At 33.9% G+C, this 57,671-nt stretch carries 48 protein-coding genes and 2 pseudogenes (1 of these 50 running past the window's edge); 11 read left to right on the forward strand and 39 right to left on the reverse strand.

Annotation, left to right across the window (positions count from 1 at the left end):
- Positions 1-687 precede the first annotated feature (687 nt).
- The 8 genes and pseudogenes from RV14_RS07790 to RV14_RS07820 all read right to left on the reverse strand — a co-directional run bounded on the left by RV14_RS07790 (position 688) and on the right by RV14_RS07820 (position 9,183).
- A complete protein-coding gene (locus tag RV14_RS07790) occupies positions 688-1,518 on the reverse strand; it encodes a sialate O-acetylesterase (protein WP_217265349.1) in 831 nt (276 codons plus the stop codon).
- A 264-nt stretch (positions 1,519-1,782) separates the two neighbouring features.
- On the reverse strand, positions 1,783-1,929 hold the full coding sequence (locus tag RV14_RS12250; RefSeq protein ID WP_167359846.1) for a hypothetical protein: 147 nt from the start codon (positions 1,927-1,929) through the stop codon (positions 1,783-1,785).
- 213 nt (positions 1,930-2,142) lie between these two features.
- Positions 2,143-3,543 carry an ADP-ribosyltransferase gene (locus RV14_RS07795; protein WP_071855719.1) on the reverse strand — a complete coding sequence of 467 codons (1,401 nt, stop codon included), beginning with the start codon at positions 3,541-3,543 and terminating at the stop codon, positions 2,143-2,145.
- Complete coding sequence (locus tag RV14_RS07800; protein WP_071855720.1) at positions 3,543-6,188, reverse strand: binary toxin-like calcium binding domain-containing protein; 2,646 nt, start codon at positions 6,186-6,188, stop codon at positions 3,543-3,545. The genes RV14_RS07795 and RV14_RS07800 overlap by 1 nt, the downstream gene beginning before the upstream one ends.
- Before the next feature lie 1,252 nt (positions 6,189-7,440).
- A pseudogene (locus RV14_RS12705) lies at positions 7,441-7,602 on the reverse strand (cysteine hydrolase family protein); the annotation flags it as partial.
- 11 nt (positions 7,603-7,613) lie between these two features.
- Entirely contained in the window at positions 7,614-8,306 is a 693-nt protein-coding gene (locus RV14_RS07810) for a 5'-methylthioadenosine/adenosylhomocysteine nucleosidase (protein WP_071855721.1), read from the reverse strand.
- A 16-nt stretch (positions 8,307-8,322) separates the two neighbouring features.
- Complete coding sequence (macP, locus tag RV14_RS07815) at positions 8,323-8,607, reverse strand: cell wall synthase accessory phosphoprotein MacP (RefSeq protein ID WP_071855722.1); 285 nt, start codon at positions 8,605-8,607, stop codon at positions 8,323-8,325.
- Between the two features lie 12 nt (positions 8,608-8,619).
- Positions 8,620-9,183 (reverse strand): NUDIX hydrolase, encoded by a 564-nt coding sequence (locus RV14_RS07820; RefSeq protein WP_071855723.1) that lies wholly within the window; start codon positions 9,181-9,183, stop codon positions 8,620-8,622.
- A 211-nt stretch (positions 9,184-9,394) separates the two neighbouring features.
- Between RV14_RS07820 and RV14_RS07825 the strand changes: the two genes are divergently transcribed.
- Positions 9,395-10,048: a 5-bromo-4-chloroindolyl phosphate hydrolysis family protein gene (locus tag RV14_RS07825; protein WP_071855724.1), complete on the forward strand. Its 654-nt coding sequence runs from the start codon at positions 9,395-9,397 to the stop codon at positions 10,046-10,048.
- 108 nt (positions 10,049-10,156) lie between these two features.
- The gene (locus tag RV14_RS07830) at positions 10,157-11,344 is read left to right on the forward strand and encodes a toxic anion resistance protein (protein ID WP_071855725.1); all 1,188 of its coding nucleotides are present in this window, start codon (positions 10,157-10,159) and stop codon (positions 11,342-11,344) included.
- Between the two features lie 50 nt (positions 11,345-11,394).
- On the opposite strand, the gene RV14_RS07835 is transcribed toward RV14_RS07830, so the two are convergent.
- The 6 genes and pseudogenes from RV14_RS07835 to RV14_RS07865 all read right to left on the reverse strand — a co-directional run.
- The gene (locus tag RV14_RS07835) at positions 11,395-12,768 is read right to left on the reverse strand and encodes an APC family permease (protein WP_071855726.1); all 1,374 of its coding nucleotides are present in this window, start codon (positions 12,766-12,768) and stop codon (positions 11,395-11,397) included.
- Positions 12,769-12,804: 36 nt separating this feature from the next.
- The gene (locus RV14_RS07840; RefSeq protein ID WP_071855727.1) at positions 12,805-13,671 is read right to left on the reverse strand and encodes a GRP family sugar transporter; all 867 of its coding nucleotides are present in this window, start codon (positions 13,669-13,671) and stop codon (positions 12,805-12,807) included.
- Positions 13,672-13,759: 88 nt separating this feature from the next.
- Positions 13,760-14,785: a two-component system sensor histidine kinase SapS gene (gene sapS, locus RV14_RS07845; protein WP_071855728.1), complete on the reverse strand. Its 1,026-nt coding sequence runs from the start codon at positions 14,783-14,785 to the stop codon at positions 13,760-13,762.
- Between the two features lie 16 nt (positions 14,786-14,801).
- Complete coding sequence (gene sapR, locus RV14_RS07850) at positions 14,802-15,476, reverse strand: two-component system response regulator SapR (RefSeq protein ID WP_071855729.1); 675 nt, start codon at positions 15,474-15,476, stop codon at positions 14,802-14,804.
- Between the two features lie 1,089 nt (positions 15,477-16,565).
- Entirely contained in the window at positions 16,566-16,739 is a 174-nt protein-coding gene (locus tag RV14_RS12255) for a hypothetical protein (RefSeq protein ID WP_217265350.1), read from the reverse strand.
- A 317-nt stretch (positions 16,740-17,056) separates the two neighbouring features.
- A pseudogene (locus RV14_RS07865) lies at positions 17,057-17,575 on the reverse strand (extracellular solute-binding protein); the annotation flags it as partial.
- Positions 17,576-17,800: 225 nt separating this feature from the next.
- On the opposite strand from RV14_RS07865, the gene RV14_RS07870 reads away from it, so the two are divergent.
- Complete coding sequence (locus RV14_RS07870) at positions 17,801-18,631, forward strand: manganese catalase (protein ID WP_071855731.1); 831 nt, start codon at positions 17,801-17,803, stop codon at positions 18,629-18,631.
- Positions 18,632-18,743: 112 nt separating this feature from the next.
- Here the strand turns inward: RV14_RS07870 and RV14_RS07875 are convergent, their stop codons facing one another.
- From RV14_RS07875 to RV14_RS07890, 4 genes are all read right to left on the reverse strand, one after another.
- A complete protein-coding gene (locus tag RV14_RS07875) occupies positions 18,744-19,145 on the reverse strand; it encodes an organic hydroperoxide resistance protein (protein WP_071855732.1) in 402 nt (133 codons plus the stop codon).
- A 215-nt stretch (positions 19,146-19,360) separates the two neighbouring features.
- Positions 19,361-19,567, reverse strand: coding sequence for a hypothetical protein (locus RV14_RS07880; RefSeq protein WP_071855733.1), 207 nt, complete (start codon positions 19,565-19,567; stop codon positions 19,361-19,363).
- Between the two features lie 127 nt (positions 19,568-19,694).
- Positions 19,695-19,802, reverse strand: a complete 108-nt coding sequence (locus tag RV14_RS12910) for a hypothetical protein (RefSeq protein ID WP_342714731.1) — start codon at positions 19,800-19,802, stop codon at positions 19,695-19,697.
- Between the two features lie 302 nt (positions 19,803-20,104).
- On the reverse strand, positions 20,105-20,560 hold the full coding sequence (locus tag RV14_RS07890; RefSeq protein ID WP_071855734.1) for an arginine repressor: 456 nt from the start codon (positions 20,558-20,560) through the stop codon (positions 20,105-20,107).
- An 895-nt stretch (positions 20,561-21,455) separates the two neighbouring features.
- Between RV14_RS07890 and RV14_RS07895 the strand changes: the two genes are divergently transcribed.
- Together RV14_RS07895 and RV14_RS07900 are read left to right on the forward strand one after the other, a co-directional pair.
- Positions 21,456-22,838, forward strand: a complete 1,383-nt coding sequence (locus RV14_RS07895) for an MFS transporter (RefSeq protein ID WP_071855735.1) — start codon at positions 21,456-21,458, stop codon at positions 22,836-22,838.
- Between the two features lie 68 nt (positions 22,839-22,906).
- Positions 22,907-24,013 carry an FAD-dependent oxidoreductase gene (locus tag RV14_RS07900; RefSeq protein WP_071855736.1) on the forward strand — a complete coding sequence of 369 codons (1,107 nt, stop codon included), beginning with the start codon at positions 22,907-22,909 and terminating at the stop codon, positions 24,011-24,013.
- A gap of 278 nt (positions 24,014-24,291) precedes the next feature.
- Here the strand turns inward: RV14_RS07900 and apf are convergent, their stop codons facing one another.
- The 3 genes from apf to RV14_RS07915 all read right to left on the reverse strand — a co-directional run bounded on the left by apf (position 24,292) and on the right by RV14_RS07915 (position 27,184).
- On the reverse strand, positions 24,292-24,876 hold the full coding sequence (gene apf / locus RV14_RS07905) for an aggregation-promoting factor (RefSeq protein WP_071855737.1): 585 nt from the start codon (positions 24,874-24,876) through the stop codon (positions 24,292-24,294).
- A gap of 359 nt (positions 24,877-25,235) precedes the next feature.
- Positions 25,236-26,414 (reverse strand): tRNA epoxyqueuosine(34) reductase QueG, encoded by a 1,179-nt coding sequence (gene queG, locus RV14_RS07910; RefSeq protein WP_071855738.1) that lies wholly within the window; start codon positions 26,412-26,414, stop codon positions 25,236-25,238.
- Positions 26,415-26,437: 23 nt separating this feature from the next.
- Positions 26,438-27,184 (reverse strand): hypothetical protein, encoded by a 747-nt coding sequence (locus tag RV14_RS07915; RefSeq protein ID WP_071855739.1) that lies wholly within the window; start codon positions 27,182-27,184, stop codon positions 26,438-26,440.
- Positions 27,185-27,688: 504 nt separating this feature from the next.
- On the opposite strand from RV14_RS07915, the gene RV14_RS07920 reads away from it, so the two are divergent.
- Positions 27,689-29,059, forward strand: coding sequence for an amino acid permease (locus RV14_RS07920; protein WP_071855740.1), 1,371 nt, complete (start codon positions 27,689-27,691; stop codon positions 29,057-29,059).
- Positions 29,060-29,229: 170 nt separating this feature from the next.
- Here the strand turns inward: RV14_RS07920 and RV14_RS07925 are convergent, their stop codons facing one another.
- The 4 genes from RV14_RS07925 to RV14_RS07935 all read right to left on the reverse strand — a co-directional run bounded on the left by RV14_RS07925 (position 29,230) and on the right by RV14_RS07935 (position 32,065).
- Positions 29,230-30,129, reverse strand: coding sequence for a LysM peptidoglycan-binding domain-containing protein (locus tag RV14_RS07925; RefSeq protein ID WP_071855741.1), 900 nt, complete (start codon positions 30,127-30,129; stop codon positions 29,230-29,232).
- A 111-nt stretch (positions 30,130-30,240) separates the two neighbouring features.
- Entirely contained in the window at positions 30,241-30,411 is a 171-nt protein-coding gene (locus tag RV14_RS12075; protein ID WP_143139750.1) for a DUF948 domain-containing protein, read from the reverse strand.
- Positions 30,412-30,415: 4 nt separating this feature from the next.
- On the reverse strand, positions 30,416-31,084 hold the full coding sequence (locus tag RV14_RS07930) for an NAD(P)H-dependent oxidoreductase (protein WP_071855742.1): 669 nt from the start codon (positions 31,082-31,084) through the stop codon (positions 30,416-30,418).
- 75 nt (positions 31,085-31,159) lie between these two features.
- Positions 31,160-32,065 (reverse strand): AraC family transcriptional regulator, encoded by a 906-nt coding sequence (locus RV14_RS07935; RefSeq protein WP_071855743.1) that lies wholly within the window; start codon positions 32,063-32,065, stop codon positions 31,160-31,162.
- Positions 32,066-32,333: 268 nt separating this feature from the next.
- On the opposite strand from RV14_RS07935, the gene RV14_RS07940 reads away from it, so the two are divergent.
- A complete protein-coding gene (locus RV14_RS07940; RefSeq protein ID WP_071855744.1) occupies positions 32,334-33,368 on the forward strand; it encodes a galactose-1-epimerase in 1,035 nt (344 codons plus the stop codon).
- 2 nt (positions 33,369-33,370) lie between these two features.
- Positions 33,371-34,540 carry a galactokinase gene (locus RV14_RS07945; protein WP_071855745.1) on the forward strand — a complete coding sequence of 390 codons (1,170 nt, stop codon included), beginning with the start codon at positions 33,371-33,373 and terminating at the stop codon, positions 34,538-34,540.
- Positions 34,541-34,646: 106 nt separating this feature from the next.
- Here RV14_RS07945 and RV14_RS07950 read toward each other — a convergent pair whose 3' ends face one another.
- The 6 genes from RV14_RS07950 to spxA form a co-directional block, all read right to left on the reverse strand.
- Positions 34,647-35,114, reverse strand: a complete 468-nt coding sequence (locus RV14_RS07950; RefSeq protein ID WP_071855746.1) for a DUF4809 family protein — start codon at positions 35,112-35,114, stop codon at positions 34,647-34,649.
- Positions 35,107-35,280: a hypothetical protein gene (locus RV14_RS12260; RefSeq protein ID WP_167359848.1), complete on the reverse strand. Its 174-nt coding sequence runs from the start codon at positions 35,278-35,280 to the stop codon at positions 35,107-35,109. The genes RV14_RS07950 and RV14_RS12260 overlap by 8 nt, the downstream gene beginning before the upstream one ends.
- Positions 35,281-35,559: 279 nt before the next feature.
- Positions 35,560-37,371, reverse strand: coding sequence for an oligoendopeptidase F (gene pepF / locus RV14_RS07955; protein ID WP_071855747.1), 1,812 nt, complete (start codon positions 37,369-37,371; stop codon positions 35,560-35,562).
- Between the two features lie 113 nt (positions 37,372-37,484).
- The gene (locus RV14_RS07960) at positions 37,485-38,489 is read right to left on the reverse strand and encodes a competence protein CoiA (protein WP_071855748.1); all 1,005 of its coding nucleotides are present in this window, start codon (positions 38,487-38,489) and stop codon (positions 37,485-37,487) included.
- A 117-nt stretch (positions 38,490-38,606) separates the two neighbouring features.
- Positions 38,607-39,260 (reverse strand): adaptor protein MecA, encoded by a 654-nt coding sequence (locus RV14_RS07965; RefSeq protein ID WP_071855749.1) that lies wholly within the window; start codon positions 39,258-39,260, stop codon positions 38,607-38,609.
- Between the two features lie 591 nt (positions 39,261-39,851).
- A complete protein-coding gene (spxA, locus tag RV14_RS07970; RefSeq protein ID WP_071855750.1) occupies positions 39,852-40,250 on the reverse strand; it encodes a transcriptional regulator SpxA in 399 nt (132 codons plus the stop codon).
- A 763-nt stretch (positions 40,251-41,013) separates the two neighbouring features.
- On the opposite strand from spxA, the gene RV14_RS07975 reads away from it, so the two are divergent.
- A complete protein-coding gene (locus RV14_RS07975; RefSeq protein WP_071855751.1) occupies positions 41,014-41,721 on the forward strand; it encodes an HAD family hydrolase in 708 nt (235 codons plus the stop codon).
- A 174-nt stretch (positions 41,722-41,895) separates the two neighbouring features.
- On the opposite strand, the gene RV14_RS07980 is transcribed toward RV14_RS07975, so the two are convergent.
- From RV14_RS07980 to RV14_RS07995, 4 genes are all read right to left on the reverse strand, one after another.
- On the reverse strand, positions 41,896-45,090 hold the full coding sequence (locus tag RV14_RS07980) for a DEAD/DEAH box helicase (RefSeq protein WP_071855752.1): 3,195 nt from the start codon (positions 45,088-45,090) through the stop codon (positions 41,896-41,898).
- Entirely contained in the window at positions 45,087-48,227 is a 3,141-nt protein-coding gene (locus tag RV14_RS07985) for an AAA family ATPase (protein ID WP_071855753.1), read from the reverse strand. The genes RV14_RS07980 and RV14_RS07985 overlap by 4 nt, the downstream gene beginning before the upstream one ends.
- A 6-nt stretch (positions 48,228-48,233) precedes the next feature.
- Positions 48,234-49,355, reverse strand: coding sequence for an exonuclease SbcCD subunit D (locus RV14_RS07990; RefSeq protein WP_071855754.1), 1,122 nt, complete (start codon positions 49,353-49,355; stop codon positions 48,234-48,236).
- A gap of 195 nt (positions 49,356-49,550) precedes the next feature.
- A complete protein-coding gene (locus RV14_RS07995; RefSeq protein WP_071855755.1) occupies positions 49,551-50,177 on the reverse strand; it encodes a lysophospholipid acyltransferase family protein in 627 nt (208 codons plus the stop codon).
- Positions 50,178-50,307: 130 nt separating this feature from the next.
- Between RV14_RS07995 and RV14_RS08000 the strand changes: the two genes are divergently transcribed.
- Both RV14_RS08000 and RV14_RS08005 read left to right on the forward strand, forming a co-directional pair.
- On the forward strand, positions 50,308-51,042 hold the full coding sequence (locus tag RV14_RS08000; protein WP_071855756.1) for a tRNA1(Val) (adenine(37)-N6)-methyltransferase: 735 nt from the start codon (positions 50,308-50,310) through the stop codon (positions 51,040-51,042).
- A complete protein-coding gene (locus tag RV14_RS08005; protein WP_071855757.1) occupies positions 51,032-51,313 on the forward strand; it encodes a GIY-YIG nuclease family protein in 282 nt (93 codons plus the stop codon). Before RV14_RS08000 ends, RV14_RS08005 begins: the two co-directional genes overlap by 11 nt.
- Positions 51,314-51,716: 403 nt before the next feature.
- On the opposite strand, the gene RV14_RS08010 is transcribed toward RV14_RS08005, so the two are convergent.
- The 4 genes from RV14_RS08010 to hisS form a co-directional block, all read right to left on the reverse strand.
- On the reverse strand, positions 51,717-53,609 hold the full coding sequence (locus RV14_RS08010) for an acyltransferase family protein (RefSeq protein WP_071855758.1): 1,893 nt from the start codon (positions 53,607-53,609) through the stop codon (positions 51,717-51,719).
- 491 nt (positions 53,610-54,100) lie between these two features.
- Complete coding sequence (locus RV14_RS08015) at positions 54,101-54,976, reverse strand: YitT family protein (RefSeq protein ID WP_071855759.1); 876 nt, start codon at positions 54,974-54,976, stop codon at positions 54,101-54,103.
- A gap of 181 nt (positions 54,977-55,157) precedes the next feature.
- A complete protein-coding gene (aspS, locus tag RV14_RS08020) occupies positions 55,158-56,924 on the reverse strand; it encodes an aspartate--tRNA ligase (RefSeq protein WP_071855760.1) in 1,767 nt (588 codons plus the stop codon).
- A gap of 13 nt (positions 56,925-56,937) precedes the next feature.
- Positions 56,938-57,671 carry the 3' portion of a histidine--tRNA ligase gene (gene hisS / locus RV14_RS08025; protein ID WP_071855761.1) on the reverse strand. It continues 559 nt past the right edge of the window, so only the last 734 of its 1,293 coding nucleotides appear in the window; the start codon falls outside the window, past its right edge; the stop codon is at positions 56,938-56,940.

Genomic DNA, 57,671 nt, shown 5'->3' on the forward strand with positions numbered 1-57,671 from the left:
AACGTTTCGATTACTTTTGAATAAACGTCAGTTGACTCAAACACAATACTTGACGTTTCAGGCAGAGCCAAAATTTCTTGAAGAAGGTGCTAAACCCTGATTTTGTATGAAGAGTCTCTCCCTCAAAAAGGCAAAGATCATCCAAGCACTTTGTAACTTTTTCCCATAGAAATATCTAACACAAACACATAAGCCATTCTTTTCATCTTCTTTCTTTTTGTCTGAAAGGTTCTTCACTGTTTCATTTCGTCCCTAATTTCCTAAACACGAGCTTAAAGTCCCAACATACTTAAACCAGATTTTAAAATAACAGTAAAGGAGACCATTTTTTTGTAGGAACTCGAAGCCCATGAGGCCATGGTCGATCTTCCTTTCACTTCTTAACTATAAACCTAAAAAAGGAAAATAGAGGGTAAAGTCATCCGTCGATGACTTTACCCTCTAATCTTAGCATGTTTATTTTCTAAAAGGACCATTTTCCCAGTCACATTTTTGACCTATTACCAAAAATAAATACTTCGAACAATCTAAAACAAGTTTACCAACATTAAGCGTAAAAGTAACGGTTTATTTTTGCGTCTTCATTTATTGCTCAAGTAACTGTTAAACAATCAGACAACATGTTATCTTTTCTCTTATTATCTCTACACATGATTGTTTTTTCAACAACACCCTAAGACAAAAAAGTTAAGATTCCATTATTTTCTTCATTAATTCATTAAACGTAATTTTTCCTAACGCCAAATTCAAACTTTGAATATAGATTTGCTCATTTTTCGAGTAGTTTTTTTTCACATTTAATTGACACTCTTCATTTACAAGAGGTGCTAACACATGACATTTCTTCAAGAATGCTTCATAATAGCGATAACCAAACTTTCTCTGTGAAACAGCGTTTAAATGAATACCATCAGGATTTGCCGTTAAACCTCGTGCTGTTACAAAGTAACAGTTTGGTTGTTCACTGGCAAATCGAAACAATTGCTTATTTACTTCTTGAAATTCAACAGCACTAAGCCCAAATCCTGATTTTCCAAGATAATCGCCTAATCCACCGATCAATAATGGTATCTTTTGAAGATTCAACTCTTGACGCAGCGTCTCCATAATAAAGCAAAGTTTTTCATAATAGGATTCATGTAAAGAATGAAAGCTGTCACTTTCGCCTTGATGCCAAAGTATCCCACAAATTTCACTGGTTTCAAGGGCAAATCGTGCTTCAGATAAGGCATGGCGAAAAAGCGTTCCTTGAGGATGCCATTCCTCTAGAGAACTTCCTCCTTCTGCACATGGAATCAAGCCAATCTCTTCGTTCGGATGATCTTTTGTCCAAGCATCCGCAAAAGAAGCTGCTAGACCTACGCCAGAAACGGGGCGATCATAGTTAATGGGCTCTGTCATCATCTGCCAACGCCCGTTACGAAGCATTTTTATTTTTTCATTATAAATAGGCCCCACTTCATGTAAAAAACCACGACCAGCCATATTAGATTGTCCCAACATTAAAAAAGATTTCATTATAAAATTTTACTCCTTAGAAACTAGATTTTTCTATGAGACTTTATAGGTTATTTCTTTTATTGTCAAGTAGCAACCAATCCATTCCACTTTCAATCGTTCTTTTTTTCCACTCGCCTTTGACTATACACGGAAAAGAACCACTCTCACTAAAAACTTCAAACTAGTATTTAAATTTTCAAACTTTGATTTCATTAGAATCGATAAATTTTTTAAACGCTCAATAAAAGTCAAAAAAAGAGCATAAACAATCTTCTCATTTATTCACTGTTGAATGAGCGTAACAATCGTTAAGGGATTGATAAGAGAAAAAAAGAGGGAAAAATGAATCAATCGTTTTAACACTTTTTGTTTTAGCGCTATTTTATTCTTTATAGCTTTATCAACATCTGATACTTGGTTTTGATTCATTTAATTAATCTCGTTTCAAAATGGTTCAACGCCCATTCGTAACCGATATAGCTACCGCCTTTTTGATAAATCCTTTTTACGAATATGCATTCCTTTTAGAAAGTTGATATTTTTATATTATGATTTTGATCTTAAAATCTACAGTTTTGAATTGCCCTCATCATTTTCCACTCAATCTTTTGATAAATAAACAAACATAATTGTAGTCTCAACTTACATGTATGGTTTCATCTTCTCTTCGATATATTTACATGTGTTCGGGACCAGTTCCCAAATCAATATTTTTAAATGCTCTTCACTCGAATACATCGCCGAAAATACTTCCGCAAAATACTCTGCTGACTCTGTTGTGCCATACAATACCATAGAATCTGTTTCTGGATCGTAAACGAGCGAAGTTACTTCGTTCGTTAAATTCTTACTTTCTTCAAGATACAAATTGATAAATTTTCTATCAGTTTCTGACCATGATGATTCTTCTGTGCCCAATAATAAACAATCGACCGCATGACCTAGCTCATGTGCTGCTGTTTTATAAAAACCGTCTGCAAATTTATATTCCGGCTCCTCCATAAATTGTCTTGCTGAAAGATCAACAGTAATTTCATTCGTAAAAAAGTTATAATGCCCCACTTCCTTTTCTTCTTCCTTGGAAAGAATACTCTTATCTACATAATTTAATTGGAGATAATTGGATTGCATGTCAAGTTTTTTTGTAAATACCTCTTTTAATAGTGGACTAGGGAAATTGGCAAAATAGTAATCAATAATATTTTTCGCTCTCTCCGCCACTAAATTGGTTCGAAAACTTTTAGCTTCAAGGTGGATACGGTTTTCATCAATACCTATTTCATATTTGATGCGGTCATTTAAAATTTTTTCATCCACTTGTAGTTCTTTAATGACGACTTCTTCTGGAACTAGTTCCGCTTCTATTTTAATGTATTGCCTGCCTTCATTTACCAAACTAATCCTATCCACCAGTACACCTATATCTTTATTTAAAAGGATCTCACTTCCACCCAAATACATTATTTCCGTTCCTCTAGGTACTTTTAATTTCATAATAATTCGCTCCTCGTTATTTGGAGCTCTTTGGTACAAATCGCCGAGTACGTAACCGTTAACATGGAAATATTGAAAACTATTTATAAAATCTACAAATTTTTCTTGATCAATTTCTTTACTGTTGTCAAAGTAATCATTCGTAGAAAATCCTAAGTTTTCTGGAGATAAAAAGGAGTAGATATATTGCGTAGCAGTTGTTTTATCTGTTTTTTTATCAAAAAGTGTTTCTAATTCTTCCACTATCTCTAGATAGTCTTCTAAATCTTCAACTTTACCAATCTCATCTCCAGTATCAAAGCGTCTATTTAACTCTTTCAAATTCATATAATTCTCTCTTGTTATATCAACCAGCGTACCTTTTTCAACTTTTGTGAGTTTTTCCTTGAATTCATTTGCCTTTTTATCTCCATATTCTTTTGCGGCGTGTTCGTCTTTTTTGTAGTCTGGTCGAACATCATCATTTGCATAAGCTTTAGCCGTACATATCCCTGTTATAAAGATAAGGAAGATAGCAAAAACAAAGAAAATCCTAAATTTTTTTTGCATTATATACCTCCTGTGAGAGGTATCACTACATCTGTACTAGAAAAGGCTCGAACACTTTCTCCATCCCTTTTATTGGCCCATATTTCAATTACAGTTTGAGTGATATCTACAGGCAGTCCCCATGTCAAAATCAATAGATTCCCATCTGTCACTTTAAGTTCATCTAAAGTAGTTTCTATCCCTTTTTCATTTTTAAAAATCGCTTTGTAAGAGGCTATCTGAGAAGAAATATTTTCTGGTATTTTTTCAAGTATCATTCCAATTTTATACTTATACCCAAGAAATCCATTTTGCCAGTCCACAAATTTATGTGTTTTTTCTATGCGAGAATCAATAGGATCTTTGCCATCTAAAGTTTTATCGTAAATTGGATATCTTTTTCCATTATATTCTGCATCCAACGTAAAGATATCTTTTGCCTCCTTTAAACCTCTAGTGTTAAAAAATTTCTTTCCTTCACTTGTATTCATAGAATAAAGATAATAGGCATTTCCATACTCGACGGACGCTAGATATTGATCATTTACAGTGGCACGATAAAGATATTTTTTATACATCGTTTCATCCAAAACAAAGGAAATATCATTTTGAGTAAGTGTAATTTCTTTCACAGATTTTTGAATCAACAAACCTTGTGCTCTTTCTAAATCTTTTCCGATCTGCATCTTTTCTAATTCAGCATTTGATAGAAAATTAAGCTTCGTACGCAATGAATCAAGCGTATTTTGTGTCACTCCTTTTTTCAATTCGTTCTTTGAACTATTGGTAAAAAGTTCTTGTACTTCCCTATCACAGGCTTCCACGTAATCCGATGTAATAATTTGGACATTCATTCCTGGTCGAATGGTAACATCATAGATATTCTTTAATCCTTTTTCTTGAATTTGGCGTGTTACTTCTTCGTTTGTCTTCTTATCAAGAATAAAGTAACATTCCTCTTCATTTAGTGATAAATGATTCCCTGTTGCCTCATGATAGTAAGAGAGCTTGCCATTATTTTCTTCTATTCCAAATCCTTTTTTAATAGCCTCTTTTATGGTTAACTCAGGTGTCCAATCATTCGGGTCTTTGGTGTTTCTAGCTGCGATTCTTCGTTCAATCGCCTCTTCAGTGCCAACATCAAGAGTAATACCCGCAGTCGTTTTATGAATTTGAGGAATATATAAGTCCCAACTTCCACCTATAACATTCCCTCCAGAAGCACTACGTTTCACAAAGTCTCCGGAAAATTGGGTGGTTTCCAATCGAAGTTGCTTACCATCATCTAATTTTTGGACTTGTTCATAATTTAAAGGAATGAGTCGTGACGAGAATTCATCGAGCGTATTCAGTGCAAGACCGTTTAATCTTCGTTCAGGATAAGCTTCATCTGGTCCCAGATCTTCCGCTGTTTGATTGATCTGTGCAGTAATTGTAGCTAACGTATCTTTCTCTAACACAAAGTTAACGGTTGGCTTTACGCCATAGATAACACCTGTACCAGTATTATAGTAGCGAATATTGGCATTTAAATCCGCTGTTTCACCTTTATTTAAACCGATACTAGTTTCCCAATTTTTTCCCGTAGTATTTTTACTTTCAACTGATTGTGTATTTGTATGAGAATAATTACCTGTTATAGATACCTTGGGCATCATAGATATTTCTCCACCTACACTTATTCCTTCTGTATTTGCCCGAGTAGTATTTGAGCCTGTTTCTCTTGAATCAGAGGCGCCATGTTCATTATTTTCATTAATTACACGAGATAAAATCATTTTTTCCATACCAACAGAGATTGCAGGTACAGCAGCTACTAACGGATCTCTGGCTTCCCACTTCATCCCTTCATCCACATCTCCTATTACTTTCTCAAAGTCTGTATATGGATCACGAGCCGTATGTGCATGGTTCGGGTTTGATATATATTTAGTAAATCCTTTTGAGGTGTATGAATCATCCCACTTTGTTACAATCCTATTAATGACCGTATAGCCATTTTTCTCCCACTCATCATATATTCCATCATCGTCTGTATCAACAGAAGAATCTTCTCGAACAGTAGGTTTGTTTTCATCTATTTTTTTCACCAATGTTTCTTCACTTTTCCCCGGTTCAAGTTCTGGACGTAACAATTGTTCGTTAGTATTTATTTTTTTATTTGTCTTTGTGTTCATCCAAGATAAATCTAGATTAAAAATTTGACTCTCTTTCTGATCCGTTCGGTACTCAGCCACAATAGGATATATACCTTTTTCTAAGTGGATCGTTTTTACCCTACCATTTTCAATAACCGATTGTTTATCCACTTGCAAAAGTATATTTTTATTGTCAGTCGTAGAAAATTCATACTCTCCTGTTTGTTGAATCTGTATTTGACCGATCCAACGAGCCGATTGTATTGATTCTTTCGTTACATTTTGGATTTTTGCCATATCTTCAGAATTGACATGAAGCTTTCCATCAGAGTAAGTATCCATACTAATAAATGCAGGTTTCTCAAAGCTATCACCATAGTAATAGTACCCCAAAACACCTACCTGAGTCTTACTATGATCCCCCGTTTGTTTTTTTACTTCTGTTTCTCCTTCAGCATAAACATTGGAAAATACTAACGGTGCAAACAGAGTCGTAGCTATTAAACTATAAATCCATTTTTTCTTCATAAAAAAGTTCTCCTTCCTTTTATTCCATCTAATTTAAAGAAATATATTAATATCCGTGACTTTGTTTTATTCATTTACAATTCTTTTTTAATTAATCGTAGATAAGTAGAAACTTTGTGAATCAATATTTTCCATCTACTTTATAATCTAGCGTGAGGTTCTATAGACTCTGCAATTACAGTTGTAGTCATAGTTTCGCTTACATCAAAACGTTTAAATAGTTTTGAGCTAATTTCACAACCTCTTTTTTTAAATTGAACTTATTTTTTTCGACAATTATGCTTATTATTCAACCCTTAAAAATAACGATAACAATAAAACGTGTCTTTTTTCATTTTCCCTACTCCTTTGATTTTGATTAATAAAATATAGAATTTATTTTCTATATTTCTATCATATTACATATAGATAACTCATAAATGCCTTTTGACACCTTGTTTTGTTTCTTTTGTGCAAAATTTTCTTTAAATTTATTAGAATACCTACAGGAAATCGATAAATTTGTACGACAAGAACACATTGTGATTTATCACACTTTGATAACAATTCTAACTGTCAATCTAATTTTTGATCTATGGTGCTTACTCGTACATCTCTATTTTAGCCATACTTCCCACCCTCTCTACTTTCACGGCTTTAGATATTCGTTTTTCCATCTTTCTACCTTCTCTGCTATGAAGTGAAAAAACAAACCATAGACACCAAGAAAACACAAGGGCAAGCCTGCTCGCTTATGTTATCCTTGTGTTTTCGACTGGCTGTGATACTGTTACTAGAGCAACCATTGGAATGATGCGAACACACAAAGCAGGGCAAGCGAAAAACACAAAGGGCTTCGTAACGCTATTATGACATCAGAAAAAGATAATTTAAGCGGAATGATTTTATCTTTGTCTTTCTGTTTCCGGTGGAACTAAGAGAGAATAGCTCTTTTCTTAAAAAAAGCCTTGTATCGTTGCCGATACAAGGCTTTTAAGAGATAGTAAAGTTGAATGACGAGATTATCCAATCGAAAGTGAGACTAACTATATGAAATCAAGTAGTAAATTGCATTTTTTAATAACAAATTTTAAGCACACTAAATAAGCCGATTAATCGGCTTATTTTTTTTACACAGATTTTACCATGTCAAATTCATGATCGTTTTTTAGTAGATAGAATATTATCCTATCTAACTTTTTTGCTGCATGAATTAAAGCTACAAAATAATGTTTTCCTTCGTTTATCTTTTAGTGAAATTTACCAACTGGACATGGGCAGCGACTGCAAATACCACAAACTCATTTTCTTTGATGAATTTTTTTGTATAATTCGCTAGCACTTTTTCAATTTTTTACCCAGCTTTTCCTGTAGTTAACTTTCCATCATCTCCCACAAAGTCATACGTATAATCAATTGAAAGCAATGTTTTCATTTAATGGATTCCTATATAAGATGTTTTACAAAATCCATGACCATTTCAGCTGAACGTTTTCCAGCCTCTTCAATAAATTCATCGAAACTTTGTGTAGCAGCATGATCCGCTGTATCACTCATAGCACGAACAATCAAAAACGGAATATTAAATTGACGAGCCGTTTGACCGACAGCAGCTCCTTCCATTTCACAAGCTAATGCTTCTGGAAAATACGTCAATATTTCTTTTACCTTCTCTGACGAATCAACAAAAGTATCCCCCGTAACGATTAATCCTTCTTTAACAGTTAAATTAGTTGCTTTTGCTGCTTTGGTCATTTCTGTTCGAAGATACGTACTTGCTTCATAATAAAGGGGCATTCCCGGGATTTGCCCTGGTTTATACCCAAATCCTGTAGCATCAGCATCAAAATAAGCCACTTTATCAGAAATCACAACGTCACCTACTTGCAGATCTTGACCAATTCCACCTGCAGATCCTGTATTAATTACCATGTTTACGCCATATTGTTGAATTAATAAGCTCGTTGTAACTGAAGCCAAAACTTTACCGATTCCTGAACGAACAACAATGACTTCATGCCTGCCTAGAGAGCCTGAGATAAACAATGCACCTGCTCGCTCCCATGATAATGGTTCACTGAGATTTTTTCTTAAAATAGTAATTTCTTCATCCATTGCACCAATAATACCAATTTTCATCATGTTTCCCTTCTTTCTAAAAAAATGCGACTGCTAGAAAAACGGCACTTAATAATAGAATAACAATAATTAAAGATTTCATCAAAAAGGAGTTCCACTTTTTCGTTTTTTCCCGTTCACTTATCCTTGTTTTAGTAATAGGTTTGTTGCGCTTTTTTTCTCTTCGATAAAAATTAGCGATTTTCTTTTCTTCTTGCTGATAAGCAGCTTCTTCTTTTCTTTGCCTTTTTAATGACTCGCGAGCTTGTGCTTGCTGTCGTTTACGCAATTCGCTTCGCGTAATCAGTGGTCCTTTGACCATTAACCGACCCCTCTACTTTCCTTTGATCATTAGCTCCCAATATTGAATAGCGTAAATGGTTTTCGCATCACAAATAAGTTGATCTGCAATCGCTTGTTTTGCTTGTGGCAAGGTCAACGCATATAATTCAAGCACTTCTTCTTCATCTTGAGCAAGTGGGGCAAGTACTTTTTTTAAATGAATGGCATGATAAATATACATGATTTCATTTGCAAATCCCGGAGAAAGATACATAGATGCTACCTGTTGAAAGTTTTCAGCACGATAGCCGGTTTCTTCTTCTAATTCTCTTGCTGCCGTTCGTTCCGGCGTCTGACTTTCGTTCGGATCGATCTTACCTGCAGGAATTTCCAAAATGGTTTTTTCTAATGGTTTTCGAAATTGTTTTACCAATAATAACCGATTTTGCTCATCAAATGCAATAATTCCTACACCACCAGAGTGAAAAACTAATTCACGTTTTGCATGATCGCCGTTAGGTAGACGAACCTCATCCAGCATCACATCAATAATAGCCCCACGATAAATTTCTTTACGCTTGATTGTTTTTTCTTCAAATTGATTATCGTTTAGCATAAATTTCCTACTTTCTTTGTCATAATAACTAGTTTTGATTTACTTTTTAATTTTTCTCGTATTTCTATTAGTTTACCATAGTAAAGCTTAGAAAATTTCTAAATCTTTAAAATCCTTCTTTAGTCTGATACTCTTTCTTAGGCAGAGTATGCTAGAATAAGGGTGGATTTAAAACATTATTAAATGGATGAATATACTTGGAGGGCTTATTATGCGTAAACTAAATTGGCTATGGATCTTGAGTTTATTGTTTGGGCTGCTTTTGATTCATAACGGTCATTTTTCTATAGTCACCATCGTCTTAGTAATCGGTACAATTTTAGTGATATGGGGATTGTCGGGTTCTAGTAAGAAAAAAACAGCAAAGACAGAAATACCAGATTTGTCTAGTAAACTTGAAACTCATTACATTAAAAGCGGCATGACGCCAAGTGAAATCAATTTTTTTAGACAAACAATGAATCAAACAAAGTTAGAAATTGAAGAATTACAACAAAATATGCAACAAACAGCTAAACTAAAAGCTGTCGATCTTCGTCATGATACGGTAAAAGCAGCAAAAGCACTCTTCAAAGCGTTAGTAAAAGAGCCAAACCGGTTACATGAAGCAAGTCAATTTTTATACACTCATTTACCAAATTTGGTCGACTTGACAAATAAATACATTGAAATCAATGATCATGAAATCAAAAACAAGCAAACTTATGAAAAATTAGAAGAAAGTTCACAAATTATTGACCAGCTTGCTCATCTAATTTCTCAAGATTATCAACAATTTGTCTCGGACGATTTAGAAGATTTAGATGTAGAGATATCAGTTGCGAAACAAAGCTTAAAGCGAGATAATGAGGAGAAACACCAGTAAGTTTCGTTGAACTGTAAATAGCTTCATAAAGGAGTGTTTGATTGCTTAGACACTCCTTTATTCATTCTAATTTTTTTATAAACAAGAGAAACGCAAGGAGGAGTTTTGATGGAAAATAAACCAAAAGAAGTAAAACCTGTGAATGACACGCTTGACGATTTGCTTAATAATCCTTTTTCTACTCCAACAGATCAATTAACGCAAACACAACAATCTGAAATCAATGCCTTACAAGAACAACAAACGGCTACTCGTTTACTTGATAAATTACCGCCTGAAAGGCAAGAACAAGCCAAAGAACTGGCAGCTAAAATTGATACAGCGGATGCACAATCTGTAATCAGTTATGGTTCTGCTGCTCAAACAAAGTTAAGTGAATTCTCACAATCGATGTTAAACCACGTACAAGCACAAGATATCGGACCAGTTGGTGATTCATTGACTGAATTAATGTATCGCTTGCAAGAAGCAAATCCTGATGAATTGCGTGCAGGTGAAGGAAATATTTTTCAACGAATGTTTGGAAAAGTGAAACAGTCAATTTATGAAGTAACCGCTAAATATCAGAAAATCGGCGCACAAATCGATAAAATTTCTGTAAAACTCGAAAAAGAAAAAGACGGTCTGCTAAAAGATAATCTGATGTTAGAACAACTTTATCAAAAAAATAAAGACTATTTCGATGCACTAAATATTTACATTGCAGCAGGTGAATTAAAAATGGAAGAACTTCAAACAAAAATTATTCCTGATGCAATGAAAAAAGCAGAAGAAACTGGTGATCAAATGGATGTTCAAATTGCCAACGATTATACGCAATTTCTTGATCGTTTAGATAAGCGGACGCATGATTTGCGTTTAGCCAGACAAATTACAATTCAGCAGGCTCCTCAAATTCGCTTAATTCAAAATACCAATCAAGCGTTAGCCGAAAAAATTCAAGCTTCCATTACAACAGCTATCCCTTTATGGAAAAACCAAGTAGTTATTGCGTTGACTTTGCTTCGCCAAAAAGATGCAGTAACGGCTCAACGCCAAGTATCTGAAACGACCAATGATTTATTAAAGAAAAATTCAGAAATGTTGAAAATTTCTGCCATTGAAACAGCCAAAGAAAATGAGCGTGGTATCGTTGATATTGAAACGTTGCAAACGACACAAAATGATTTGATTGAAACAATTCAAGAAACTTTACGTATTCAAAAAGAAGGAAAAGAAAAACGTCGCCATGCAGAAATAGAATTGAGTCATATGGAAGATGATTTGAAACAAAAATTACTAGATTTAACACAATAAACAAGAAAAAACTTTCGACGATTAAAAAATCGTATCGAAAGTTTTTTTGTTTATTCATTCATTTTACTGTGTTTATAACCGTAACCAAAGTAAATGACTAAACCGAGCGCCATCACGAGACCAAATACAATCCATGTGAGTGCCTGTAAACGTAGCATTAAAACCAAACAAGTGATAATAGAAATCATTGGCAGTACAGGAACAAAGGGGACTTTAAATTCACCAGATTTAGGTTTGCCGAACATTTTTCTTAATTTAAGCAGGCCAAGGCTGACTAACATCAGATAGGTTAATGCCATGATATTAGTTAATTCGGCAAGAACATTTAAAGGAAAAAAACCAGCAAAAAACAAAGCTACTATTCCTGCAACATAAGTCGCTTTTCTAGGTGTTCGATGTTTTTGATCAATCTCTGTCATAAATTTAGGCAAAAGTCCATCTTTACTAACAGCAAATAATAATCTTGCTAATGAATACATCATAGAAATGGTTACAGTCAGTAAGGTCAAAATGGCACCAACTGCAATAATTGCCCCGATCGTTCCATGACCAACGTAACGCATGGCAAAAGCAACTGGATCACTGATTCCTAATTCAGTAAAAGGAACGATTCCAGTTAAAATCAAGGTGACAACAATATACAAAGCCGTTGCAATTAAGATAGAACCGATGATTCCTCGAGGCACATCTTTTTGTGGATCTTTTACTTCTTCGGCTGCCATTGCTACTGAATCAAACCCCAAGAAAGCAAAGAACACCAACGCAGCACCATCCAAGACCCCAGCAAAACCAAAAGGTGTAAATGGTTGCCAATTTTTAGGGTTTACAAAAAAGATACCTACAACAACAAATAAAGCAATAATGCCAAATTTTACAAAGACCATGATGTTATTTAATCGCAATGCTTTTTTGGCTTCCAAAGAAACAAGATAGGTGACAAAAATAACAACCAATACAGCAATCAAATCCACGTACGTGCCATTTGTAGGATTGTAGCCACTTGTTAAAACTTGTGGTAGATGTATGCCAAATCCTTCTAAAAAACCTTGAACGTAACCAGACCAGCCGGATGCTACAGACGAAACAGCTAATAAAAACTCGCCGATTAGCAGCCAACCAGTGAACCAAGCAGCAAATTCACCAAAAACAACATAAAGATACGCATAAGGTCCACCGATTACTGGTACTCGCGAAGCAAACTCTGCAAAACTTAAACCTGATAAAACCACAACGATTGCTGCTAAAACAAATGAAAGTGACAGTGCTGGACCAGCATTTTGATTGGCCGCAACCCCTGTCACTACAAATATTCCTGTCCCGATAATTGCGCCAATTCCAAGCATGATTAAATCAGACGTTTTTAAGTCTTTCTTCAAGCCACTTGTTTGATTAAGATTGATTTCTTTCTTACGAAATAAATCCATTGTGACACCTCCTTATTTTAGGTTAGAAAAACGCCATTAAGCCGTTTTCATGTACCCTAAAATAATACCACCTAAAATGACTAAAAGGCAACCAACAATAACGTAAACAAGTTCTTTTTTCGTCTTCTTTTCTCCTAAAACGAAAATGCCGCCTAGTGTTGAGATGATGATTCCCATTTGCGATAATGAAAAGCCAACAGCTAAACCAAGGGATTTAACGGTGAGGAGCATGCACACGTTCCCAATTCCCCATAACAATCCGCACATCATGTTTTTCCAAACAAATTGATCCACTTTAACTTTACGAAAAGCAAAGAAACTTGCACCTAAGATCATTCCGATGCTTTGCGGCAAAATAATTGACATCGCATCCAAATTTGCCCAATTAACAATAATGGTGTAAACACCATAACCAATAGTCGAATAAATTAGTGCTCTAAGACCTTTACCAAAATCCAACATTTTATTTTCTGTATCTACTTTTCCTTCATCATCTTGACGTGCAGTTAAATAGGCACCGCTAACAAGAAGAACTAAAGCAAGTATGCCGTATACATAATCTTTGGTTTGTGTCCATTCATGAAAAAATACTGCACCTGCAATCGTATTTAAAATTAATTGAAAACCAGTGGACAAAGGAAGCCCTACAGAAATGCCCATGAATTTCATCCCATGAAATTGACCATTTTGTCCAACACTCCACGCCAAACCGGATAAAAAGCCAATTAAGAATATCCAAGGGGTGACAGCTGGATGAACGATGAAAAAAATAATCACTGAAAAAATAAATGCTCCGATAGTCATGCCTAACGTTTGCTGATTGGCATCCCCACCAATTTTCCCACTGACTAATCCAATACTTCCCCATGCGACCATAGGGATCAATGCTATTAAAATTTCCATAACTAATCTCCTTTTATTTCACATGATAAGAAACTTATCAGGGAAAACGTTCACAATACAAGGATTTTTTTTTGATTCTCACTATTTTTTAACGTTTGTCATTATAGAAATTTAAGATTGGGAAAATTAAGGACATTGTTGTTCCTTCTCCTTCTATGGACTCTACAGTTAACTGAATTCCTAATTTTTCAGCTAAAGACTTTGCTAGATAGAGCCCTAACCCCGTAGAATGCGTTTTCCCCAGACGACCGTTCGTTCCTGTAAATCCTTTATCAAAAATACGTGATAGGTCTTCTTTAGGAATACCGATGCCTGAATCTTTAATGGCTAATGAAACGCCTTGTTTGTTTTTTTCAATAGAAAAGATGATTTCTTTATGATCCGGTGTATATTTGATTGCATTACTTAGAATTTGTTTAAAAATAAATGCCACCCATTTTGCATCTGTTAAAACTCGCTGATCGTCGCCAACAATTTCATAATGCAGATGTTTTTGAATAAAATAATTGGCTTGACTGCGAATAACAGGTTGAATGATACTTTTCAAGTCATATTCCTGAATCAAATAATCTCTTGAAAAACTGTCTAGTCGGGCATAGTAAAGAACTTGTTCTACGTACTCATCAATCTTTGCTAACTCATTTTCCAATAAGGTGTATTTATGATCATCAATATCAAACTCAATGGAGCGCACCAAAAGTTCGGCAGCTGACAACGGTACTTTTATTTCATGTACCCATGAATCAATGTAGTCTTTTTGATCTTGTTGATTGCTAATCGCTTCTTGCATCACTTCTTGGTGTTCACGAATCAATTGATTGATATAATCTTCAATTAATTTTTCTTCTTCTGCGCGTGCTCCACTTAAATAATTTTGCAAAGGAGATGTTTGTTGTAAATTCGCTAGTTTCTCCCACCAGTGACGTTTATTGAAATAATGGACGAGCAAATAAAAAAGTAAAAAAACCCCTTGAATTAAAGCTAAATAAGTAACCGTCGACCAATCAACTGAAATATTAGGGGCGAGCCACATCACAAAAATTGTGAGTATTATAAAAAAGAGCCATCCTAGAATCAGTGACCACTGATCCTTTAAATATTTAAAGAAATTCATTTTTGTACTCATCCTTTCAAGGAACGATGTACCCCTGTCCGACTTTTGTTTCAATGTATCCTTTTATACCTGCTTGTTCTATCTTTCGGCGTAATCGATTAATATTTACAGTCAATGTATTGTCATCCACAAAACGTTCATCATCCCATAAAGCACGTAACAGTTTCTCACGGCTTAAGATTTTCCCATGCTGCTTCATTAAGATAAATAATAAGCGGTATTCATTTTTGCTTAAATCAATCATTTCTCCATTAATTTCCATGCTGCCGTTATCAACATTCAACGTAATCCCATTATGGCTCATCATTTCACTGGATAGTTCACCATAATTATAGGAACGACGAAGCAACGCATTAATTTTAGCAATTAAAACATCAATTTGAAAGGGTTTAGTCACAAAATCATCTGCTCCCATATTCATTGCCATGATCATGTCCATATTTGTATTCCGACTTGAAATAAAAATGATTGGTACTTTTGAAATTTCTCGAATTTTTTGACACCAATAATATCCATCAAACACCGGAAGATTGATATCTAATAACATAAGCTGCGGTTCTTCTCTTTCAAAGTCTTCAAATACCTGATTAAAATTAGAAGTACCATACGTTTCAAATTGCCACTTTTCTAATTCTTCCATAATTAATTGGCGAATGATTTCTTCATCTTCTACGATCATAATTTTTGCCATCTAATTTATCCTCCCAGTTTTTTCTTGTTATAACCATAACAAAGAAGCCTTAACGTGACAAGTAACCTTATTCTTAAGAAAGAGGAAAAATTATAGATAAGAATTGATCCATCGTAAGATTTTTTTACGCTTCATTAAGCTTACACAAAAATTTTGCGCCATTTAACTATTGATTCTCATCTCTACTTTTTTCAGTCAAAAAAAGCATTGTTTGAAAATAAATCAACGCACTTATTCCGAGCAAAACAAAATACACAGATCCGGCTACTATAAAAGCGGTGAGTAAAAACATTATTCCTATCAAATGAAACAATACTTTTTCCGTAAGAAAAAAGGAAAAAAACGCCATAAACATAGAAATTTTTTTTGATTTTCCAACTGAAACTGTCACTTTTCTAGTTAAATGGCAAAAATTTTCAGCACTAAATGACAAAAACGATTAATTTTTTATGATCGCTTTTTAAATAGCTATCACTAAATTATCTCTTACTACTGCTTAGAGTAATTTACCTATTTGATTGATCTGTAAAATATAATTTAATTTGCGCGAACAATGCAGAAGTCTAAAAATTATCTTTATAATAAATAATAACAATTATAAATTATTCATAATTAAAAAATCTTGAGAGTTTATAGCAATCCCTTAATTGATATCCTAAAATTAAGTTGTCTTTTGTTTTTTATTGTCTATGAATAAGCCAAATAATTAGAAAAATTTGTGCTATTTAAAAAAAAGTGACACCGTTTTGTAAAGAAATAAAAAAATGACTAGGTAATTACTAATCATTTTGATTGTTCTAAATTTTTATATTTTAAAAGAAAGTAAACACCATAAAAAAAGGGATACTAACAATTAAAGGATATATATAATAGTTTCTTTCATAGCTTGGAGATCCTGTAGCCTGATTTGCTCGCATTCTATCTCCAGAAACAACAGTTCCAGATAATGCTATTCCAATTAATAAAGCACCAATCCAAATAATCTACAAGATATTTTTTTCTAATAACAAGTTAAAAATCACTGCAATTATGCTTGCTATTAAGAAAGTTATCATATACTTTTTTAATTAGTATCCCACCTTAATTTATCTAGAATGGTGTCACTGTAACATTAACGCTATCAGAACTACCATCCATAGTATACGTTGCATACGTTGTTACTCCTAATGCATCATAAATTGACGATACTCTTTCTACATCACTTGTCCAATTTGGTTCATACGAATACCATTTATAATTTACATCACTTGGATATTGGTCCATCATTAGACTTACTGACCCTGCTTTAGGATTTGTCCGTAATGGATTCTTCTACCGCTTGTAGAGGCAAATTGTGACGGATAGTATCTGCCTGTAGCATAATGAATTCCATAGTAGTTTACCCCACTACTTCCAAGTGTGTATTATATTCGTATGTTACTCTCGCGTCAACAACACCTTTTGTGGTACCAGAACTATCTTCTAAGGTACCAGTACCTCGTAAAAAGTGTTCATTTCTCTTTTTCACTACCTCACTTACAGGTATAGAATATATAGCTGCACTTTTTTCTTTTGTTACTTCTTTGGTATTATTTAAAACACAGATCTTTTTGATTGATTCCTGCTTCTTTAAATAATTTTTTGTTATAAAAAATGACTTGTGTATCTGTATTAAATGGAAAGACGTACGGGTCACCTTTGTATTTAACTGTGTTCCATAACTACGGATAGAAATCTTTTACTGCTTCTTTGTCTACATATTTAGATATGTTCATTGCTTGTTGTGCTTGCGCACGTTGAGCAACTGAAATATCTTGAACGATCATATCCGACGCATTGCCTGCTGTTATAGCTGATAAGGATTTTGTCCAAATGTCTCCTCGTGGCTGATACTTGTAATTGACTTGGATTTTATCTTGTGATTGGTTGTAATCGCTGATGATTTCTTCAATCATTTCTTTCCGAGTTCCTGATCCCCAAAATGACCAGAAATTAATTATTTTTTTACCGTTACTTGTTTTTTCAGAAGTCGTATCTGAATTTTCGTTACTTGAAGCATAGCCTCCTAATAAGAATAACTCAGTACTTGCCAGCAACCCAGTAAATAACATTTTTTTCATTTTAACCCTCCATTTCTTAATAAAAAAAGAACTTTACCTTTTATGTAAACGGTAACTTTTCAATGTCAAGATCACATTTTATTTAATAAATCATAATTTATAAGGAATTTCACTAGATGAAAAAGAAGATAAAATAATGATAAAAAAATTAAGCTTTTTCTTTGTATTATTTAATCTTTCGTAGGAGAATAGACTTGTACTAATAAAAGATTAGGAGGAATTTTAATGTTCAGACACCAAAAAGAATTACAGTTTGAAGCAAAACCAGATCGTCCCAATCCGTTAATTGCAAAATATTTACAGGAGCTTATCGGCGGGCAATATGGAGAAATGAGTGTTGCTATGCAATATTTATTTCAAGGTTGGAGCTGCCGTGGAGAAGAAAAATATAAAGATATGCTGATGGATATCGCAACTGAAGAACTTGGTCATGTCGAAATGTTAGCAACAATGGTGGCGCGCTTATTAGAAGATGCACCAGTTGAAGAACAAGAAAAAGCAATGGAAAAAGATCCTGCAATTGGCGCTATTATTTCTGGAATGAATCCCCAACATGCGATTGTAGCAGGATTAGGACCTCGTCCGGCTGATAGTGTAGGGAATCCTTGGAGTGGCGGCTATATCATTGCTAGTGGCAACTTATTAGCAGATTTTCGTGCCAATTTAAATGCAGAATCTCAAGGTCGTTTACAAGTAGCTCGTATTTATGAAATGATTGATGACCGAGGCGTTAAAGATTTACTTGCTGTTCTTTTGGCAAGAGATAGTTATCACCAAAATTTATGGGCAAGTGCTGTAAAAGAACTGGAAGAAAACGAAGGTTCCATTCTCGTACCAAGTACATTCAATCGTGAAAATGAACGTAAAGATATTGCCTACGATTTTTACAATTTTTCCGAAGGTGACGAAAGTAGTCAAGGTGCTTGGGCAAAAGGTGAAGCGTTAGATGGTGAAGGTGAATATCAATGGTTAGCAGAACCAAAAATTGAAGGTGCTAAGCCAAATTTAAAACGGGTTACACCAAAAATGTATGGCACGCCTCCTAGCAAAAAATAAATCATGAAATGATAAAAAATATAATAAGCGCCTTTACAAAGGTTGAAATATTTTCAACGCTTGTAAAGGCGCTATTCCTTCTTTTTTATTGGAATTTTTAAAAAGAAAAAATTTAAATGGTTACTACTTCAACTTCAATGTTTCCTCTCGTAGCTTTTGAATAAGGACAATATTCATGGGCTTCTTTTGCTAATTTTTTTGCTTCTTCTTTACTCACATCATCGATGTGCACTTCCAAAACAACACCGATTTTATAGCCGCCCTCGTCAAGCGCATAAAGTGATACTCGAGCTTTAACAGTTGAATTGACAGACAAATTTGCTTTTTCAATCATATGTTGAAGCGCTCCATTAAAACATGAAGCATATCCGGCTGCAAATAGCTGTTCAGGATTTGTTCCTTCTGCATGAATTCCCGGTGGCGTTATTTTCATGTGCATGGTTCCGTTAGGTGCTTCAACTTCCCCTTCTCGACCGCCGTGATTAATCATTGCTGTTTCATATAATTTTTTCATTGATCTCTTCCTTTCTTTAAAGCACTTAGTCTATAATTAGTGTAAGCGTATCTGACAGTTTATTCAAAGATTCTGCTTTTTGTTCTAGTGTAGAGCTAAGGAGGTGAAAAATAAGAACCTTTTTTATTTTTTTCACCTATCTTTATACCATATACCATTTTTTAGCTACTAGAAAAATTGAAATTTATTGGTTCTTAGCCCCATATTTTAACTTATCATTCAAAAATAAGAACACCATCTTCAATGATTTTTCCAAAAAAGAGAAAGATTCCACTAGTAAATAACAAAGTCATATTAGTACCTAGATATATTGCCATTTTTTCTAACCAATTTTTAATGTGGTGTATTTTAATATAGAGAAAAACTAAAAAATTTACACCATAAACCAATACTGTTAAAAAAATAACCATATTCACAATCATTTTACGTTTCACCCCTGTTCATTGTCTATTATCAATATTTTAACCTTTGAATATTTTTTTAAAAGTTCAAAAAGCAACCTCAACACTTCTTTATTTTTTCCAACTTCATCATTTTCTATTGGTAATACTAATAGCAGTCTTGTAAAAAATTGCATTCCATTAAAGGAAAAAAGAAATGACTGGCTGTTAACATGGCACTTACATCGCAAAAAAATTGTGGCGTCGCTATGAACATTGCTGGAGTCGTTGCAAAATCAAAGTCAATAACGTTTACGCCTTATTGAGTCAATCCTTTAATTAGCGCTTCTTTCAGTTCTGGTCCACTGTGATTCGACTATCTCGTCCAATTCCTACAGTTAACTTTCTTTTATGCTCACTAAGATCGTATTTGTTTTTTAGCCAATTGACCAATCCAAAACTTATTTTTTATTTCAATAGGCTTGAAATTGGCTTTGTGTGTTTCTGTAATAATGACGATACCTCGAATATCAGAATTTTTTTAGCGCTTTCATAAAAAGCATAACCCCTTTCCATTTCTTATTCCCTCATTTTTTCCAATTTTTCTGCAAATTTTCGTGCTTCTTCTTCAGAACGACAAATAATAATAAATGTATCTACCCCAGCAATAGTTGCTGAAACTTCTGGATAAGCCATTTCATCTAACCAATTCGTTACAACATCTGCTCCATCTTTTTCTGTTAACACAACAATCATAAACTGAACCACTTGTATTTTTAACACTTCTCTTTTAATAGCTGCTTGTAAACGTTCTTCATTTAATGCCTCAGAAGATTGATTCAATCGGCTGTAACGAACTCGTTTATTTTCATCTTGCGTTTTAACCAATTTCATTTCTCGAATATCTCGAGAAATCGTCGCTTGCGTTGCAGTAACTCCTGCTTTTTGTAAATGTTGTAAAAGTTCTTCTTGTGTACTGATTGGACGCTCCGCAATTATTTGGTGAATCAGTGCTTGTCGCTGAATTTTTTTCATAGCAGGTCCCTCTCATTTTTAATTATAACAAACAAATTGATAATTTTCCGTTTTTTTTGGTACTTTTTACTTTAATTTTCCACCTATGATTTTCTGATTGCAACGTAATACTTACATGATAAAGTTTTTTTAACCGCTCAGGTTTAATTCTTTTAAGATTATTTAAATAAATTTCTTTGCATTCTTCCGAAGTTCTTTGATAAAAGTTTTTAGTATTTCAAGCGTCTTTTTTCATCATCCTAAGGACCGATATGTAACATTTGAGCCACTAGACTTTCTTTTCTTGTAATAAATTTTACTTCTTTCAATAAATCACTAGAAATTTTTTCCTTTTTTGTATTTGTGCTTCTTATGCAATTTTTTGGTTCACAAATTCTGGTTGTTTAATCATGAGTGGGTAAGTATAATATTTTTTTCTATCACCGTTTCATTCAAATACTGTTTTTATAATTCCCATAGACCTTCTAAAGAAGATAGTTAGAAATCTGTCAATTATTCTTTTGTGATATGAAAATCGCATAACTTACAGCATACAGTGCGCCTACTCTACGTTGAAAATCTTCTTAACTTGGATCATCAATTCCTTTAATACTAAAGAAATTTTATGCCGATAAATTTAACAGTTGTGGTATTTTCTTACTACTGCAACTTAGATCATTTTCTTCCAATCAATTGCGTTCATTTTATCCTTCTCAATTTTGTTAGCCTTTCTTATCATAACTCTTTTAAGCCAAATTTGCTAATTTTATTGACACTATTTTTATCTCTGTGCTAAAATAAACAGCGTAAACAAATCGTACAGATAACACGTCTTTTACGTGTCGATAGAGAGGCGATTTCTATTTTAAAAATAGAAATCACTCTCTTTTTTTACGAAATTTTTTGAGGTGATAAAATGAACAAACAGAAACAGTTATATATAGTTCCAGCTGTAATTGCAACAGGGATAATGTCCTTTTCAGGAGTTTTAATTGAAACAGCGATGAATGTCACTTTTCCAACTTTGATCAAACAATTTCAATTAACCACCGCACAAGTCCAGTGGGTCACAACGATCTATCTATTGATGATTTCGATCATTGTTCCCTTATCCACCTATTTGACGCGGCAATTTACCTTGAGAACTCTTTTTTTATTTTCAAATCTTTTATTTTTAATTGGCATTATTATAGATTTTTTTTCACCAACTTTTTTCACTTTATTACTCGGTAGGTGTTTGCAAGGAATTGCTACGGGAATTGCTTTACCATTAATGTTTCATATTATTTTAACTTTTGCACCAATAAAGCGTCGAGGTACGATGATGGGCGTAGGAACACTAACTACTGCAATTGCTCCAGCGATTGGACCAACATATGGAGGGATATTAACTTCTCATTTTACGTGGAATCATATTTTTCTTTTCCTAATCCCTGTGTTACTTCTTTCTCTTGGTATTGGCTTATTTGCCATTGCACATGTTCCCGTACAAAAAAGCGGACACTTAGACATTCTTAGTGTGCTAAGTTTATGTCTTTTGTTTAGCGGCAGCTTAATTTTTTTAAGTATATTAGGGAAAGCAGCTAGTTGGATCGCTTTACTTATTGCAGTTGTTGGTGCCATCTTATTTTACCACCGAAACCACTCGACAAAGCAGCCTTTAATTCAATTGTCTATTTTCACTAACAAAACGTTTTCCTTGTTTTTATTTAGTTTTTTAGTCTATCAATTTTTATTACTCGGTGTTTCGTTCATATTACCTAATTTTATTCAAATTGTTCAAGGAAATAACTCGTTCATTGCTGGGCTTTCTATGCTTCCGGGAGCCGCTATCGGTGCGATCTTATCGCCATTTTCTGGAAAATTACTTGATCATTACGGACCTAAAAAACCAATTTTCGCAGGGCTACTGCTTTCACTTATCGGTTGGTCTGCGTTAGTCTTTTTTCTTGGACATGCTTCATTACCATTGTTGGTCGCTTGTCACGTCATTTATATGATTGGTATTGGATTATCTTATAGTAATATGATGACCACAGGGATGAACGCTTTAGCAGATAAATATCAAGGAGATGGAAATGCGGTTTTTAATACTTTACAACAGTTCTCAGGAGCCGTAGCAACTTCACTAGTAGCAATCATCATCAATCTCGTACAAGAACACATGAATGCTAACTATCAAACAGCTACTATTTTAGGATCAAAAAGCGCTTTAGGTGTGTTGCTTTTCTTTTTGCTTATAAGTTTCCTATTGTTTATTCGTTCTAGTTTACTGACCAAAAAATCAACATTATTTTAAACGGCAGTCATTTGCGCCTGCCGTTTTTTTATGTAAAAATACACTATGAAACAAGGAGTGGATCATCTATGGAAAAAATCGGCATTATTGGTGGCGGCATCATTGGTATGACGGTTGCAAATTACTTAAATACGGAAAAATTTAGCATTGCTTTGTTTGACCATGGGACTGGACAAGCAACAAAAGCTAGCGCTGGTATTATTTCTCCATGGCTATCAAAAAGAAGAAATAAAATATGGTATCACTTAGCAAAAGATGGCGCAGCTTTTTTCCAAAAGTTAGTAAAAGATATCGCATTGGATCAAGCCATTTACAGCCAATCTGGCACTCTAGTAATTCGAAAAAAGGAAAATTTGCAAGAGTTATTTAATTTAGCTGAAAAACGAAAAAAAGATGCTCCTGCAATCGGTGAACTTAAATTATTAAAAGCAGAACAAACAGCCGAAATGTTTCCTTTATTAAAAAAAATTCCTTCCTTGTATGTATCAGGAGGAGGAAGATTAAGCGGTAAAGCTTATTTACATTACTCATCTCAACGCTTAAAAAACAAAGGTATCACTTGTTTCAAAGAGAAAGTTCAGTTGAAAAAAAGAAATGGGTCTTGGTTGATTCAAAGTGAATTTAGAGAAAAACAAGTTGATCGTGTCGTCTTAACACCCGGTCCTTCTTTAAAATCCTTACTAGAACCGTTAGGCTATCGAGTAGACATTCGACCCCAAAAAGGACAACTAATTGCATTTGACACACTGTATCATCAAAGTCAATCATGGCCAGTCGCTATGTTAGATGGCGAAACTGACCTCATTCCTTTTCATAATGGAAAAATCTTATTAGGTGCTACACACGAAAATGAACAAAAATGGGATCTTACTCCTACTGAAGAAGCGTATCTTCAATTAACCGAAACAAGTAGAAGTTTTTTAGCGCAACCTGAAAAATTATTTTCACGACCCTATCAGTTGCAAGTTGGAACTAGAGCGTATTCTTCAGATTTTTCCCCATTTTTTGGACCATTATTTGAAGATACGAGTCTTTTATTGGCAAGTGGTTTAGGTTCTTCGGGTTTAACGACCGGTCCATACATTGGCTATCTTTTATCCGAATTTTTAAATACAGGTACAGGGTGTGGAATGAGTTATCAAAAAACGATGGATAAATATATCAAAAAAATGTAGGCAACAAATAAAGCAAGCTTAAAAATACAAAAGATATGGAGGAGTTTGTAAAACTCATGAAGATTACTCAACGATTTTTTTAAATTACTCATTATTTACGTTTATTTTTTGTTACGAACCATGGATAAATTTTTCCCGATTCTTCACTATTTTATTTGTTTTAGTAGCAATCAACAATAAAAGACCAGATCATAATATGATCCAGCCTTTTATTGTATGCTTAAAACCCCTCTTTAACCGTAAGAAAAGTGCTACGCTTCTCTACTTTTGATATTCGACTAGTACCAGCCGTTAGCTAACCAGAAGGCTTGAGCGGCGTCCCATGAACCGTAACGTGATGACACATATTGATCCGCCACACGCTCTTGATTTTCAGGAGAATAATCACCGTTTAAATATGAAGCATCTAATTGGTAACGTCCAATGTAACGACCATTAGTTGCTGTATACGAACCACCTGATTCTTTATTTGCAATCCATTCTTTTGCAGAACTTAAATTGCTTGGAGTTGCTGCGGTTGCAGGAGCTGGAGTAGCAGTTGCTACTTCAACTGTTTCAACTGGAGCAACGTATGTATATTCTTTCGTTGCTGCTTTAGGTTCTTCGATTGTTTTAGTTGAAGCATCATTTGAAGTTGGAATCGTTAATTCTTCGCCAACGTAAATGCGGTTAATGTCTTTAATACCATTTTTTTCAGCAATTGCTTGAATCAATGAATTATCCCCAACAAATTTTTGTGAGATTTTTGATAATGAGTCACCTGATTTGATGGTATAAGTTTCATCAGCATGTGCAGTTGTTCCTACAAACATTGCACCAGCAGCAAAAGTTGTTCCTAAAACGATCTTTTTAATTGAATTCATGTTTATCTCCTTTTTTTATCATGTATTTATCAACGTCATTAACTTTATCATCTAGAAATATTTCATAGGTAAAAGAAATATGACATTTAATGACAAAATAGTTTAAATTTTAATATTTGTAATATTTTTATCACTCAAAAACTACGACTAAAGTCCTATAATCCTTATTTTTCAACAAAGAGACCGTTTTTAATTTTTTCTTATGTTTTAAAAAAACTTTCGTTTTGTAATATTTCTTTTTTTTTTTAGCGAATTTTTGTCTTTATTTTATAAAAAAACTATAGTTTTTAATTAAAATTTTGGAAAAAATAGAAAAATTCCAGTAATTATTACAACAATTACTGGACAAATTTTTTATTTTATGGAAGAAATTGATTACTTTTGTGCTTTTTTTTTCTTAACATGTCTTGTGCTTGTTTAATTTCTATGATTACTTCGCTATTTTCTTCTATATTTTGTCTTTTTTCTAATATTTTTAACCATTTTTCTGGTTCTTTTCGCCCTAAACAACCTATCGTCCAAGCAGCTGTTGCTCGTATAACGGGTCTGACATCACTTAAGCATACTTTTACTTCAGATAAAGCAGAAGTATCTCCAAGATTTGCTAGCGCAATCAAAGCATTTCTTTGCAATGGCTTTTTACCGCGCCAAGAACCAGCTAAATGACCGAATTGTGCATTAAATTCTTTATTGGATAAAGAAAGCATCGGCTTTAATTTTGGACAAACTTCCTCTATTTTCGGTTCCATCTCTTTGTGAAAATGGAAATCTTTTCCTCGATTATAAGGACAAACTAATTGACAAATGTCACAGCCATAAATGACATTTCGTATTTTTTTTCGATACTCATTAGGCATTAAACCTTTTGTTTGAGTTTGATAAGATAAACATCTTTGAGCATTCATTTTACCATCTCCTAATAGAGCCTTAGTAGGGCAAGCTGTAATACACCGCATGCAATCTCCACAGCCAAAAATTTCCGGTTTATCAGGTTCAAAAACGATATTTGTCACAATTTCTCCCAAATATACAAACGAACCATATTCTTTTGTAATTAATAACCCGTTTCGACCAACAAAACCCAAGCCGGCTCTTTGGGCAACTGCTACATCTACTAATTCACCTGTATCAACTTGTGGTGCAAATCGCCATTTTTCTTCTTGCTGCCATTTACAGGCACGTGATTGAATAAAAACAATTAATTGATTCAATCGTTCCCGTAAAATCTCATGATAATCAATTCCCCAAGACGCACGTGCAAATTGCCCTCTTTTTTCATCTTTTGGTATTTCTTCTTGAATTTTAGTTGGATAAGCCAATGCAATCGAGATGATCGATTGCGGATGATCAAATGTTTTTTCTAAGTGTAGGCGTTCTTCAATGATTGGATGTTCAAATCCAGAAGTATGTCCTGCGGCTTTTTGTTCTTCTAATGATTCTTTTAAATAATCAAAAGGCTCAGCCGTAGTAAAGCCAATCTTATCAATTCCTAAGCGTTTGCTTTCTTCAATAATTTCATCTTTTAAAGTTTTTGCCATTTTCTCACCTATTCTACTCATTGCTATCGACTATAAATTCCATAATAAAGCCGGTCTTTCTTTAATTGGACAAATTGAATTTGTTGATCTGCAATCTTTCGCTCTTCCATCCATCTTTTTCTTGTAGCAAAAATTTCCCAATAATTTTCAGAAAGCCATTTTTTTTGATTATCTAATACTTGAAAAAAATTAAGTGAAACAAGTTTTGTATGCAGTAACTCATGTAATCGGACTTGCTCTACCGCTGAAAAAGTAGATAAATCTCTAGCATAAAGTACTTCTTCATGTAAATTTATTTGTTGTGGATAAGTAAATGTTTGAGGAATATTACCGGGACGAGCAATTTGAACAAGTCGATTATAAAAGAGATTCATCACTTTACTATTAGCAATAAAAGCACTTTTATAGTAGGCAGATTGAATTTTCCCAATTACACCTTCTGTTCCAATGACGGAAAACAAAGCCGGCCATGCTTGGATGTTAATTTTATTCTTTTGTTTAATTAATACCCCCGGAATAAAACCCACTGAGGCAATCAATACAAAATAGCCAATACCTGTTTCTTCGTCTAATGTTTGAAATTCATCGAAAAGCCATTTTCCCAGATAATGTTCTTTTTCATCCAATTTGTTTGGATTTGCTATGAATAAATTAGCCATTTCTGTTTCAAGAAATTGCAAGTCTTTGTCTTTATTCGAACAATCTTGCTGTTCAATCAACTGAAGAATTTTTTCTTTAATTTGTTGTTTGTCTTTGCGTGTAAAATTCATAGCTTATCTTCCTTTCTTCTCTTTAACTATAACGGAATTCGATAAAAAAAGGTATCTGAAACTTAGAAAAAAGAACTGTTTTTTTCTTTAAATTCCTTTTTTGTATCTCTTTTTGATATTTTATTCACTAACTGCATAAGCAAAAAAGTGTGGTGAGGTAAAATGACAAAAACTGTTTTATCCCCTTTTTTTAGCTACTATCTTTCTCATAAAAAATCAGTTTAGTATTTCCTTGCTGTTTTTCTTTTAATTCTAATTGATAAATTTTATAAAATTCCTCCAAAAATGCTATTTTTCATATATAATTTTTTGAAAAATTTCAATTTCAAGCATTATATAAAAATTTTTACAGAAACACTCGCAATTTATGGAAATTTTCTGTAAAATCACATCAAGAGTTAGAAAAGCAAATAGATTTTAATTGTTAATTATTCATTGCTATTATTAATATATAGGGAAATATTTTATATTTGCTTGTTTACTCAAAAAGAAAGGAGTTTTAGTATGGAAAAAGACAAATTAACTCGCAGTCTTAGTGCACGTCACATCCAAATGATTGCTTTAGGAGGCACAATAGGCGTAGGATTATTTATGGGTGCTTCCTCTACTATTCGCTGGACTGGACCTTCCGTCATGGTTGCATATGCTGTTGCTGGGTTCTTTTTATATTTAATTATGCGCGCACTTGGAGAAATGCTTTATATTGATCCTTCTACAGGTTCTTTTGCAAACTATGCCAATGATTATATTCATCCCGTTGCTGGTTATTTAACAGCATGGAGTAATATTTTCCAATTTATTGTCGTCGGCATTAGCGAAGTGATTGCCGTTGGCGAATATATGAATTTTTGGTGGCCACACTTACCATCGATCATTCCGGGCATCGTTGTTATTCTTTTTTTGATGCTTGCTAATTTAGCTTCGGTTAAAGCCTTCGGTGAATTAGAATTTTGGTTTTCTCTTATTAAAGTCGGTACGATCATTTTTATGATTCTCATTGGTCTAGGCGTTATACTATTTGGTTTTGGAAATCATGGACAAGCAATAGGGATTGCTAACCTTTGGAAAAATGGCGGTTTCTTTACTGGTGGCGTGAAAGGTTTCTTTTTTGCTTTATCTATTGTCGTTGCATCGTATCAAGGAATCGAACTTATCGGAATGGCAGCTGGAGAAGCTAAAAATCCCCAAAAAACAATTATTGAAGCCGTTCAATCAACAATTGGACGCATCTTGATTTTTTATATTGGAGCTATTTTTATTATTGTTAGTATTTATCCATGGAATCAATTAGAAACGATTGGTTCTCCTTTTGTACAAACATTTTCTAAAATCGGTATTACATTTGCTGCTGGATTGATTAACTTTGTCGTATTAACAGCCGCTTTATCTGGCTGCAATTCTGGTATTTTCAGTGCAAGTCGTATGATCTACACGTTAGCGCTCAACGGAAAAATGTCAAAAAAATTTTTAAAGCTAACGCGCCATGGTGTTCCGTTTTACCCTGTCGTAGCCATTTCCGGCGGTGTATTGATTGGGTTAATTTTAAATTATTTGTTGCCTTTGATTACCGATCAAGCAGAAAATGTTTTTGTTTTTGTTTACAGTTCTAGTATCTTACCCGGAATGGTTCCTTGGATAGTCATCTTACTTAGTGAGATTAAATTTAGAAAACAGCATCAAGAAGAGATGATTGATCATCCATTTAAAATGCCGCTCTCTCCTTACTCTAATTATCTTTCCTTGTTATTTTTAGCTTTCGTACTATTCTTTATGTTGATTAATCCGGAAACAAGAGTTTCTTTGATTATTGGTTTTGTATTTTTATGTTATATGTCCATTCATTATTTTGTAAGAGAACGAAAATTAAAAAAATAAACCTTTTTTCTTTCACATAAACATACTAAGATTAATCAAGTCCTTTTTTCCTGATAAAATAATAAAAAAAGGACTTGATTAAACGTAGGAAAGATCGTGGGACAAAAGTAAAGAATACTTTTACTCCACGATCTAAATACAGATAAAACAATAGCAGCAAAAACTATAACTTAATTCAGTTTTAATACTTCCCCAGGATTAAAAAAATAATCCTCCATCGTCATTCCATTTAAGGCCAAAATCTTTTCAACAGGAACTCCCGTCCGTTCTGCAATTTGATTTGGTCCTTCTCCGGGACGAACAACTGTCGTTTCCGATCTATTTTGTTCACTCGACGAGACAGTACTTGTCTGGTTTTGCATCTCTTGATTAAAATAAGGCGCCTCCGTTGTAGATGAAGAAGTAGTCTGTGATAGACTCGCAGTAGTCTCACTTGTTTGTGGATTGCTTGAATTTTCAGCTTGCAATGACGCACTCGTTCGTAGGTAAATGTCTGAGATTTTAGCTACTTGTTCAGTGTACTTTGCTGAAAGCTGGTCAATCCATGCCCCAAGATCCACATTTTCTTTGGTTTGAGCCGCTTGATATTTTGCTTTCAATTGATCAATTCCTTCATCAGAAATCACTTGTAAATCTCGGGCTTTTTGATTGGCTATCGTTGACAAACCTGCCACCCCATTTTGATTATTCTGAATTTCAGCTTGATATTCTTCAATTAAGCGAGGCGTTTGTTCTTCAATTTTCTTCGTATACGTCGTTAAAATATTTTGTAATTGGTCTGTAAGAGTATCTTCATCAGAGGCTTGTGTAGCGTGTCGTATTTCCTCGGTTTTGGACGTTTTGGCAGTGGAAAATGCACTTTTTGACGCTGTCTCACTCGTTTTTATCGTTGTATTTTTTGTATTAAAATCTTTTTTTCCATGAAAATAAAGTCCTGCAATAGCACCGACAAGTACAAGAAATACTGCTGCTACTGAACCTATTTTGAGCAAACGCCTCCGCATTGCTTTTTTTTGCTGTTGCCTGCGAGCCATTCGAACATTTACTCTGCGCCCATTTTCTTCATTCATTTTTTTCACCACCCATTCATATTAAATAGCGTTATCCTTGTTTGCTTTATTTTCATTGTATCAAATAACCATCAAGATGCATATTTTATCTGCGTTATTTATATAGAAAATTCACCATTTTTGATGATCCCAAATCTTGCCATCAATTTCACCTTGCAATTGTTCTATTCTGTCTGAAATTTCCATTAAAAGTTGTTTTGTTTCATGCAATAAAGCTTTTGTTTCATAGTCTGTTGATTCGCTTAATTCTTCTAATTGTTTTAATACCCATTTTTCCATCATTTCATTACTCCTTTAGTTCCTGTAAAGTAAACATTAAGTCTTCTAATGCTTCTTTTTCTTTACATAAATAATCAATTACATATTCCTGTTTTAATTGATTACTTGCCTGCAACAATGGATGATTTCTCAGTTGCTCAAGAAACCAATCAATTCGATTAACTAAAGTAGGTTTGCCTGTTAATGTAAGATATCGTTGATAAGCAATTAAACGTTCCCATTTTTTTTCTTCTGTTTGATACATAAACTGTGCCATAACAAAAGGCGGCAAGAAAGTCATGTCAAACTTATGTGCAATCCGTTGATAAGGTCTTAAAAATTCAGAGATTGTATACTCTTCCTTCCCACCAGCTTGGTATTCTTTCTCAGAAACGCCTGTCGTTAAAACAATGCCTAATTCTTTTTTTCTCAAACATTCAGTAGCATATATCAAAACAGCATCTTGCCATATTTTCAAATGAGCAGGAGCACTATACCAATAAAAAGGAAATTGAAAAATAATTCGATCGTGTGTTTTTAATAATTCTATTTCTTTTTCAAGAGCAATTTCTCCATCTGGGTAACATTTTTCTAAATGATGCCATGTAACATCTAAACGTCTAGTCGCTTCTTTAAAAAACTGTTGATTCAATGAAGTCTCAATGGAAGGATGGCTAACAATAATCAAGCTTTTCATTTCTTTCCTCCTCTTCATTCTTTTATTTTATAGTTTAGCATAGATAAAAAAATATCATTGGTCGGATGCTTTGAATTACGTCGTCCAAGAAACGATCGCTTGTTCTTCCAGATTTTTTTTTAAAGTTCCTAAAGAAAGTTTTCTTGCTTCTTCATTTTTCATCCGTTTACGATAACTAGTAGCTGTTTCACCCATTGTTTTTTTGAACATCCGGCTAAAAACGACTAAACTATTAAAGCCCACTTGATCAGCAATACTTTCTACTGATTCATCAGTTAAAGAAAGTAAAAACGCAGCACGATTCATGCGAACACCCATTAAATATTCTTTGATGCTTATACCTAATTGCTTTTTGAATATTCTTGATAAATGGCTGCGATTTACTGCCAATTGCTGGGAAATTTCTTCTACCGTTAACTTTTGCGAATAATGTTTTTCGATATATTCTATTGTTTTGATCGCTAAAGGGGCATAAACTTTTGCATCACTAAGTCTTATTTTTCCGCCATCTTTTAATAACACAGCTAAAAAACGATACGTTAATGCAGTTAATTCCAATTCATCCACAACGTCTTCTTGCGAATAATGAAGACACGTCAAAATGATATCTATATAAGAAGAAATTCCTGATGAAGCCATAGTATATCGGTCTTCTTTAAACAGTGAACATTGTATAATTTCTTTTGCTAAAGGTCCGCTAAAAGACAACCAACAATAGACCCAAGGCTCTTCACTGTCTGCTAAATAAAAAGTAGACTCTCCGGGACGAATTAGAAAAAGATCCCCTTTTTGTAAATGATATCGCTGTTCTTTCACATGATAAGTTCCTTTTCCTTCTATTACTACATGTAATACATAACTTTGCCTAATGGCAGGTCCAAATGAATGATAAGGCATAGTTTTTGAAAACCCACAAAAACAAAAATATAATTCTTTAACTATTTTTTGTTGTGCTTTTTTTAAAAATATTGCTTGTTCCATCCCTTTCACCTCTTTTTTACTTTACCCTTTTTGATCCAATTTGTGCAACAAAAAGTTAAATAATAGTCACAGAAATACATTCTATAGAAATCGTTTTCTTAGTAAAATTAATGAATAAAAAACGATTTTTATTTTCTAATTATTTGCTTTTTTATTAGCTATCTAACAAGAAAAACTAGACACAACAAAGATCAAACTTCTGTTACGAAAAAGTCAACATTAAAATGTAGATTTTATTATTTCAAGAAGTTAGGAAAGGAACCTTGACATGACAATTACAGAAAAAGAGTTTGGATTGGGCTATCATTTGATCACTTTAACAAATAATCAAGGACTTCAATTAGCAGTTACTGATTTAGGTGCCCGCATCGTACAGTTAAACGCCCAACAGAAAGAATTAATTTTGGGTTTTGACTCCGCTCAAGAGTATCTAACAAAAGATTCCTACATCGGCGCTTTCATTGGACGAACAGCCGGTCGAATCGAAAAAGGGCAATTTTCACTTCACGATCAAGTTTACCAATTAAGTACTGATCCTGAAACCGGACATTCACTGCATGGGGGCTCTCCCGGATTTGAATTAAAAAAATGGACGTATCAAACCATGGAAGATGAGCAAGAAAGTTCTGTAAAATTTACTATCAAAAGTCCTGATGGTGAACACGGCTTTCCCGGTAATCTATCCGTTGAAGTTTATTATACTCTTACCCAAGACAACGTCTGGTACGTCACAACGCAAGCACGCAGTGATAAAGAAACGCTATTTAATCCTACAAATCACGTGTATTTTAACCTAACTGGGGACGTAACACAACCAATCGATCAGCATACACTTTGGTTAGACAGCAGCTATTTTGCACCATTAAGAGCAGACAGCATCCCTATTGGTGAAAAAGCAGCAGTTCTCGGTACACCTTTTAACTTTCAAAAACCTCAAAAATTAGTCAATGTTTTTGCTAGTAATTTTGAACAAAAAAATCTCTTTAACGGGATCGATCATCCTTTCTTTTTAAATAAACCGGGAGTTGAGAATATTTCTGCTTATTTACTTAGCCCAGATGAAAAAATTAAAGTGAGTATTGCTACTGACTCCCCATCTATTGTTTTATTTACAGCCAATTTTGGCTCAAATACACCAGAAATGCGCGGTAAAAAATTAGTCAACCATGGTGGAATCACTTTTGAAACTCAGGTTGCTCCAGCTGCAGAACATTATCCGACGTTTGGCGATATTCGCTTAGCCCCTCATCAAACATTTAAAACCATGACAAAATTTAAAATTGACGTAAGAAAGGGTTATTAACAATGGAAATGAACCAACATTTAAATACAAAATTTGCAAAAATTTTTGGTCTTAAAAAAACCGCCCAATATTTTTCACCGGGAAGAATTAATCTAATCGGTGAACATACTGATTATAACGGGGGACACGTTTTTCCAGCTGCCATTACTTATGGAACTCAAGGCGTTGCTGCTTCACGCAGCGACAATAAAGTATTTGTGTATTCAACAAATTTTGAAGACAACGGCATCATCAGTTTTACATTAGATAACCTTGGCTATGATCAACAAGCCGGTTGGGCGAATTACATTAAAGGAGTAATTGTGAAATTAAAAGAAGCAGGTTATCCAATTGAACATGGATTTGAACTGCTAATAGAAGGATCTATTCCTAACGGTGCTGGTCTGTCAAGTAGCGCTTCTCTGGAATTATTAGTAGGTGTCGCCATAGCCGATTTATTTAATTTATCTATTGATCGACTCACATTAGTCCAAATTGGAAAAAAAGTAGAAAATGAATTTATTGGTGTAAATTCAGGCATCATGGACCAATTTGCAATTGGATTTGGAGAATTCGATCAAGCAATATTACTTGATACAAATACATTAGAGTATGAAATGGTTCCAGTAAAATTAGATGACCATGCGATCGTCATCATGAACACCAACAAGCGTCGTGAATTAGCAGATTCTAAGTATAATGAACGCCGTAGCGAATGCGAAGAAGCGTTGAACAAACTGCAACAAAAATTAGCCATCCAAACATTAGGTGATTTAGATGAAACAACATTTGAAGCCCACACTGAGCTCATTGGCGATGACACGTTAATTCGCCGTGCACGTCACGCAGTTTCTGAAAATCAGCGTACATTAAAAGCCAAGAAAGCATTAGAACAAGGAGACTTACCGGCTTTTGGAAGCCTTTTAAACGCCTCCCATCATTCCTTAAAATATGATTACGAAGTCACGGGTGTTGAACTGGATACACTTGTAGAGTCAGCACAAAAACAAAAAGGCGTATTGGGCGCTCGTATGACTGGAGCTGGTTTTGGCGGTTGTGCCATCGCCTTAGTTAAAGAAGAAAATATCTTGAATTTTAAAAATAACGTTTATGATGACTACCTAAAAATTATAGGATACGCTCCCGAATTTTATGTAGCACACATTGGAAGTAAAGCAAAAAAAATCGTCTAAATAGCACTACTTCCAATTAAAACAATAAAATAATCGATTGAGAAACCTATAAAAGTTGCTCAGTCGATTATTTTACATCACTACAGCAAAAGCGCTCCTATTTTCATTATTGAAACAAGTAAGCTTTTTTTGTTTGTTCTTCAATTTGTTTTTTCCATTCAGAATTAGCAACAACTTTTTCTTTTATCTCTTTAAACTCATAAGGACCTAATTCAAAAAATTGCTTCAAAATTTGATTGGTTTGCTTATATAAAATAGGACCTTCTTCAATATTTTTTACCTTAAGCTTCTCATCTCCCAGTTGAAATTGCACATATTCTTGTTCATAGCAAACATTGATAATCTTTCCTGATTTTCTTAACTGGCGAATTTCACCAAGCATTTCATAAATGTCTTCTCCCTCATACCCCTCTAAAAGCGCTAAGTTGTCTACTAGTGAACCTACAGATAAATCAGAGATTGTCGCTTTTTTCGTTCCCAATTGCAGCATATAAACAGCAGCATTTACGATACCACATGCATTACAACCTCCTTCAGTCAATTCACTTTTCCTAGTTAATTGAACTTCAACCATTGCTGTTCCTTCTTTTTTTGTTATTTTTTTGATATTTGATGCTAGTGTTCTTTAATTTTCGTTTTTTCATTTCCAAACGGGCAGCTTCTCGTAAACAACGAACGTGACAATTGATATACATTAAGACAATTTCATCTGATTCCTGTTCAAATCCCCAAAAAGACATACCCAACCTTCCATTCTTACTTATTTTCATCATTAGCTAAAAATCATTTATGAAAGATGTTAATTCTGTGCTCCTTTAGCATAAGTAAAAACAAAATACTCATTCAATGAAAGAAAAAAAGTAAAATAGAAATATTTATTTTACCTTATAAGCATAAGCAACAAATAGCCGAAAATCGCAAAAATAAATTTTACAAATTTCGACTACTGCTGTCTCAAACCGACCAATAGAATCTAAAAGTCCCTTTAAAACAAATCAGTTCTGCTTAATGTAATGCCTCTATATGTTTTTTACTAAATCTTCTAATTCGTTCAAGCGTTTTTCAAACATTTTCATAGCTGCTTCAATATAGTCCGCTTTTGTCATATCTACACCAGCTTTTTTCATAACTTCAACTGGATAATCACTATTTCCTGCCTTTAGATAAGTCAAATATTTTTCTAACGTCCCCGGTTCTTTATCCCAAATTTTCTGAGCCAAAGCAGAGGCAGCAGAAAATCCTGTGGCATATTGATAAACATAGTAATTGTAGTAAAAATGCGGAATTCGTGACCATTCAAATTTAATTTCTAGATCTTCTTCCACCGCTGATCCATAATATTTTGCATTCAATCGTCCATAATTTTCACTTAAATACTCACTAGTTAAAGGTACACCTTTAGCATCTTCTACGTGCATGAAATGTTCAAACTCAGCAAATTGCGTTTGCCGGAAAACAGTCCCTTTAAACCCGTCTAAATAGTGATTTAATACATACGCACGAACTCGCGGATCTTTTTCCGTTTCTAACAAATATTCTGTTAAAATATTTTCATTAGTCGTTGAAGCAATCTCAGCTAAGAAAATAGAGTAATCCCCATAAACAAACGGTTGATTGGAACGTGTAAAATAGCTGTGTACACTATGCCCCATTTCATGTACAAGTGTAAATAATTGATCCAGTGTATCATGCCAATTCAACAAAATATACGGATTCGTATCGTAACTTCCTGAAGAATAAGCCCCACTTCGTTTTCCTTTATTTTCTACTACATCAATCCAACGATCAGAAAAGGCTCTTTTGACTACTGCCAAATAGTTATCGCCCATTGATTTTAATGCCTCTAAAACTTTTATTTTAGCTTCTTCGTAAGTGAATTTAATGGGTGCTTCTCCTAAAACTGGCGTATATAAATCATACATGTGTAACTTTTCTACACCTAAAAGACGTTTACGCAGCTGCATGTAACGATGCAGTAAAGGAAGATGTCTATTAACTACTTGCACCAACGTATCATACACACTTTCTGGAATATGATTGTTGCTCAAAGAAGCAGCTCGTGCAGACTGATAATGGCGAACACTTGCTTTATAATTATGCCCTTTAACATGAGCGCTTAACGTGGAAGCAAAGGTATTTTTAAATTGCCGATACACGTTATAAAATCCTTTAAAAGCAGCTTCCCTTACTTTTCGATCCGTACTTTCCAACAATTGTCCATAAACACCATGAGAAAGTTGAATTTTTTGACCATCTTCTCCCACAATCGTTGGAAATTCTAAATCTGCATTATTTAAAACTGCAAAAATATCACTAGAAGCACTAAAAATTTCACCAGCTCCAGCAAGTAATGACTCTTGTTCGGCAGATAAAATGTGCGCACGATTATCAACCATTTGTTTCACGTAATGACGATAAATTTCTAGGTTTGGCTCTTGTTCAAAATACTGCCAGATTTGTTCATCTGAAAGTTGAAGTATTTCTGGTTCAAACCAAGAAACAGCCTCACTTACTTTAGAAAACAAACTGCCCGCTCTTGCATATAAAGCTTGATAAGTCGTATTCGCTGTATCTTGATCATTTTTTAAATGCGCATAAACATAAATAATCTCAGTTTTTCGATAAACATCTAAAACAAATTCAAGCGCCTCCAAAAACTCTGTTGCACCATTTGCCAATGTTCCTTTATATTTATCGGAATTTTTTAATTTTTCAATTAGCTCTTGGTATTTTTCGTCAAATAGTTGATCACTAGAAAAAATGGCAGTTAAATCCCAAGTGAGTTCTTCAGGCAGCTCTTCTCTTTTTGGTAATTGGGTCGTTTTACTCATTGAATGCACTCCTTTATTTTTTAGCATTTTATTCTTTCTTATTTAATCAAAAAAATGAATAGACTTACTGTAACCAGCTACTCTTATTTATTTTATCATAACTTATTTTTGTTTTATAGAAAGAATATTTTTTGGCATTCCTCGTAAAGTAGTCGATAAATTTTCTTTTTTTCAATCATCGGAAAAAGCCAGATACTTTTACTTGAATCAATTTTTTGCAACCATAGAATATATTTCCACTGATTACTACGTTTCTTTTGCTCGAGCTCAACTTCTTCAAATACTAAACGATAGAAAAAAATCTTTTCCTGAAAATAAAAGAAAAATTGACTGTCTTGATACACCCAAGGAGATAAGAACAGCAAATGCTTAGTTCTAAGATAACATTGTTTTTGCAAATATAAATATTTAAGATTTCGATGATGAAGCTTTTTTTGTAGCCATTTTTGACTTATGTTTTTTGAAAGCGTCCTTTTTATTTTATTCCTTTTCTTATGTCCTTTTGATAAATTAACCGGCTGTTCACTAAAAAATTCCCAACTGGTTGTTTCAAAAGTTAAATTTCCAGAAACTGATTCTTTCAACTGATAAAATAAGTAAAGTTTTTTTGTCGTCCAATCAAGTTGCCACAAATGAATGCCTCTTGTCTCGCTGTACATACAAAAACATTTTTCACTTACTTTTAAATAATCGTTTTTAAAAAAAGAAGAACCTAAGATCCACCAAACATTATACCCTTTTGTTAAATAACCTTTTGTCCGTGACTCCATTTTCTTATAAGTCAGTGCAGAACATTGAATTTCTATCGCCTGACTGCCACACAATATATCCGGTCTTTGATGTAAATCTGACAAATAAGCTTCTAAATAAACAGGAGATTCTTTTGCCAATTGTTTACACCATTCATAAAAACATTGTTTTAACTGAAGATGTTCATTTGTTTCTCCTTCGCTAAAACCATAACAGCTTTTGCGCCTTTGATGAGCAAAATGTGCGATTTTCTGTCGTCCATTTTTTAATATAACTGGTTCATGACAGCATGGACAAAAAAGAGATTGTTGTTGTTTACTTTCGATTGCCATGTATTTCTTTCCATTTTTATCTACTGCAATCATCATATATCTTCCTCCTATCAAGAAAAATACGCAAAAAAAGAATCTGTTCACTATACTTGAACAGATTTTTTACATAGTTACTTTTTATTCTTTTTAAAGTGGATGAAACAACTCCATCAATTAAACAAAATAAAACTTTGTTCGCTCCAACGCATTTCGCTCCATAATCAATCGCGCATATTCATTCAAAGTTTCAATGGTTCGATCACTTTTTTCTACATATTCTAAAATTCGAGCAATCTCATTTGCTACATCTATCTGATTCATTTCTTCCATCCAAAAACGCACGGCTAAATAGTAGACACCGTCTAATACATATAAATCTGACCATGCAGATTCCAGCTCAACGTTACAGGCCAATTGAATCATTTGTTCAAAGTCTTCAAAAGCAAAAATCGCTTGATGTTCAATTGTGTTAGAAGTACGCTCCTTGGGTTCTCCTTCTTCTTCATTGTTTAAAATTTGTTGCTGAATAAATTCCGTTACATCATCAGAATCTAAAGAATCTTCATTATCTTGAGGCATCTCTTCATTTGGTAAATTTTTACTGATAAAAAGTTCTAAGCCGTCTCCTTTAGGTAATACTTGAAAAGTAACTGCTTCACTACTACGAAACTCATCTTCAATATCAACTTCTTCTAAAATACTATAGAAAAAATTTTCAATTTCTCTATGATTACCAAGTAAGTCTAAAAATGAAACGCCTCGTTCTTCTAAATCTTCATGACCAATCATTACTCGGATCGTATTTTCATTAATATGTTCCATTTCCATGTTGCTACACCTCACTTTACCACAACTTATTAATATAACTTCATTGTAGCGAAATAAGCTTAAATGTAAAGAAAAAAAATTAACAATTAAAATCAAAATAATTTTTTTGTTTTTCCTTGACAGGATAGGTTTTCCTATATGTCTTTTTTATAAGACTTTGAACCTTTTTCAGGTCATTTGAATCGACGATTAAATAATTTCTTGTATAAAAAGTATACTTTGTAGCAGCTCTTACTTATGAAAAATTACCTGTTTTTTCTCTTTTCGAGTTATTTTTTATAGAAAGCTGTCTCTAAATAACATATTTTCCTGACAACATGCATTCTTATTTCCTTCTTTTTTGATGTTTATTTAAATGTTCTATCTATCTCATACAAACTTTATGAAAAACGTTATTATTAACTAAATAAAATAATTTTTTTTGATTCAATTAAAAAAAAAAAAACCATCATTCCATTATTTCCTTTTTCACTGTTATCACTTGTTAATTGTTTATTAAGAGCTGCTTTTGTTTTATAAATTTTTCCCCATCCTTTTAAGACAAAAAAAACTTAGAAAAACAACTAGTTTTTCTAAGTTAAAATTCAAATTCTATAGCCCAGCCATTAATTGTGCTTGGCGCAACTCTAATTGCCGTACCTCTCGTGGTAAGAAACGACGGATTTCATCTTCATTGAAGCCAACTTGTAAACGCTTGGCATCAATCATAATCGGACGACGTAACAACCCAGGGTTACTTTGAACAAGTTCTAACAATTCTTGCAATGGCAAATCATCAAGATCCATGTTTAATTTTTGGAAAACTTTTGAACGCGTTGAAATAATTTCTTCTGTGCCATCTTCTGTCATTTGCAAGATTGTTTTTAATTCTGAGTTATTCAAAGGTTCAGAAAAAATATTTCGTTCAACAAATGATATTTGATGTTCTTGTAACCACGCACGAGCCTTTCTACAGGAAGTACAACTTGGGGAAGTATATAATGTTAACAACGTGCACCACTCCTTTTTATGACAAAAGTCACTTTTTTATAACAGAAGATCATTTTTCTCTCCCATCTGTTCCTATTATACATAATCAACTTTTAAATAGCTAGCATTTTTAATAATATTTTCTTAAAAAAATGAAAGTTATCTAAGATTTATAGTCTGTAAAACCAGTATTTTATGTTTACAATCCATAACAAAATGAGAAATTTCAAATTTTATTTAGATTAAAAAAAAAAATGATACAGATATTAAAATTGTACTATTATTTTATATCCTCCCCCTTAGAAAACGTTTTTCTCAAAGGATTCATGTTTTTTATTTCATTATGCGTCATTTTGTTGGGTATTGCAACAATTTATTTATTTTAACATAACACTTATTTCATCCGTATAATAACTAATGTTTTACATCTCAAAGATATTAAAACAATACGAATATAAAATTTTTCACTTCTCAATTATTACGTTATTTTATTTTTTAATCATTTTTATTTTTCTGTATTAAAAAAAACATGTGTAACAATAAATAATGGCGGCCAAGAATTAAATTTTTTTCGATTACATTATTTATTTGTTCATAATTAAGAGATTTACTTTGTATTTTCCATTTTAGTGAAAAAAACTGAAATTTAAAAATCTTGTTCTATCAAGTAATTGGAAATATAGTAATAAAAACCTTTACTTAGTAACGTTTTAAAGAAGTTTTTTCTGTTACAATAGTTGAGGATTTATGAAAAAAATGATGAAAATCGAAAGGCGTGTAGAAATTGATTAAGTCAGTTGTTTTTGACGTTGATGATACGATGTACGACCAACAGCAGCCGTTTAGAAATGCGGTCAAAAAAGTTGTGCCACTTGTTTCAGATGAAGATATGGTAACCTTATACCATCGATTCCGTCACCACAGCGATGAAAATTTTCCTAAAGTAATGGCAGGAATGTGGACGTTGGAAGATATGCGAGCACATCGCATTAGTCAATCACTTAAAGATTTAGACTATCCTCACATTACTTCAGAAGATGGTCTTTACTTTCAGCAAATTTATGAAGAAGAATTAAATAATATTCATCTACATGAAGAAGTGAGAAAAACATTAGTCTTTTTAGCCGAAATGAATATTCCTCTTGGAATTATTACCAATGGTCCGACTGATCATCAAACAAAAAAATTACACCAGCTTCAATTATCAACATGGATTCCCTCACAACGTATGATTGTTTCACAAGCTACCGGATATCAAAAACCAGAAAAAGAAATTTTTCAACTAGCTGAAAAACGTTTTAATTTAATTGCTAATGAAACACTCTACGTGGGAGATAACTACGATAATGATGTACTAGGAGCAAAAGGAGCGGGCTGGCAGGCACTTTGGTTTAATCATCGCGAACGAAAAATTGATGGCAGCTTAACTTGTGATTTTGAAATTACTTCATTTGATCAATTATTAGAAACGATGAAAGCTATTTTCAGTTAACGCTTAAATTGGTTTTTTATGCTCTACTTGCTTTGTCTTTCAAATCAACCAGCCGAATCATCTAAAAGTAGCTTAATCTAGATGATTCGGTTTTTTTTATAAAGATAACTGATGGAATGCCGTTTCAAACATAGAAGTAGCATTTCTTACCTATTATTTTTTATGCAAATATTTTTATTCTTCCAATTCTCCTATACTTAAAATCATACGAATGTCTTCTTCTGTGAGTTTGTTCACCTGCTCTTTACTTCCTTGGATAACTTTTTGGAACAATTCTCTTTTTTCTTGTTGAAGAGAATCCATTCGCTCTTCAATCGTTCCTTCAGCAATCATTCGCCATACTTCAACTACATTCTTTTGTCCAATTCGATGAGCACGTCCAGCAGCCTGTTCTTCAATCGCGGGATTCCACCATAGATCATACAAAATAACAGTATCTGCACCTGTTAAATTTAACCCTGTTCCCCCTGCTTTTAAAGAAATTAAAAAAACATCTTTTTGCCCTCCGTTAAACGCATCTACCATCTTCAAACGATCTTGTGGTTTGGTACTTCCTCGCAAATAAAAGGAAGATAATCCTAATTTTGCTAATTCTTCTTGTAAAATGGTTAGCATTCCAGTAAATTGTGAAAACAAAAGAACCCTGCGATTATTTTCTTTAGCTGCCACTAATAAATCTTTCACTTGAGTTAATTTTCCTGATCCCCCTTGATAGTCTTCAAGAAATAGTCTTGGATCACAACAAATTTGACGCAATCTCGTCAGACCTGCTAAAATACCCATTCGTTTTTTTTTGAAAGCTTCTGAATCCATTGAAGAAATTTCTTCTCTCATTTGGCGTAAATAAGCTAAATAAACAGTTTTTTGTTCTTCGGTAAGCGCAGAATAAAGATTCATCTCTGTTTTTTCGGGAAGATCATTTAAAACCGTTCGTTTGTCTCTACGCAACACAAACGGTCGAATCATACGTGCAATTTCTTCCGACGGTAGTTCTCTAAAACGGGATTTATTCGGGAAAAATCCAGGCATAATTGTTGCAAATAAAGACCATAACTCATCTAAATTATTCTCTATCGGTGTGCCACTCAATGCAAACCGTTGAGGAATATTTAACTCACGCAACGCCTGAGCAGTTTTTGTACTGCTGTTTTTAACCATCTGAGCCTCGTCAAGTATTAAATAGTTGAGCCGATACTCTTGATACTCTGCTAAGTCTTGTCTTAAACTCGCATAAGAAGTCACTTTGATATCTGTCTTACGAGATAATAGTTCTTCTCGTTCTTTTTTATTGCCGTTAACGACTTGGATACTTAAAGACGGAGCAAATTTTTTTACTTCTGCTTGCCAGTTATAAATCAAACTTGCAGGCGCAACAATCAAAGCAGAAAGTTCCCTCTTTTCTTCTTTTTCGGAAAGTAAATAAGCAATCATCTGTAATGTTTTCCCCAACCCCATCTCATCTGCTAAAATTCCACCAAATTGATAATTTCCTAACATTTTTAGCCATTTGAAACCTTGCTTTTGATAATCACGTAAATTAGCTTGTAACCCTCGTGGTAAAACTGCTTGGTACTGTTCAGGTTGGATCAAATCTTGAATCATTTTTTGATAGGAATCACCAAAAACTGCTCCACTTCCGGATAGCTTCTCTTGAATAATTAATCCTTGATTTTTCGGCACATGAATTGTTCCTTCTTCCATATGAACAGATTCTCGGAATTGTTTTAAAATTTGGCTTGTCTGTTGAAATTCCTCTGAATCAAAAGATAAAACTTGTCCATTTTCTAATGGATAGAAGGAATCGTTTCTTAACAAACTCTGCAATACTTGATCAATTTCTCGTTCATCAATTCCAGTCACATCAAAATGAATGTCCAACCATGAACTTGTTTCTTTTACTTCAATCTTAGGTTGATGTCTTTGGGCATCTAAATATAATTCACGGAGTTTTTTACCAAGACGGACTTCACCAAATTGACGAAAAACAGCTAATTCTGTACGAAAAAAAACGTACAATTCTTCTCCAGTAGGCAACAACCGTTCATAACCAGTTTCATTTTCATGATAACGATACATTTTAAATAAATCTAAAACTCGCTGTTCTTGCCCTTCATCTCTTATAATTTCTGGAGAATTTTTAGAAATAACTTCATGCTTTTTATCTGTGGAAAAAATAACATCATCATAAACAAAATCAACCCGCGCTTGAATCTTACCCTTAGATTTCCTAAAGAAAAAAATAAACTTTACGGGTATATCTGTAATTTCCTCTTTGATTTCATCAGCAACAGCGACTTGACCAATTTCAGATAATAAGGGAAGAATTTCTTTGAATAATGAAGAAAGCTCCTGCTTCATAAACAGCACTTTTGGCTTTTCAAATCTTCGCATCAATTGTTTCCACGTTAAATAGATTGCTTGTTGTTTTTTTGTTAAGGAATAAAAAGTCCCTTGAATCATTCCCCATTGATAATGTATAAAAAACAACTCAAAATCACTTAATGCTTTTAATTGATACGCCTCATCTTTTTTCGCTACTTCAAATTCCAAAGGCTTCTCATTTTTTGAAAAATAGATACCTTGATAAGTTAATCCTTTGATTTTCATTTGCAATCTCGTTGTTTGATTCATCTGTTCTAACAATATTTTTGCTTGTTCGATCGGTAGCATTAAATAACGTTTATCTAATTTTCCTTTCACTTGAAGTCCATTTGTTCCTAAAAGTAGTTGGGTTTGTGCACAACTTGCCAAATTAGTTAAAATTTGTTGATCTTCTCCTTGAAAAGAATGTTTATCTAAATAGAATTGGTACTGCTTATTAACTGTAAAACGCTCATTTTCAGAATACGCATGTAAAAAATCAAAAATATTTTTAATAATATACGTTTTTTTAGAATTTTCTAAATAACCGATCCGTAAATAGACCGCTAATATCGCTAGCTCTGGATGATAATGATTCGTCTCAATTGTTTCTACTTGATATTCAACAATCAAAGGCTGAAATACGTGAGAAGTTTTCTTAACTTTCAGTCTTGAAAAACCTTTTGTTAAAATTTCTCCTCCACTATTTTTTTTCACTGCCCCTAACGTAGATTGGTCTGCTTTAATTGTTCGTGAAAGATTTTTTGAACGTAAGTATAACTCTACCGCAACCGTGTGCTTACAGTACTTATGTTCTTCCCAGTAAGGACACTGGCAAAAATCAACTTCTTTTGCCGTTGTATCTAAATCCACCATGTATAGCTCACTTCCTAAAACTTCTGCATGCCAAACATTTTCTTCTTGGTCAGGGACTACCGATAACACGCGTCCTTCTTGCAAATATTGACGCCCTCTTGCGATTACTTTTTCTGGAATACTCCATTTCATAAATGATCAATCCCCCTATAGCGCACCTTGCTCTGACCGCTACCTTGTGTTTCAATTCTAATTTGTTGTACGATTCGTTCTTTTAACTCTCTCACGTGACTGATAATCCCAATCATTCTACCTTCACTTTCGATGGTTTCTAATGCTTCAATTGCCATTTCAAGTGCCTCCTCATCTAATGAACCGAACCCTTCATCAATGAATAATGCTTCAATCGCTATACTGCCTGTTTGTGTTTGAATTACTTCGGCTAAAGCTAAGGCTAAAGACAAAGCTGCAATAAAGCTTTCACCACCTGATAAAGTGTGTGCTCCTCGAGTTAAACCTGCTTCATCATCATAAATGTTGATCTCTAATCCTGTTTTCCCTCGATAACTTCCCACTTCTTCTGCTAATTCAAATTGATAACGATTTTTAGTTAGACGCTTCAAACAGCTATTAGCAACTTGAAGGACTTCTTGTAAATAAACTTGTAAAACGTATCTTTCCAAACTCGTTTTTCTCGAATTTTCTCCATTTATTGTTTGAGATAATTGTTGCAATTGAATCAACTCATCTATTTGCTCTTGGCTTTCCTGATAGATAGTCGAAAATTCTTCGATGATTTGTTGATTCTTATTTTTTTGTTCATGTAAACAATAGCAAATTTCTTGTTGCCTTGCTATCTCTTCTTTTAATTTAACTATTTGCTGCTTTAATTGATTTAAGTCTGGAAGTGTTCCCTCCAACGAAAGCATTTTCAACTGATTTAATCGATCTTTGACGATCAATCGCTCTTCTTCATATGCCGCAATTAATTGACGCTTTTGTTTGTATTCTGACGTTTTTCCAGCAAAAAGCAATACATCATCTGCACATTTAAAATAATCTTGTTTGATTAACTTAAGAGAAATTCTTTCTTGAATGCTCTGTAATTTTTTGATATTTTTCGCTTGCTGTTCACGAATGGTTTCAAGTTGCGCCTGTAGCAATGCAATTTCTTGAGAAAAACTGGTTCCCATTTCATTTTCCTTAGTCAACCATTTTTCTTTTGTCGAGATATCTTTTTCCAATCGCTTGATATCTTCTGCCAAAGTCTGAATATTACAAGTACCTAGCTGCTTTGAAAGCCCCGCAATCTCTCCTTTTCCTTGTTGTGTTTTTTCCTCATTTTGAAGAAGTTGTGTTTCCATATTATTTAGCTTATCAGTAATAACAGTTAATTGTTCAGTCATCGTCTGATAAACAACTTTTGCCTGAGCCATCTTTTCTCTTCGCTTCGCTAAATCTTTGTGAATTTCTTTCAGAGAATCCAGTGGATCATCTGACACTAAATTAAATAGTTGTTCCATTGTATAGCTTAGTCTATCTTTACGTTGAATGATTTCTACTTGTTTTTCCAAACGAAATTTTGAAAGCTCACTGATCATCTGTTTGATTTGTGCCTCATCCGCTTCGTTACGCCCAATTGTTTGATTAAGTTGTTCAAGCTGTTTTTGTGTTTGCGCTAGTTTTTCTTCCAATTTAATTATTTCTTCTTGCTTAGGTAAATCATGCGTATCCGGCTGTTTCGAATGGACAAGACAACCACAAACTGGACAAGGTTCACCGGGCAATAGCAGCAACTGCATTCGCAAAATTTGTTGACTGGCCCATTGACTTTTTAACATATCCACTTGTTTTATTTGTTCATTTAATAAAATTTGATTTGTTTGCTGCTGTTTGGTAATTTCTATGAGCTTTATTTCACTCGTTTTTAATTGCGCTTCATTTTGTTGATATTGTTCGATGAGCGTTTGATATTTTTCTTGTTCTTGACGCAATTTTTCATAACTTAATTGATCTTCATATAAATGCTCTTGTCCTGCTAATTGTTCTTGCAATTGGCTTTGTTTTTCTTGAATTTGTTGCTGTTCTTGGATAATTTTTTGTTTTTTATCTTCGGCTTCTTTCTTTTCCGCTAATAATACTTCCAATTCTATTTGTTTTTTTTGTCTTTCTTTAGCAATAGGAACCAAACGTTTGATTTCTTGTAAAGTGTTCGCTGCAAGTTCTATTTTTTGTTTAGTATTCAAACGCTTTGATTCACGTGTTTTCCATTGTGCATAGATTTGTTTTCGCTGACTTAGTTTTTCAAAGCAATTCATTTCTTTTACGTCTAATTCTTCTTGTTCTTTCTGATACTCTTGTCTTCTTGTTAAAGAATCAACTAATTTTTCAGCAAATTCATAATGAACGACCCATTGTTTTTTTTCATTGATCTCATTTTCTCGTTGAAACAACTTTTCTTGTCTTTGACTTAGACGTAGTTTTTCTTCATGCTGCATTTGCAACGTCTTTGCATGATAATAAGCCTCTTCCATTTGTTTTTGTTTTTTCTGCAAATTAGAAAGAATTTCTTTTTCTTTCAACATGCGTTTTTGCAACGTTTCTTGTTCTTCTTGCCAATAAGTTAACATCCTTTCAAAATTCAAGTTTTCAGGAATAATTTCTTCTTCAATAGGAACAAATTGCTTTTGCAATCTCATTAATTCTTGTTCAAGATGATCAACTTTCTTTTGATACAGTTTAGTCTTTTCCTTTAACTGCTCATTAAATCGTTGAAAAAATTGGGTACCAAACAAATTACGTAAAACGATTTCTTTCTCATTACTTGATGAAATTAAAAAATTACGAAACTCTCCTTGAGGCAATAAAACAATTTGTGAAAACTGTTTGGCATCAAGATTCATCAACTCTTTGATTAATCGATCAACTTCGCTACGTTTTGTAAATTGACGCATTTCTTCTCCATTTTCATCAAAGATTGTTAAAGAAACTTTTGCCGCTTGTTTCCTATCTCCTTTGCCTTTTCGTTTAGCAAGTAATTGTTCTGGTTTACGCTCAATTTCATAATACATTCGCTGATGTTCAAATGAAAAAAAGACGCATGTTTCTTCTTCCGGTGTTGCAAAAAGAGAACGCATTTCTTTACCTGTACGTATCCTACCTGAAGTTTCACCAAACAAGGCATAAGTCATCCCATCAAAAAGCGTCGTTTTTCCTGCACCTGTTTTTCCTGTAATCAAAAATAACGGCGCATTTGTTAATTTAAAAAAATCAATCGTTTCATCAATAAATGGACCAAAATTCTTTAGCCGTAATTTTTTAGGTTTCATTGTCGATCATTCCATTTCCTTGATTTCTTGTAAGGTTTCTTTTAGCCAAAATTCTTGGTTTCGTGTCAATGGTTCTTCTGTCATTTCTTTAAAGAACAATTGTACCAACTTGTAAGGCTCTTTTGCGACAAGTTTTTTTTGCTGTCTTTTTGTTTGTTGTATCCGTCCATTAACCCGTTCGACTCCAAGAATCCGTGGATAAATTTTCCTTAATTGATTCATCATGTTAGGGATAACTGCCCGATCATTCAAATATATTTGGATATAATTTTCTCGATTGATTCCTTGATAAAATTTTGGATCAAGCAATTCTTTAAAGCTTGCTGTTACTTCTTCTATTTCATATAAGGGAGTCAAGTTGCGAAAAGCAAGTGATACTTGCTCTGCTAAGTCAACGATCCATACTCCTTTTTTTTGATTGATTTCTGAAAGTGAATATTTTAAAGGCGAGCCACTGTACCGGGCATTTTCTTGTTTTAATGCTGCTTGATTGTGTAAATGTCCTAAAGCGACATAATCAAAAGATTCAAACAATTTCCCTGAGATTGCATCCAATCCACCTACTTCAATTTTCGTTTCTGAATCTGTTTTCGTACACCCCATTACAAAAAAATGACTGACTAACACATGCTTTTTTGCTGGATCAAATTGTTCTTTCATTTTAGTAATTACTTTTTCCATTGCCTGTTGAATGGTTCGAATACGATCATCTTCAAAATAAATTCTTGCTGAAATTGGTTCAAAATAAGGTAATAGAAAAAATTGTGTGTCTTGAAAAACAATAGGCGTAAATGCTTCTTCAAATCGAGTTTGCAAATAATAATTCGTTTGGCTAAACCAAGGTGTTCCTGCTGAAAGGCGAATGCTGCTATCATGGTTTCCTGATATAGCAAAGATAGGGAAGCGTTCTTTTAGGTTCCACTCTACCATCAAGTTGTTGAACACTTCGATTGCATCAACTGCTGGTACACTCCGATCGTAAAGATCCCCTGCAATCACAATGGCATCTACTTGCTCATCTTTAGCAATCGTTAATATCTCAGAAAGAACATACTTTTGTTCTTCTATGCGATCATATCCTTGTAACTTTTTTCCAATATGCCAATCGGCTGTATGTAAAAAGCGCATCTTATCACCTCAAAAAATATCCTTCTTTTTATTATAACACTTACCTTCATGACATGATACCTACGTAAATCATGTCATGAAGACAAAAAAGGGTATGACATCTACCCATTATTTTTTTAGCTCATTATTTAATCCATGGGCTAAAAAACGGATGTTTTTGTCATAACCTTATAAATAATTTTTCCTTAGATTGACTTACTCTTTCTTTTTAATCTCATATTTAAAGTTAGGATTGACTTCTTTATCTAGTTGATCAAAAGCAGCTTGTGTTCTGCGTTCAATCTCCATCATGCCTTCTTTATCTGTTTTTTTGATATCAGATAAATCAATCGGTTCACCAAAACGAACGACTACTCGTTTGCGCTTAAATAAATCTTTTAATGTGAGTGGACCTTGATACACCGCCGGTACAATTTTTACTTTTGACATTTTAGAAATCAAGGCCATGCCGCCTTTTAACTCTGTCGAATGTCTTGTTCCGCTTGGAAACATAATCAAACCTAAATGAGTGGATTTTAATATTTTGACAGGAGTTTTGATCACACTAGGTCCCGGCTTGTCTCGTTTGACTGGAAAAGCATGTGAATGCGTTAAGATAAAATGCAATACTGGATTTTTGAATAATTCTTCCTTAGCCATAAAACTAAACTCTTTTGGAGATGCCGCTACGGCAAGATACAAAGGATCCCACCAAGTACGATGCGGCGCAACAAGTATGTAATTCTCATCTTGTGGTAAGACTTCTGTGTTTTCATATCGAGCATTTCCGTTAATTACTGCTAAAATTATGCGGACAAGCACTCTCATAAATCGGTAGAACATATTCTCTTCCTTTCTAAGTGTATATGGTCATAGTATGCCTAAAATCAAGCAACTTTACAAGAGCCCTTGGTTCTTTTTTATAAAAATAGTATAATACGACTAATTAGTTTTTTCATTTTGGAGGGAACCTATGCTTCATAAAGATGAACGGATCGATCAATTATACGCAGAAGACATTAAAATCATTCAAAGTCCTCATGTTTTTTCTTTTTCACTAGATGCTGTTTTATTAGCTCATTTTGTACAAGTACCAAAAAAGGGCCGCATCGTCGACCTTTGCGCCGGCAATGGTGCAGTTGGACTTTTCTTAAGTAAACGAACCCATGCTTTAATTGCTGGTATCGAAATTCAACCACGTTTAGCAGACATGGCTAGACGCAGCATTCAATTAAATCATCTTGAACAGCAAATGACGATTCATACCCTTGATTTAAAAAATAGTTTATCTATTATTCATCCTCATTCATGTGATCTAGTTGTCTGCAATCCTCCTTATTTCAAGGGATTACCGACAAATAAAAAAAACCCGAACAAACACCTCGCAATTGCTAGACATGAAATTTATACGACACTTGAAGAAGTCATTTGTATTTCCAGCAAGTTATTAAAAACAAATGGTCGTTTTGCTATGGTTCATCGCCCAGATCGTTTTTTAGAAATCATCAAACTGATGGAACATTATCATATTGCCCCCAAAAAGATTCAATTTGTTTACCCGAAAATAGGTAAAGAAGCAAATATTTTACTAGTAAGCGGAATTAAGGATGGAAAATTAGATGGCTTTAAAGTAGCTTCACCATTGGTTACTTATGGACTTGATGGCAACTATACACAAGAAATTCAAGAGATTCTTTATGGCAAATAAGCATTATTTTTATGTTTTGGCTTGTAAAGACCGTACATTTTATGGTGGATACACAACGGATCTTTCTAGAAGATTAAAAGAACATAATCGCGGAACTGGAGCGAAATATACCCGCTTGCAAAAAAGAAGACCTGTAAAAATGATCCACGCACAGCACTTTGCTACTCGCAGTGAAGCAACCAAAGCCGAAGCGGCATTTAAAAAATTAACTCGCAAACAAAAAGAGCATGACTTACAAACACATCCGACCGATAGCTTACCGGAATGCTAAAATTTTTTAGCCAAATTTAACTTGTAACTTAAATAAGTGATGCTATAAAAAGTTTATTCCACCTTTAAAAAACTACGTAACAGGAACCCCTGCTTCGTAGTTTTTTGCGAAATCTTCTTTTATCCATTCATTAAGCGCTCAGTAACTCGGTAAATAAAAAATGGGAGATATTTTTATAAACGATAGTCATTCTATAAAAAAAAGCCAAAATCTTACCGGCTTTCAAGAAACAATCAAATAAAGAGCGAAAAGCTTTAATTGATAGGCTTTCTCGTTTGTAAAATTTTGGCTTGCTATACCTTGTTAACTCAATGTTGCTTATTTTTTATTTACAAAGCAAGCTTTTTATTCCTGCTTCTTTTATTCATTTAAGCTGCTTTAGCTAACTGAACAGTCTACACTTTCAACGTTTTTCAGTACTTGTTTCATTCGTAATAGTTTTCTTCGGTTGATCTTTACCTAGTAATGCTTCACTCACTAAATGGACATAGTGAATCATGCCTTGAGGGTTAGGATGGACTTGATCATCATAAAACCAATTACTATGGCTATTACTATACCCATACCAGTCAATTAAAGTCATGTTGTCATACTTTTTGGCCATTTGTTCTAATAAAGCATTGACATCATTTTGCCAGCGTTTTGTAGGAACACGAACATTTACCCAATACACTTTACGATCCCCTAGCGCACTCATAATACTATCAAATTGTGCTTCAGAAAACGCACCATTAGTTCCTAGTCCCATCAAAACCGTCTCTTTTAATAGATTTTGTTTTTTTAGTTCTTCAATATAAGGTTCGCTTGCATACAATTGACGTCCGACGTCGCCATCTACTACAACTTTAGGATAAAGCTCTTTCAGATCTGTAGCAGCATCTAACATGACCGAATCACCAAAAGCAGTTAATTCTAGCTTTTGTGCTGCTTCTCCTTGTTTAGCAGTTAGGTCATATTTTTCAAGAAGTGCTTGATCAACTGTACTCGCATGATTTTCTGATTCTTTCTGACTCTGTTCTGCTAATTTTTTACTTTCAGCAATTTGTGCCTGTAATTTTTTTTGATCAGCCGTCACCGCATTTTTCGGTGCAGTTACAAAACCAACGAAAGCCACCAGCACTAACAAAATACCGGGAATAAGCCACGGTTTTTGCTTGCTTAAAATCGGCTTGGTAAACCAGCCTTTGAATACCGAAAACGTCTGTCTGTAATCAAATCGAGCTAAAGGACGTTCAATATAGCGATAAGAAAATTCACTAATGCCTAAAATCAGTAAAAGTTCAATTAACGCGTGAAATAACGCATGATTTGCAATATTCGGTACTTTTGCTTCATAAAAAATCATTACTGGAAATTGATACAAATAAATTCCATAACTTCGCTTACCGATCCAATTAAAGACAGGATTAGTTAGCCATTTATTCAAACTTGCCCCCGGATGAGCTGTTACAGCAACTAAAACCACACAAAATAGGCTAACTAAAAGCATACCGCCATAATAAACAAAACGATATTGATCATCTAAGAAGAAAAAGAAAAGGATCAACACAAACAATGAGATCAAACCAGCCAAGTTTAAAATACTTCTAGCTTGCTTAGGAATATCCTTCTTTAATCGAGTGCTTGGCCAAACAAATGCCAAGGCGCTTCCTAACCAAATAGAAAATAACCGTGTATCTGTTCCGTAGTAAACGCGGGTAGGATCACCTCCGGGTTTAAACATAATCATCATTAGCATGACAGAAATAAGTGAAGTTCCTAGTACAGCATAAAGAATCCATTTCTTTTTACGAACAAAAACTACTAGTAAAACAAATAGAATTGGCCACAATAAATAATTCTGTCCTTCCACTGCTAATGACCAAATATGCGTAAAAGGAGATTCATTAGCAAATCGATCAAAATAAGACAAACCATTATTGATTTGCCACCAGTTATTAACGTACAATAGACTGCTGACTACAATCCCACGTAGATTGTTCAATAACCCTCGTTGAAATAACGTAATATAGGCCGACGCCACAATTAACAAAAAAACTAACCCTGGATATAGTCGTTTCATTCGCCGAACGTAAAATTGCCAGATATTTATTTTTCCATTTTGTTCCCATTCTTGCCGCAATAAATCCGTGATTAAATAGCCGGATACAACAAAAAATATTGGAACGCCTAAATACCCTCCCTTCATACTTGTTGGCAATAAATGATATAAAATCACTCCCACTACAGCTAACGAACGAATACCATCGAAACCAGTAATGTAGCGGCTTCTTTTTAATCTTTTTTGTTTTTCCATTCAATCTTCCAACTTTTCATAAACTTTATTCATCATAGGTGTATTTCACAGAAATAACAGACAAAATCGCTTTAATTTTGCTGTTACTTCTATACTCCCATAAAACCTTAAAAAAAAGAACATATTTTTAACTAACTTTAATAAAATTTCAAATAATAATTGCCTTTTTAGAGGACTTCTTTTTTTCTAAAAGAAATCGCAAAATGGCTACATCATACAACCATTTTCAGAAAAACTTTATCATGGTATAAAATCGCTTTAATTTTATCTCTCAAAAACAAGAGTCTTTCTGCATTTTTGTACACGCCAATTCAAAACGCTTTTTCAAAAAATAAACCAAAATATCCGCAAAATTTGTGAATCAACTTTTGGATATTTCGGCTATTCCTTCTGTTTATCACATTTAATAGCCAATGTATGAAACTACTTAATGATAACTAGATTTAAAAATAAACACTCTTGTAGTTTTTTTGTTTTAATATTTATTTTTGTTAAATACCATCTTCATAAAAACGTCCAAGGATTTGAACATTTTCTGCAATGCTGACAAATGCTTGTGGGTCAGAGACTTTCATTGCTTCTCTTAATAAAGGCAATTCATAGCGCGTAACGATTGTCATCAACACCGTTTGTTTGTCGTGTTTATAGGCGCCTTCTGCCTCATTAATGATCGTAATTCCTCGCCGCATACATCTTTGGATTTCATTCACTACTTTTTCTGGATGTTTTGTGACGATCATCACTTGCATTTTCTTTTGCTTTGTATACATCACGTCAGTAACTTTTCCGCTCACGAAAATAGAAAGGGCACTATAAAACATGTATTGCCAGCCAAAAAGAAGTCCAGCGATAAAAATGATCATTCCATTAAAATAAATCGAAATAGAACCTATTGATTTTCCTGTTTTTTTGCGAATCGTAATACTAACAATATCCAACCCACCTGATGATAAACCATTTCTCAAGGCAAGACCGATACCTAACCCCATCACGGCACCGCCAAATATGGCACAAATAATCGGATCAGTAGAAAGCACGGTTTGAGGAAGAAGATGAATACAAAGTGAAGTTAAGGTTACTGTAATAAACGTAAAAACAGTAAACTTCTTTCCAATCTTAAACCAAGCAAGAACAAATAATGGAATATTTAACAAGTATAAAGTAGTTGCTACTGGCACCTCAAACCCAATGAATGATCGAGATAAAGTAGTTAGTATTTGTGCTAATCCAGTAATACCGCTGGAATAAATATGACCCGGCTGATAAAAAAAGTTTAATGCGACGGATGCGATCAATGCGTAGACAATAGATACCGAAAGTTTGGTCGTGTAATCATGATACGCCCAATTTTCGAAATTTTTTTTCATGAAATAAAGCCTCACTTCATAGATTATTGCTTAATTATAAAGAGTTTTAGAATTAAATCAAGGTAAATTAACCAACAAAATCACACCATCATTAAAACGATAGCTGTTATATAAACAAGAATATTTTTTAAATACGTTTTATTTATTTTTTCAACTCCATAACAGTTCTTCTCAAATCCACTTATTCGATACTTGTTACATCAATATTCAAATCAAATAGTTGTGCTTTTGATACCGTACTCGGTGCTTCACTCATGACGTCTGCTGCTTTCCCATTTTTAGGAAAAGCAATAACCTCACGAATATTTTCTTCACCTGCAAGCAACATAACTAAACGGTCTAGTCCAAGTGCAATACCGCCATGTGGAGGAAATCCATAATCTAAAGCAGTTAAAAGGAAGCCAAATTGTTCTTCCATTTGTTCTTTTGAAAACCCTAAAGTCTCGAGTACTTTTTCTTGGACCTCACGTGTATGAATACGGATCGAACCACCTCCTAATTCATAGCCGTTTAAAACAATGTCATAGGCTTGGGCATAAACACTTGCAGGATCCGTACTTAATCGGTCAATGTCTTCTACTCGTGGCATCGTAAATGGATGATGCGCAGACACATAACGGTTTTCTTCGGCTGAATATTCAAATTGCGGCCACTTTGTGATCCATAGGAAATTAAATTTTGTTTCATCAATCAACCCTAATTCTTTGCCTAAACGAGTACGAACGGCTCCTAGTGTAGCTGCGACAACTTCTTTTGTATCCGCACCGAATAATAAAAGATCACCATTCTTAGCATTTGTCGCTTCGACAATTTCCGCTGTCCTATTTTTCATAAATTTAGCAATCGGTCCTTTTAAACCATCTTCTTCTACTTTTAACCAAGCAAGCCCCTTTGCACCAAACTGCGTAGCATACTTCCCAATATTATCCAAATCTTTACGAGAATACTTACTTGCAGCTTTTTTAGCATTCAAAACTTTTACGACGCCACCTTTTTCCAGTGCCGTTTGAAAAACTTTAAACTCGATCTCTTTAACCGTTTTGCTTAAATCAATCAATTCCATATCAAAACGAGTATCTGGTTTGTCACTGCCATAACGAGTCATCGCTTCATCGTAAGTCATTCTGGGAAATGGTAAAGTAACTTCGATTCCGCGTACCTCTTTCATGACCTTTGCAATTAAGCCTTCTGTATAAGTTTGAATTTCTTCTGCCGTTAAGAAAGTCGTTTCGATATCTACTTGTGTAAATTCCGGCTGACGATCGCCACGCAAATCTTCATCACGGAAACAACGAACAATTTGATAATAACGATCAAAGCCTGCGTTCATTAATAATTGTTTAAATAATTGTGGGGATTGCGGTAACGCATAAAAATGTCCTGAGTAGATACGAGAAGGAACAAGATAATCACGAGCCCCTTCTGGCGTTGATTTGCCTAGGTACGGTGTTTCAATGTCTAAAAAGTCATGTTCATCTAAATAATGACGAATGGCTTTCGTTATTTCATTTCTCATTTTGATATTTTTAGTCATTTTAGGACGACGTAAATCTAAGTAACGATATTTCATACGAAGTTCGTCACTGACAGTTTGATCATCTTCAATCAAAAAGGGCGGGGTTTTTGCTTTATTCAAAATCAAGATTTCGTTGGCATACACTTCAAATTCACCAGTCACCATTTTAGGATTGATCGCTAAATCATCACGTCTGCGAACAACACCAGTAATTTCAATTACATATTCCATCCGGCATTTATTGGCAATTTCCCAAGCTGCTTTATTTACTTCAGGATTAAAAACGATTTGAACGATCCCTTCACGATCACGTAAATCAATAAAAATCAGGCCCCCAAGGTCTCGACGTTTTTGGACCCATCCTTTTAATGTGACGGTTTGATCTAATTCTTTTGCTGAAATTAAACCACAATAGGTTGTTCTTTGTGTCATTTTCATTTTCCTCCTACTCAAATAAAGTCATTTCATCGTAAACTTCATCAAAATGTTCATAAACTTCTTTTAAACTAAAACTTTTTTCTTTTCTTTTAGCCATGGATTTAATTGTTACCGTTCGGTTTTTTAATTCATCTTCACCAATCACTAGTACAAGCTTGGCATTTACTTTATCGGCTGTTTTAAATTGAGCTTTTGCTTTACGGTTCATCACATCACGATCGGCAGAAAAGCCAAAATCACGAATAGCTTGTACCAGTTTTAATGCTTCGATATTTGTTTTTTCACCTAAAGGGACAACATAAGCATCTAATTCATTAAATGCAGGAATAACAACTTCTTCGGCTTCCATCGTTAAAAGCAAGCGTTCAATCCCCATAGCAAACCCAAATCCCGGTGTTTGCGGTCCTCCTAATTCTTCTACCAAATGATCATAACGACCACCGGCACAAATTGTTGCTTGTGCGCCCATTTTGGGTGCCTCGCTCATAATTTCAAAAATCGTATGTGTATAATAATCCAAACCTCGAACCATGGTACTATCAATTTCATAGGAAACATTTAACGCATCTAACATTGCAATAACCGTGTCAAAATGTTTTTGAGCTGCTTCACTTAAATAATCTAAAATAGACGGCGCACCAGCGACAAATTTTTGGTCACGCTTGTCTTTACTATCTAATATCCGCAAAGGGTTTTCATGCAATCGTCTTTTTGAATCATCACTCAATTCAGCTTCAAATG

The sequence above is a fragment of the Enterococcus ratti genome (genome assembly GCF_001886195.1).
GTDB classification, from domain to species: Bacteria; Bacillota; Bacilli; order Lactobacillales; family Enterococcaceae; genus Enterococcus_B; species Enterococcus_B ratti.

What these genes read in the sequence shown, in the direction of transcription:
- RV14_RS07890 (WP_071855734.1), bottom strand. Translation starts at nt 20,560, where the DNA reads ATGAAAAAAATTCAGCGACAAGCACTGATTCACCAAATAATTGCGGAG.
- RV14_RS07800 (WP_071855720.1), bottom strand. Translation starts at nt 6,188, where the DNA reads ATGAAGAAAAAATGGATTTATAGTTTAATAGCTACGACTCTGTTTGCA.
- RV14_RS07825 (WP_071855724.1), top strand. Translation starts at nt 9,395, where the DNA reads ATGCGTAAACTAAATTGGCTATGGATCTTGAGTTTATTGTTTGGGCTG.
- RV14_RS07915 (WP_071855739.1), bottom strand. Translation starts at nt 27,184, where the DNA reads ATGAATTTTACACGCAAAGACAAACAACAAATTAAAGAAAAAATTCTT.
- RV14_RS07930 (WP_071855742.1), bottom strand. Translation starts at nt 31,084, where the DNA reads ATGAAAAGCTTGATTATTGTTAGCCATCCTTCCATTGAGACTTCATTG.
- RV14_RS07925 (WP_071855741.1), bottom strand. Translation starts at nt 30,129, where the DNA reads ATGAATGAAGAAAATGGGCGCAGAGTAAATGTTCGAATGGCTCGCAGG.
- RV14_RS07830 (WP_071855725.1), top strand. Translation starts at nt 10,157, where the DNA reads ATGGAAAATAAACCAAAAGAAGTAAAACCTGTGAATGACACGCTTGAC.
- RV14_RS07960 (WP_071855748.1), bottom strand. Translation starts at nt 38,489, where the DNA reads ATGATGATTGCAGTAGATAAAAATGGAAAGAAATACATGGCAATCGAA.
- RV14_RS07840 (WP_071855727.1), bottom strand. Translation starts at nt 13,671, where the DNA reads ATGGAAATTTTAATAGCATTGATCCCTATGGTCGCATGGGGAAGTATT.
- RV14_RS07835 (WP_071855726.1), bottom strand. Translation starts at nt 12,768, where the DNA reads ATGGATTTATTTCGTAAGAAAGAAATCAATCTTAATCAAACAAGTGGC.
- sapR (WP_071855729.1), bottom strand. Translation starts at nt 15,476, where the DNA reads ATGGCAAAAATTATGATCGTAGAAGATGAAGAAATCATTCGCCAATTA.
- RV14_RS12075 (WP_143139750.1), bottom strand. Translation starts at nt 30,411, where the DNA reads ATGATGGAAAAATGGGTATTAAAACAATTAGAAGAATTAAGCGAATCA.
- RV14_RS07795 (WP_071855719.1), bottom strand. Translation starts at nt 3,543, where the DNA reads ATGCAAAAAAAATTTAGGATTTTCTTTGTTTTTGCTATCTTCCTTATC.
- RV14_RS07980 (WP_071855752.1), bottom strand. Translation starts at nt 45,090, where the DNA reads ATGAAATGGAGTATTCCAGAAAAAGTAATCGCAAGAGGGCGTCAATAT.
- RV14_RS08000 (WP_071855756.1), top strand. Translation starts at nt 50,308, where the DNA reads ATGCTTCATAAAGATGAACGGATCGATCAATTATACGCAGAAGACATT.
- RV14_RS07880 (WP_071855733.1), bottom strand. Translation starts at nt 19,567, where the DNA reads ATGATTGTGAATATGGTTATTTTTTTAACAGTATTGGTTTATGGTGTA.
- RV14_RS07810 (WP_071855721.1), bottom strand. Translation starts at nt 8,306, where the DNA reads ATGAAAATTGGTATTATTGGTGCAATGGATGAAGAAATTACTATTTTA.
- RV14_RS07920 (WP_071855740.1), top strand. Translation starts at nt 27,689, where the DNA reads ATGGAAAAAGACAAATTAACTCGCAGTCTTAGTGCACGTCACATCCAA.
- RV14_RS07995 (WP_071855755.1), bottom strand. Translation starts at nt 50,177, where the DNA reads ATGTTCTACCGATTTATGAGAGTGCTTGTCCGCATAATTTTAGCAGTA.
- RV14_RS07985 (WP_071855753.1), bottom strand. Translation starts at nt 48,227, where the DNA reads ATGAAACCTAAAAAATTACGGCTAAAGAATTTTGGTCCATTTATTGAT.
- queG (WP_071855738.1), bottom strand. Translation starts at nt 26,414, where the DNA reads ATGGCAAAAACTTTAAAAGATGAAATTATTGAAGAAAGCAAACGCTTA.
- RV14_RS07870 (WP_071855731.1), top strand. Translation starts at nt 17,801, where the DNA reads ATGTTCAGACACCAAAAAGAATTACAGTTTGAAGCAAAACCAGATCGT.
- RV14_RS12255 (WP_217265350.1), bottom strand. Translation starts at nt 16,739, where the DNA reads ATGGACCAATATCCAAGTGATGTAAATTATAAATGGTATTCGTATGAA.
- RV14_RS07940 (WP_071855744.1), top strand. Translation starts at nt 32,334, where the DNA reads ATGACAATTACAGAAAAAGAGTTTGGATTGGGCTATCATTTGATCACT.
- aspS (WP_071855760.1), bottom strand. Translation starts at nt 56,924, where the DNA reads ATGACACAAAGAACAACCTATTGTGGTTTAATTTCAGCAAAAGAATTA.
- RV14_RS07900 (WP_071855736.1), top strand. Translation starts at nt 22,907, where the DNA reads ATGGAAAAAATCGGCATTATTGGTGGCGGCATCATTGGTATGACGGTT.
- RV14_RS07875 (WP_071855732.1), bottom strand. Translation starts at nt 19,145, where the DNA reads ATGAAAAAATTATATGAAACAGCAATGATTAATCACGGCGGTCGAGAA.
- RV14_RS07935 (WP_071855743.1), bottom strand. Translation starts at nt 32,065, where the DNA reads ATGGAACAAGCAATATTTTTAAAAAAAGCACAACAAAAAATAGTTAAA.
- RV14_RS07965 (WP_071855749.1), bottom strand. Translation starts at nt 39,260, where the DNA reads ATGGAAATGGAACATATTAATGAAAATACGATCCGAGTAATGATTGGT.
- RV14_RS08005 (WP_071855757.1), top strand. Translation starts at nt 51,032, where the DNA reads ATGGCAAATAAGCATTATTTTTATGTTTTGGCTTGTAAAGACCGTACA.
- RV14_RS07895 (WP_071855735.1), top strand. Translation starts at nt 21,456, where the DNA reads ATGAACAAACAGAAACAGTTATATATAGTTCCAGCTGTAATTGCAACA.
- RV14_RS07790 (WP_217265349.1), bottom strand. Translation starts at nt 1,518, where the DNA reads ATGAAATCTTTTTTAATGTTGGGACAATCTAATATGGCTGGTCGTGGT.
- RV14_RS12260 (WP_167359848.1), bottom strand. Translation starts at nt 35,280, where the DNA reads ATGTCTTTTTGGGGATTTGAACAGGAATCAGATGAAATTGTCTTAATG.
- RV14_RS07820 (WP_071855723.1), bottom strand. Translation starts at nt 9,183, where the DNA reads ATGCTAAACGATAATCAATTTGAAGAAAAAACAATCAAGCGTAAAGAA.
- RV14_RS08015 (WP_071855759.1), bottom strand. Translation starts at nt 54,976, where the DNA reads ATGAAAAAAAATTTCGAAAATTGGGCGTATCATGATTACACGACCAAA.
- RV14_RS07945 (WP_071855745.1), top strand. Translation starts at nt 33,371, where the DNA reads ATGGAAATGAACCAACATTTAAATACAAAATTTGCAAAAATTTTTGGT.
- RV14_RS07950 (WP_071855746.1), bottom strand. Translation starts at nt 35,114, where the DNA reads ATGGTTGAAGTTCAATTAACTAGGAAAAGTGAATTGACTGAAGGAGGT.
- apf (WP_071855737.1), bottom strand. Translation starts at nt 24,876, where the DNA reads ATGAATTCAATTAAAAAGATCGTTTTAGGAACAACTTTTGCTGCTGGT.
- macP (WP_071855722.1), bottom strand. Translation starts at nt 8,607, where the DNA reads ATGGTCAAAGGACCACTGATTACGCGAAGCGAATTGCGTAAACGACAG.
- RV14_RS08010 (WP_071855758.1), bottom strand. Translation starts at nt 53,609, where the DNA reads ATGGAAAAACAAAAAAGATTAAAAAGAAGCCGCTACATTACTGGTTTC.
- sapS (WP_071855728.1), bottom strand. Translation starts at nt 14,785, where the DNA reads ATGAATTTCTTTAAATATTTAAAGGATCAGTGGTCACTGATTCTAGGA.
- RV14_RS07990 (WP_071855754.1), bottom strand. Translation starts at nt 49,355, where the DNA reads ATGCGCTTTTTACATACAGCCGATTGGCATATTGGAAAAAAGTTACAA.
- RV14_RS12910 (WP_342714731.1), bottom strand. Translation starts at nt 19,802, where the DNA reads ATGTTCATAGCGACGCCACAATTTTTTTGCGATGTAAGTGCCATGTTA.
- pepF (WP_071855747.1), bottom strand. Translation starts at nt 37,371, where the DNA reads ATGAGTAAAACGACCCAATTACCAAAAAGAGAAGAGCTGCCTGAAGAA.
- RV14_RS12250 (WP_167359846.1), bottom strand. Translation starts at nt 1,929, where the DNA reads ATGAATCAAAACCAAGTATCAGATGTTGATAAAGCTATAAAGAATAAA.